Below are 57,671 nucleotides of genomic sequence, written 5' to 3'. Positions count from 1 at the left end.
ATATTACTCACCACATAAAGCTTCTTGTTTAGTGCATGGGCTTCTTTAATCCCCATGGCAAGATTTTCCATTTTAAAGTCATTATTTCGAACTCGTAAGCTATAGCGAGGTTGACCTGCATATACCGCATCTGCACCGTAGGCAAAGGCGTAACGCATGTTCTTTAATGTTCCTGCTGGAGACAATAGCTCTGGTCTAAACATAATCACTCTCAATTTGATGGAAATTCACGCATAGCGCGGGGGGCGGCATTTTACTTAAGTATGGTTGCTTAATGCAAATAATTCCTCTGTGATTGTGGGGTTTGTCTAATTTAATTATGACTAATGAAAGAAAATGATTTATAAAAGATTACTGCTTTTTCTTTATTCAAATAAACCACATAACTGATATAATCCGAACAAAGCAATAACAATAGAATAACAGGCGGAAAGCATGACAACTGAACACCAACTTTTGGTCGGACTATTAAAGAAGCTTAAAGACGATGCTTTAGTGCTTCCTACACTGCCAGAAGTCGCTATGCGTGTGCAGGAAGTTGTAGCGCAACCCGACTCAAGTTTAAAGCAAGTCGGTGACATTATTGGCCAAGATGCAGCGATTTCTGCACGTATTATTAAAGTGGCAAACAGTGCGTTATATAGTCGTGGCAATAAAGCCGAAAATATCAGTGCGGCAGTAAATCGCATTGGCTTAGTGCAAATTAAATCTATTGTGACATCCGTAGCACTTGAGCAACTGTTTATCTCTACTAATGAAATGGTGTGGGAAGTGATGGATGAAGTATGGCAAACCTCGATTGAGGTCACTGCATCATCGGGCGCGATGTTAGCCATTTATAATAAACGTAACCCGAGTAAAAAATTAGACCCTGAAACATTAACGCTTGCTGGTCTTGTACATAATATCGGCGCGCTGCCTGTTTTATCTGAAGCGGAAACAAAACCAGATGCATTTACCAGTATTGATCAACTGCGTGGTTTAGTGCGTAAAATGCAAGGGCCAATAGGCCGAGCCATTTTAAAAACATGGGACTTTGCCCCTGAAGTGATGGAAGTGGTTGAACGCTGGGCTGATTTACATTACATGCCAGAGACAGTCACGTATTTAGACTTTATTCGTTCTGCGGCTTATTACACTGGTGAATTAAGAGCCGGTGTAGAACTTGAACAACGCTTAGATATATTTGCCACACGTGGCTTGCCTGTTACACCGGAAGATTTAGAAAGTGATGAATTTTTAGATGTTTATCATTCGATTAAGCAGAGTTATCAATAACAGTGTGATATTTATTTTAGTAATAATGTGGTTTTTGATGTAACTAGCTGTTGTTTAGAACTCCAGTATTTAGCTTTATTTTACAACTTGAGTATAGAGCATTAACAAAGCGTTATTATTCGCTTTTCAGACTAACCTAATTGACTGTTGTCATAGAATAAGGAGCAATAAATTGTGTTAAGCATTGAAATTATCATTGTGCTATTTATCGCTCTTATTCTCTTGCTAGGGATTGTGCTTGGGGGGTACTTTCAGCAAGGCAAATTTATTGCTGAGTTAACCCAAACATTAGAATCTAATAACGCAACTCAGTCACCGTTAAATTTCAAACATACACCGCGCGCATTTAAACCTCTTGTCCGCAATCTCAACTTGTTTCAACAGAATAATCCAGTGACGCTTGAGCGGGATAAACTGACAGGTTTGTCTAATCGAGTTGGCTTTAAACGAAAAATGTTTGCCAAAATGCCTGCTACAGAAGGCATGTTAGTGCTGGTGGACATACAGCAGTTTCGTTTTGTGAATGACTTATTTGGCTTTATTTTCGGCGACCAGCTACTTAAATCCTTTGCTTTACGAATTAAAGGTTTAGCTAACCCACCTCAATTTGTCTCTAGAATGAACGGCAACGAGTTTTTATTGTTTTATCCTCAAGTCGTTTCAACTTCTGAATTAAACCTAATCAAGCAACATCTTCAAAAACCATTTGAGATAGAACAAACTCCTATCAGTATTAAAGTTCAGCTTGGAGTATTAGAGTTACACGAGCATCATGCTGATGTAAGTTTGATGCTAAGACGATTAGATTTAGCCCTTAAAAAGGCTAAGGTGAGCCATAAAGATATTGCCTTTTACAATCAAGATGATGATAAAGCGCAATATCGCGAACTGATGATTATCAATAGTTTACCAAAAAGCTTGAAGCAGAATCAGCTTCATATGGTATATCAGCCCAAACTTGATATCAGCACAGGGGAGTGCTCGCAGGTAGAAGCATTAATTCGTTGGGAACATGACGGTTTAGGTAATATTTCACCTACAGAGTTTATTCCGCTTGCTGAGCACACTGGTATTATTGATTTAATCAGTAAATGGGCATTAGAGCAGGTGCTACAGCAACAAGTGAAATGGCTTCAGCAAGGGATAAACATTAAAGTCGCTGTGAATCTCTCGACTAAGGATTTAGAAAATCAGCATCTGCCAATAGATATCAGTAATTTGTTGATGCAATACAAGGTTCCCGCTGAAAATCTGATGATTGAAATCACCGAAAGTGCTTTGATGCTAGATTTAGCCCGAACCATTGAAACGCTGAAAGAGATTAGACAATTAGGGGTTAAAATTGCCATTGATGATTTTGGTACTGGCCACTCATCATTAGCCTATTTGCGCCACCTACCAATTGATGAAGTCAAAATTGATAAAGCATTTTTAGATGACTTTAATTGCGATCTTCAAGCGAATAAAATTGTTAAAACCAGTATCGATTTGGCCAAAAGCTTAGGCTTTGATGTGACAGTTGAAGGCGTTGAAACTAAAGATGTATTCGATACCTTAATTGAGTTTGGTACTGATACGATTCAAGGTGAATATGTCAGCAAACCACTTATTGCTAACGAACTAGAGCTACGTTTCTCGCAGCTCATCAACAAACCTTTTATCACTTTACCTACCACCCATTAGCTTTATTACTAATGACTCATTAACCTTCAATAGTATTGAGGGGATGAAAGTTATTTAAATAAAAGAAACAGAAGGAACAAGAGGAGCTAGCTTTCTTTACTCGTTCCATCATGAGTACGATACGCCAGACCACATCAAACCACAGCCAAAGCTAAAACGCTTTTAACTAAACTTTTCTCGTAACTGCTCAATTAAGTTCATTGGCATTGGCGCCATTTGGCGTTGCTGATTCATACAAACCATTTCAATCGTTGCCGTTACAGCAGGCTTTTTAGCATTAGGTCGCCAAATTTCTTGTTGCCAAACCGTGCGGTACTTACTTTCAAAATAATATTTGGTTCTGACATCGATAATATCAGCGAACTCAACCCCGTCATGACACAACATATCGGTTCGATAAACAGCAAACCCTAGTTGTTGCTCTTGCCACAACACATTAAGTACATTAGCACCGATGACGTGTTCCCTAGCTCGCTCAAAGTATTTTAGGAAATTAGGGTGATAAACCACACCAGAGAAGTCAGTATCTTCATAATAGATTTGTACAGGGAAGTGAAACGTAGGGCTGTATTCAATTGTTTTTTGAGTCATTATGATTTTGTAGTAGGAAGCAATTAAGGTTATTGTCGCTTATTTGAAAGGGATTCAATAGCGCTATTTAGCAAGCCTCACAGAATATGATTCTCATCAGACCACAAGCATTGATAAAAGTATCCTTTATCTATCTTAGATCTGCTTCATACATCTTTAGCCATCTTTAATTATCTTCAGTTTCCTTCAGTAAGAGCGACTCCATTGATAAGCATTTTGCTAGCAAGAGGTTCTGGAATTGCAGGACTAAATAAATACCCTTGACCCATCGTACAATCCAATTCTATGAGTTTACGTCTTTGCATCTCGGTTTCAATGCCTTCTGCCACAATATCCATATTTAGCTCGGTACCTAAATTAACGATATTTTTTAGCACAACTTCAGTAGCATGATTGTCTAGTAACCCATTTAAAAAACCTTGATCGATTTTTAAGGTATCAAGTGGGAAATGAGTTAAATAATTCAATGATGAAAAGCCAGTGCCAAAATCATCAAGGGCAATACGAACATTGAGCTTTTTAAGCTGCTTAAGCACGACTTCAGCAGTGCTGAAGTTTTCAATCAACAATGACTCAGTTATTTCTAATTCAAGCTTCTCAGCAGGGAAACCTGTTTGTAGCAATATTGACTCTATTTGCTCACAAATATCAGGTTGAGAAAGCTGTATAGGCGATATATTGACTGAAATATTATCCTTTAATAAACCTTCTTGGTGCCATTTTTCCCCATCAGTACAGGCGCGTAATAACACCCAATAACCTATTTCAATAATCTGACCATTGCTTTCAGCTTCGGGGATAAATTTAGCTGGTGGAATAAGACCTTCAATTGGATGGTACCATCTGAGTAAAGCTTCAAATGAACATACCTCACCAGTGAGCATATTCACTTTAGGCTGGTAATGAACCTGAAATTGATGACCAACTAGTGCGGTTTTTAATTGATGTTTAATGGTGATTTTTTCAAGTAACGCTTGCGATAACGATTCATTGAAAAAGTAAGCGCCATTTCGGCCTGCATGTTTTGCTGCATACATAGCTGTGTCGGCATGTTTGAGTAAAGTCTTAGAGTCGCGACCATCCTCCGGGAAGCAGGCAACGCCGATACTGGCTGAGCTGGTAATCCAGTGAGCTTTGATCTGATAACCGGTATTAATACAGGTGCGAATTTGCTCGATAACATTAATGAGCTTTTCTTGGCTACCAGGATGTTGAATGATAATGGCAAATTCATCACCTCCTAACCTTGCCAGCAAGTCATCTTTGTTGAGGGTGTTTGATAACCTTTTGCTGACTTCAATAATGAGTTCATCGCCAATGTCGTGACCCATAGTGTCATTGACCTCTTTGAAATAATCTAAGTCCATGAAAACAATTGCAACTGGGTTCTGTACATTTGTCACAGCTAGTTCAAGCTTTGAGTTAAAACGAAATCGATTTGAAAGTCCTGTTAGGCTATCGTAGTTTGCTCGGTTACTGAGTTCGGTAATTTTTTGGTAGCGAGTAAAAAGGTATAAAACGATCAATAAAGTACAGGTAGCCATCAAGGTAATAATGGCGTAGATCCACCATGCTTGTTTAACTTCAAACTCAAACTTAGCCACATGAGGACTCCAGCGCCCATCACTGTTACTGCCTTGGGCAATAAAAGAATACTTACCTGCATTAAGGTTGGTATAAGTGGCGGAAGTGTTATTACCTGCATAGACCCATTTATCGTCGAAACCATTTAATCGGTATCTATAGAGGTTTTTCTCTGGTGCAGTAAAGTCCATTGACGCAAAAGAAAATTGCACAATATTCTGTTCATAATCTAATTGAACTTCATCGACTTTTTGGTTGCTGTTAGGGCCAATTAATTGCTCATTGGCGATTAATGCAGAGGTGATATGGACTTTAGGCTTAAACACATTACTTGCGATGACGTTAGTATCAATTTTATAAAGGCCATCGTTAGAACCCAAATATAAGTTGTCACCGTTCATCGCTATAGCAGAGTCTGTGAAGGAGCTATTTTTTTCATTAATCGCACTAGGGTATTGAGTTACTTCAAAGGTGCGGGTATTCATTTTAGCAAATTTAGATTGCGAGGTTACCCAAACAAAGCCATCCCCGTTACCAGTAACACCTCTAAGTGTATTAGAGGTAAAGCCATGTGCTTTATTAAAGTATTTTATCTCAGTTGGCTCTTCCCATATGTCACCCAATCTTATTCGTGCAAGACCTAAACCTTGGGTCGCTACCCAAATATCATCATGTTCATCTTGATATAGCTTAACGGTTCTTATGTTTTCAATATCAGTGCCAAGAGAAAGGTGTTTGACTTCATATGTCTCTGGATTTACTCGGTAAATAGCATTAGTGGTCGCAAGCCATAATTCACCATTATGGATGAATTTCATATCAAAGGTATAGTTACCACCGGCAGCGTAGGAATAATCGTACTCTGTAAGCAAGTGCTGCTTTATCCCTTGCTCAGGGTTAAATAACATCAGTCCAATATCCAGGTAACCAGTGATCCAAATATCGCCATTTTTATCTGGTAAAGCGAGGTAAAACAAACTGTTTGGAAAATTGTATGGATTACCTTGCTTATTACTATAATGGTGTATTTTTTTACTGACGAGGTTATAAGAAGACAAGCCATCAGCACTGGAAATCCACAGATTTTCGTTATCATCTAAGATTGCGCTATAAGGTGAATTAACTGCGAAGTTTTCAATTGGATTAAGTTTTATTGCTTCGGTTTTATCGTTTATTAGATTGATTTTTTCTGATGTAGTTACCCAGATACTTTTATTTTCATCAGTATCAACCCAGTACGTAAAGGAGCTAGAAAGTTCAGGTGTGTATGGATGAGGTTTAAAAATTCGAGTGCCATGCTTAAAGGGGGAGTAATAGGATGCTCCATGGGCTGTTGCAAACCAAATCCCACCAGATTGATCAAACTGCAGCTCATTAACTCGATTGTCTGCAATGGAGTGGTCGTTATAATCTTGATGCTGCAAATGAGTATAACTCATCGTATCTAAGGTTATTTTTGTCGCACCTTTATCATGAGCAAGCCAAAGGGTATTACTGTCTTCAAGGCTAATATCATTCACGTTATTAGATGCTAGTTGATCAACAGATGGGTTGTTGGGATCTATTTTATAAATAACCACTTCCAGGGTCTTTGGATTAAAATCAACCAAGCCTTGTTGATAGGTTCCTAGCCATACTTGTTCGTCAGACACGACTTCTACGGTATTGATTGAACTGGTTAAGATCCTATTGGTATCAGGATTATTGGATTTTACTGGCACTAACCTTTGTGTATCTATATTGATTGTGGCGAGCCCAAAATCAGTGGCGGTCCAAATCGTCCCGTTATAATCTGAAAAAATACTGGAAGTGGATGTTTCGTAACGCTGGCCATCTTCATCGAAAAGAAAGAATGCTTGAAAGGTTTTTGTCGCTGGGTCATACAAACTAATACCTGATCCAGTTCCAAACCAAATGTTATTCGATTCATCTTCGAATACATTCGTTATCCAACTCGAACCCAGCCCTTTTTTACTGTTAAGCACATTATGCTGCAACATTTCATTCTCAGGAGTCAGCTGATTGAGTCCATCTTCTGTGGCTATCCAAATATTACCACTAGTATCTTCAAAAATATCGGTAACATAGTTATTAGAAATATGATTTTTTTCATTGGGTGAAAATTGGAAGTGGATGAAATCAATGCCATCAAATCGGCTGGCGCCACTGTCTGTGCCAAACCAAATATAACCATTTCGTTCTTGATAAATAGTGGTGATACTGGAGGAGAGTAAGCCATCACTCACATTTAGCGTTTCAAGTTGAAACTGCTCAGAATACGATAGGGTAATTGAACTTAAATAGAAACAAATAGCAATGACAATACACTGTAGGTTTTTTGCCCGCTGAAACATCAACTTCTCTGCTATTCAAAAATGACATCTATAACGTAATTGTTACATAAAAAGATGCCCTATGGAATCAAATCTGAAAGAGAAGCTTGTTTGAACTCTCTGGTTAACTTGTTGTTAACATATGTTTTTGAGGTTTTTTTATCTCTGTTTGATCTTGGTGACGTTTGATTGTTACTTAAGATATTAAGCTTAATTAAACTCAATGGCTGGCCAATAAAATGTAATCGAATGGTGACTTGTAAGATTACAATAAAAGATTAGATTCGATGGGTAAATGACTGCCGACCACATCAAGTAAAGACTTAGCTGTTAAGCTTGAAACACTAATGACTTGAGTATCACATCCATATTTCTGCGCTACTTTAGCCATTAATAAATCAAAGTCCCCATCGCCCGAAAGCAATATCACTTTATCGACGTGTTCTGCATAATCTAAAACATCAATCGTAATACCGACATCCCAGTCGCCTTTTGCACTGCCATCACTGCGTTGGATGTAAGGTTTTAGCTTGACGTCAAAACCAATATGCCTAAGCGCATCTTGAAACTTAACTTGGCCATCGTCGGCGGGAGCAATCGCATAAGCAAAAGCATGTTCAATATGCGCATCTTTAGATAATTGTTTAAACAACGCACGGTAATTAAAAGAGCGTCCATAAGCCTGTTTACAGGTGTAATAAATGTTTTGTACATCAACAAATACTGCTACTTTTTCCATTATTACACCTGTTTAGTCATTTAAGCTTAAGCGCTTTTTTGTTTTTGCATCTCAATAGCTTCATTAAGTTGTTGTTCAACAAAGCCTGGAGATTTAGTGGTACCAGATATCAGCCTATACATGGCCGGGATCACTAGTAGGGTCACTAGAGTAGCAAATGCCATTCCAAAGAACACTACTGTACCAACAGCTATTCGACTTTCAGAGCCTGCACCCGATGACATGATTAATGGAATTGCACCAATTAACGTGGTAAATGCCGTCATTAGAATAGGTCTTAAGCGTCTTGCTGAAGCATCAACAATGGCTTGTTCTAACTCAAGGCCTTTGTCACGTAACTGGTTGGCAAATTCTACAATCAAAATACCATTTTTAGTTACCATACCAATTAGCATGATCATACCAATCTGACTATAAATGTTCAGCCCTTGGCCGGTTAGGTATAGGCCTAAGAAGCCACCAAATATTCCCATTGGTACGGTAAACATGACAACTAGCGGGTTTATGAAACTCTCAAATTGAGCGGCTAGTACTAAATAAGCCACTAATAAAGCTAAACCAAATACAATAAAAATACTGCTTTGGTTTTCTTTAAAGTCTTTTGACTCACCAGTGTAAGAAACTGTGATGTCACTCGGCAGCATCTCGATGGCTTTAGCATCAAGGAAATCTAACGCATCACCTAATGTATACCCAGCGCCTAAGTTCGCTTTTAAGGTGATCGACTTTTGTTTGTTAAGATGACTTAACTTCTGCGCTGAGGCGACTTCATCAATCTTAGTAATCGTATCTAAGGTAATCAGTTTACCTGTAGATGTACGCATATATATCTGGCTTAAATCGGCAACACTATTGAAGCTGTTTTCATCGCCGCGCAAATATACATCGTATTCTTCACCACGTTCGATAAAGGTGGTTTCACTGCGGCCACCTAACATGATTTCTAAAGTGTCAGAAACCTCAGTGACACTGACACCAAGCTCTGCTGCTCGCTCGCGATCTACCGACACAAGTAACTCAGGCGTGGTTTCTGCGTAATCGAGATCTGCACCTTCTAAAATAGGGCTTGAATCAGCTTCAAGTTGCAGCTTTTGTGCCCAGTCAAATAGTTCATTGTAATCAGAGCCTCCAAGCACAAATTGCACCGGTTCACTCGATTTTCCTCTAAAGCCGGGTAGCATTGGGCGGACCATGACATCGGGAATACCTTCAAGCGCTTTAGCTACAACTCCCAGTGCTTGTTGCGCATTGATGTCACGATCTTTCCATTCCTCAAGTTGAATAATCACAAAACCGGTTTGGTCACCAGCTCGGCCACCAAAAGCTGGGGCTTGTGTACTGAATGATTTGAACACCCCATTGCCTAACATAGGCATTAAACGCTGTTCTACAATATCCATGTTAGCCGACATGCGGTTATAACTTGTCCCTTCGGCGCCTTTGATAAAGGCAAAAATGACTCCACGGTCTTCTTGCGGCGCCAATTGAGCTGGAACTTGGTTCAATAACCAGCCACTACCTACAAGACAAGCAATAATGACAACAGGGGCTGCAACACGATATTGAACCGCTTTTGAAACGACACGGCGATATTGCTGTTCAAGCTTATCGAATATGCTATCAACCCAAAGGTTAAAGCGATTCGGCTTTACATTGGCTTTAAGTAATTTACTGCCCAGAACTGGCGTTAATGTCAAAGCAATGAGAGAGGAGAACAAAACCGACACCGCGAGCATTACTGAAAACTCTGTAAAAAGTAGGCCGACCATACCTTCCATAAAGGAAATGGGTAAAAATACCATCACCAATACCGCAGTGGTTGCCATAACAGCAAAACCAACTTCACGGGCACCTTTGTAGGCTGCAAGAATCGGCGGCTCACCTTTTTCAATGTGGTGAAATATATTCTCTACCACCACGATGGCATCATCCACTACCAAGCCAATGGATAGGATCAGCGCCATTAATGTCAGTAAATTAATGGAGAAACCAAACGTATTGGCGGCAATAAACGCTGAAATCAGAGACACTGGCACAGTGACAGCTGGAATGAGCGTGGCGCGCACTTGTCCGATGAATATGTACAGCACCAAAATTACTAAAATCGCCGTAATAATTAGGGTGTTATATACCTCATCTATCGAGCGAGAAATAAAAATCGTAGAGTCATAGTCAACGACTAATGCGGTGCCTTCAGGCAAGAACTCTTGAATTCTATCGACTTCTTGGTGAACTAATTTAGCCACATCAAGCGGATTAGCATCAGACTGAGCAACAATGCCTAAACTGATATTGGGGACACCGTTACTTTTAAAGGTCGAATTCTCGTTTTCAGCACCAATAAACACGTCTGCGACATCTTTTAGGTAAATAGGAGTTCCGTCATCTGCTGTGCGGACCACTAAATAATCAAAATCATCAGGATTATTGTACAGTCTAGCCGTTCTGACGGTCATTACTGTCGTGTCATTACGTACTTCGCCACCTGGCGTTTCAACATTTTCAGTTTTGAGCGCTGACACAATATCATTGGCCGATACATTTCGACCTGCCATTAGCTCTGGTTTTAACTGAACGTACATGACTTTATATAAGCCACCTGATAGCGAGATAGAGCTTACGCCAGTGATTAAGTTAAAGCGATCTTCAAGTACGCGTTGGGAGTAATCAGTAAGCTGAGTTCGATCCATCATCGAGGAGCTTAAATTGACATAGATTGATGGCTCACCTGAACCATTATCTTTCGATACAACAGGATCGTCAGCTTCATCTGGAAGGCGACGTTGAGCACGTGCTACCGCATCACGAACATCACTAACACCTTCTGTTAAATCCCAACCTAATAAGAAGGTCACTGTGATTTGTGACATACCGTTTCGGGTAACAGACTGAATTTCATCAATACCACTGATCCCAGTCAGTTCATCTTCGATGGTTGTGGTGATCTGGCTTTCCATAATCGTGGCAGATGCGCCACTATAGGTCGTCATGACGGTAACAACAGGTTTTTCAACGTCAGGCATTTCTCTTACTGACAACTTTGACAGCGAAACGAGACCAAATACGCCAAGTAATAAACTTAATACAATCGCGACAACAGGTCTTTTTACAGACACATCAGAGAGCCACATTAACTTTTCTCCAGCTGAGCGTTAGTTGGTGTCGTAATGGGCTCATTCAGTTTTGGTTCTGAATCTTCATGGGCTAAACGTGAATCTGCTCCCTGTTTTTCTAGCACATCAACAGATACACCATCACGCATATTGACTAGTCCTTGCACTACAACGTTGTCGCCAATATTTAAACCTTCAGAAATTAACACCTCATTATCAATGCGAGCACCTAAGATGACTTCGGTGCGATTAGCAATCTTATTGCTATCAACAAGATAAACAAAGCGTTTAGTGCCAGAGTACTCGATAGCCTGCACTGGGATCACTGGTTCAGATACCGCAGGGAAGTTAAGCGTTGCCGCCATCATCATGCCTGGTTTTAATTTATTGTCAGGGTTAGCAAACTGTACTCGTACACGTAAGTTTAACGTGTCTTGGTTAATACGTGAGTCAATGGCAATGATTTCACCATTAAACTCTTGAGATGGCCATGCACGACTTTGTGCTGAAACTTTCATACCATTTGAAAGTAATGACAAGTAATGTTCTGGCACTTGTAAATCGAGTCTCATGGTTGAGAGATCGTCGAAAGACAATAACTCAGTGCCCACAGAAATCATTTTGCCTACGCTGAAATCAATTAATCCTGCTGACCCCGTAAAAGGAGCATTGAGTGAGTGATAATCTAAATCCGCTTGAGCTGCTGCAAGTCGTGCTGCAGCCATATCAACGCTGGCGCGTTGCGCATCAATTTCTGTCTGGGTGATGGCATTGCTTGAAATTAGTTTAAGGAATTCTTTGAGCTTGCGTTTCTCATCGGCAAGGAAGGCTGCTGCTTCTGCGGTTGTCGCTTTAGCTTTAGCGTCATCAAGTTGAACGATAACTTGGCCAGCTTGAATATCTTGATCTGGTTTAATTAAAATCTCACTGATTTGGCCTGCGACTTGAGAAGATATGTAAACAGATTGCTCTGCATCAAGTTTGCCGATAAGGGATAGTGACTGAGACAGTTCATGCTGATCGACAATGCCTGTAACGACAGGAATTGTTTTTTGTGGTTTCCCCTTTGCATGAGGTTTGGCTTTATCTGCTTGGGATAAACCACTAAAAGACACAACTGCAGCGATAATACTGCTTAATATGATAAGAAATGCCAATTTTTTCATTTTATGAACTCTAAGAAAGAACAACAGACCGATTGTTGAATTGCGGACTATTTTAATCAAAAAAAGGCATATAAGAGTAAAGGAATGTAAAGCAAAGCAGATAAGATTGTAACCAAACATACTGATAACAAAAGTGTTTATGTATATGATCGCAAGTGGTGTTAAATGATCTCAGTTATTACTATTTGATTACAAAGCAAGGGTTTTGTGACTTGAATTAAATGTTGATGTTTAATGCATATACCCAAACTACTTGAAGATACGTGTTTCAGAGCTTCACCGTGTTTTCAATACTAGGCGCGTTAATGCGGTAATGTAGGTACCTTATAAATTAGCGCAACAACGTAGTGGGAACACGGTGAAACTCCCTGAGGGCAAGTTTTACACGCGTTTATGCTGCGTTATTGATTTTGAAAAGGGAATAACCATTACCCGCAATCAATGCCTTGCCTAAACGCGTGTAAATTCTTGCTGAAATCGAGCATCTTCAGGTTGTTTGGGTATATTAAAAAGCCACCTCATACTCATAGTTGGAGGTGGCTAAAATTGTTCTGCAGAACTAAATACTAAAAATCACTTTAAAGCTTAGCTGACGGGCTAGAATCAAAGCTTTCTTCTTGCTCGGTTGTTGCAGGTTCAATCCCCATAAAGTACTCGTAACCTTTATCTTGCATACTTTTTTTAGGTTTATTGGTTGAAGCTTTAACATTGCTGTTTAGCATATCCGTTGGTTTTGGCTTCATTTTCATTGTTTGTTTTTTATGTTCACTCTTAGGTAAGGTGACCATATCGTTATTTTGGGCTGTGTTATTGAAGTTATAACTGAAGACGCCGTTGCCCTGAATAAACTCAACACTCGATTTATCTTCTGAATGATAAGAAGCTAAAATACCATGTTGACCCAGTGGAACTTCATGAAACAGCTCGCGACCCGTACCAATTTTTACGCCATCAATAAACCAGTCAGCAGCGACATTACTCACTAAGGTAATCATGGCTGATTTAAGTCCTAATTGCTCATTAATTAATGAATCAATTTTACTGTTATAAGATGGTTTAAAAGCCATTTTAATCTTGTAGTTTAAATTACCGCTCATGTTCATGCTGGCATCAATAACATCGTATGATAAAAGCACGCTGCGTTCATTTAAAAAGGGGTCAGTTTTAATTGTGTTGGTAACGATATAGCTTTCTGAATCTTTTAAACAATCATTAATTGATTGAAACTTAGAACATAATGTCGAACCGTCTAAATCAACAGATTGAACCGTATCAGGCTTAGACACATCGGCGATGACACGTTTAGTTATTTCACTTTTAAGTGCAGCTAATTGTTCATCCTTATTGGTACGAGTGTTATTGATAACATCGTATTCAGCCATGATAGATTTATATTCTCTTTTAAGAGATTTGCCATCGATATCATATTTGGTTTCAAGCTGATCAATTTTAAGGACTAATGTTTCGAGTTCTTTATAAAAAGAATTGAGGTTAGATCGAGATAAAATTCTGGTCGGCAACTTAGAGACTAAATGCTCATACTCAGTTTGCTTACTCTTAATTTCGACGCTCAGTGCATGATAATCAGATTCATTTTTCTTATGAGTCGACAACTTATCGTTCGCAGAAATAAGTAAACTATCAATATTATATTTTTGCTCAATTTCTTGTAGTTTTTGAGTTTCACTACTAGAAATGACTTCTAAACCAAATGAGCTACTTGCGTAAAAACATAATAAAATAAAAGCAATTTGACTGTATCTCACTGATTTCTCCATTTTTATTTGATTTTTTGATGTATAACCTAAAGCTATCGTCATCGTTTAACAGTTAAATAAGCCGTCAATATTTTTATAGTACTTAAGTTAATTTGTCTTTACAAATAGATTGTGGGATTTTGACGCTTTTTTACAATGATGTCACAGCGAGGCGTTATGGGAGCTTGCAGCAGTGTTTTATTGATACGACATGATACTTAAATAAGTTATTTAAGTGTTTGTTAATGCTGCCTAATTGAACTGTAACTTGAAGAACAAAAAAAGAGACTTCATCTATTGTTATCAATTCTCAAATAGCAGTTTTACATCGTAGTGATATAGATTAATGTAACCAACTTGTTGGTGCAGTGGTATTCGTCATTTTTATGACATGGTAATTGCTAATTGTTGTTTTCAGCTATTACAGCCGCTTTTTTGCACAAAACATAAAAAAGCCCCAATTTAAACATTTTGCTTTAAAGAGCCATTGTTTAAATTGGGGCTTAATATTTTAAAAGCTGAATACCAACGGTAGCAGCTTTAGATAACTTTTACTTGTAACTGCTTACTTACAAATGCTTATCTACAAGTGTTTACTTGGCGATGCGCTTGTATTTTAGGCGATGAGGTTCAATGGCTTCAGTACCTAAATGCTCTTTTAACCAAGCAGTATATTCAGTGTAGTTACCTTCATAGAAGTTAACTTGACCTTCATCGCGGTAATCTAAGATGTGGGTAGCAATTCTATCCAAGAACCAACGGTCATGAGAAATGACCATGGCACAACCTGGGAACTCTAATAGCGCTTCTTCTAAAGCTCGTAGCGTTTCAACATCCAAGTCATTGGTTGGTTCATCGAGAAGTAATACGTTACCGCCAGCTTGCAATAATTTAGCAAGATGAACACGGTTACGCTCACCACCTGATAAGGTACCAATAATTTTTTGCTGGTCGCCACCACGGAAGTTAAAGCGGCCTACATAGGCGCGACTTGGGATTTCTGTGTTATTGATGCGCATGATATCTTGGCCGTCGGAAATTTCTTGCCAGACAGTGTTTTTATCATTCATCGAATCACGGAACTGCTCAACTGAAGCAATTTGTACTGATTCGCCCACTTCAATGCTGCCGCTATCAGGTTGTTCGGCACCAGAAATCATCTTAAATAAAGTTGATTTACCCGCGCCGTTAGCACCGATAATGCCGACAATAGCGCCTTTAGGTACAGCAAAAGTTAAATTATCAATTAATACACGATCGCCATATGACTTAGTCAAATTATTCACTTCAATGACTTTATCGCCTAAGCGAGGTCCTGGTGGAATAAACAACTCGTTTGTTTCATTACGTTTCTGGTAGTCGTTGGTGTTCAACTCTTCAAAGCGAGCCATACGGGCCTTACCTTTAGATTGACGGCCTTTAGAACCTTGACGTACCCATTCTAATTCTTTTTGAATGGTTTTCTGGCGCGCACTTTCAGTCGATGACTCTTGTTGCAGACGCGCATCTTTTTGCTCTAGCCATGAAGAGTAGTTACCTTCCCATGGAATACCTTCACCACGGTCAAGCTCTAAAATCCAGCCAGCTGCATTATCCAAGAAATATCTATCATGGGTAATAGCCACAACGGTGCCAGTGTAATCTTGTAAGAAGCGCTCAAGCCATGCGACTGATTCTGCATCCAAGTGGTTGGTTGGTTCATCGAGTAACAACATGTCAGGCTTTTCAAGTAATAAGCGACAAATAGCTACACGGCGACGTTCACCACCCGAAAGCACTTCGATTTTTTCATCCCAATCAGGAAGACGCAGTGCATTGGCTGCTCTGTCTAATACCACATCAAGGTTATGTGCATCTTGAGATTGAATAATCGCTTCAAGCTGACCTTGCTCTTTTGCTAGGGCATCAAAATCTGCATCAGGTTCAGCATAAAGTGCGTACACTTCATCTAAACGCGTTAGTGCATTTTTGGCTTCACTAACAGCTTCTTCAATCGCTTCACGAACCGTTTGTGATTCATCAAGCTTAGGTTCTTGGGGAAGATAGCCAATTTTAAGATCTTGCATCGGGCGAGCTTCGCCTTCGATTTCAGTATCTAATCCCGCCATAATTCTAAGTAAAGTTGATTTACCTGAACCGTTTAAACCAAGAACACCAATCTTGGCGCCTGGGAAAAAACTAAGGGAAATATCTTTAAGGATTTGTTTCTTAGGCGGAACAATTTTGCCCACTCTAAGCATGCTATATACAAACTGAGCCATATTTATATCTCTTTGACTAAGGTTCGAACTAGGAAATTTAATTAATTCTACTTGAATCTGACCCTAACTTAAAACCGAACTTATATTATTGAAAATTTAATCGACAATATAATTTCGAATTGCTGCGATATGAAAGCTGTATATAGTAAAGAATAAATGTAACATTGTTATAACACTATGGTTGAGGGGGACAGGCTCAACAATCAGTTGACCACTGAAAGGTATGTATAAGCAGTGAATCTTTAAAACATGTTAAGGGATTAAATTGATAATGATAAGAGGGAAGGTCTTAAAGAAAGCGCTACTACCCAATACGCTACTACCAAATATGCTATTTTCAATATCACTATTTTGTTTGTCTAACCAAGTCTATGCTCAGCAATTAGGTATAGAAAAGATTGAAGGAATTTCTTTTTCTGATGAGGGTTTGGGTTCTGTCGCTCCAGAAAGTCTCTCCAATAATGTTAATTCAGTTAACCTAGATTTTTTTAATTTAGCTAATTTTGGCGTTAATGATCCTTCTGGTCTATCTAGAAGCAGTCTTGCTGCAAACTCTGGGAATACGAGTATTAATAGCTCAGGTGTTTCAGAAGGGGAAAGTTTTCTTACTGATCCACAGTTAGTTGATAAAAACTGGTGGGGAGCACTAGCTGAAGTTTCAACTCTACTTGTTATTGGCGAAGTGCTTTATCTTTCAAGTGAAGAAAGCATGGAAGGAGATTTCGATTATGAAATTGAAGGAGATACAGGCCAATATTTTGTGGATCGTATCGTGTCGAATGATTCTTGGAAACTTGATGACAATAAGGTCGGCATGAATTGGGGCCATACCTACGCTGGCGCACTTTATTATCAAGCTTTTCGGAATTATAACTTTAATTACTATGAATCTTTAGCGGGTAATTTTGTCGCATCGGCAGTCTGGGAAGTGTTTGCGGAATATAAAGAAGTGGTGAGTGTGAATGATCAAATAGTGACTACCTTTGGTGGGGCTGTATTAGGTGAGAGCTTACTTCAACTATCTGAAATGTTAGATTCAAAACAAGGCTGGCTCCCGACGACTTTTGCTAGTGTATTCAATCCCGCTAAAACAATTAAAGGTTGGTTTGGTTATGATAACCCTCAGCGATTTAATCGAGAATATGCGAAAGATAAATTTAACATTTACACCGGTGCGATATATTCCACGAAGCAAGAAGCTGATATTGCAACGACCTCATTAATATTGGGTTTAGAAGCGAGTATCGATAGTGTTCAGGGGAAATTTGATGGGTTGTCTGCGACGCCTAGCCAAGTAGAGTTGAATATGGAACTCGGGATATCAAATGAAGGAATTGAAGATTGGCAAATGGATTCTTCAGTCTTCTTAGGCGGTTGGACTAGTGGTGAAAATATCTTATTAGACTCTAAAAATGGTCTGAATACTTGGTTTTTAGGGCCATCAATGGGACTTGAATATAGCAGTTTAGGTCAAGATGAAGAGGAAGATTTTTATGCTGCGATTAATGTGATTGGTTTATCTGCAGGTTCACAATGGTTTGTGGGTGATGTCAATATCAGTATTCGAGGCGACTTGTTCGCTGATTTTAGTATGGTTAAGCCCTTTGCAACTAAAAACTATCGTCAAAATGGTGGTCTTTTTTGGGGAACAAAGTCAGTGCTTTGGGAAGGTGGTTATGGGTATGCTTTAGGTCATACAGCCAAGTTAAAACTAGAGGCAAATTATAAAGAGTTGTTATTAGGCGTTAAGTTTCAAAGTCAACGCTGGGACTCAATTGATGATAATGAGTTTAACCGCAGTAGTGATTGGAACCCAAACGTCAATGACCTCGACTTTAAAGATGCACGGGATAGGTACGAAACTTATCTCGATGTGCCTTTGACTGATAATATGAATATCAGTATTCATCATGAGCGAATTGATCGAAGTGGGACATTAACTGGGATTGAAAATTTGGCTATTTCAAATCGAAATGATGAAACAGAAAGCCGCAGCAGTATTCAATTTGTTTATCAATATTAACTTCAAAAACATTGTCTTTGTGAGAGTTAATCTTATTCTGTTTTACCCATTAAATGGGCAGTCGATCAAAATTACATAGTTGATTCATTTTTAGAAAAGAGTTTTCTTAAAATAGTTACAAGACTATGAAACTAAGAGCGAAATTGGTTTTTACTATGAAATACAATTACTGAAAGCTGCTAATACTTACAAATTATAGATGGCAAATGGTATTCATGATTAATTGCAAGTAATTTCATGTTTCAAATGCTGGGATTGTGATCAATTGCGCTGTATCATACCGCGCAACCCTACTATAAGAATTAACAGCTGGAGTGAGTAATGCTGAAAAAAGATATGAATATCGCGGATTATGATCCACAACTATTTGCAGCAATTGAAGATGAAACGCGCCGTCAAGAAGAGCACATCGAACTCATTGCTTCTGAAAACTATACCAGCCCGCGCGTCCTTGAAGCCCAAGGTTCTCAGCTAACGAACAAGTATGCTGAAGGTTATCCTGGAAAGCGTTACTACGGTGGTTGTGAACATGTAGATATCGCAGAAGAGTTAGCGATTTCTCGTGCAAAGGAATTGTTTGGCGCGACATACGCAAACGTACAGCCACATTCTGGTTCTCAAGCAAACTCAGCCGTTTTCATGGCGCTACTTCAAGGCGGTGATACTGTTTTAGGTATGAGCCTAGCCCATGGTGGTCACCTGACCCATGGTTCTCAAGTGAGTTTTTCTGGCAAGCTTTATAATGCTGTCCAGTACGGTATCGATGAAACTACAGGTAAAATTGATTACGCTGAAGTTGAGCGTTTAGCTGTTGAACATAAACCAAAAATGATTATCGCTGGTTTCTCTGCATATTCTGGCATTATCGATTGGGGCAAGTTCCGTGAAATCGCTGACAAAGTCGGTGCTTACTTATTCGTAGATATGGCTCACGTAGCAGGTCTTGTTGCTGCAGGTATTTACCCGAATCCACTTCCTCATGCACATGTTGTAACCACTACCACTCATAAAACCCTTGCAGGTCCTCGTGGTGGTTTGATTCTTTCAGCTGCTGATGATGAAGATATCTACAAAAAGTTAAATTCTGCAGTATTCCCAGGTGGCCAAGGCGGTCCTTTAATGCATGTTATCGCTGCTAAAGCGGTTGCATTTAAAGAAGCACTTGATCCTGAATTTACGACTTACCAAGAGCAAGTTGTTGCTAATGCTAAAGTGATGGCGAAAACCTTCATTGAGCGTGGTTACGATGTTGTTTCTGGCGGTACAGATAACCACTTATTCTTGCTAGATTTGATCAGCAAAGATATGACAGGTAAAGATGCCGATGCTGCGTTAGGTAAAGCTAACATCACTGTAAACAAAAACTCTGTACCAAATGACCCACGTTCACCTTTTGTGACTTCAGGTCTTCGTATTGGCTCTCCTGCAATTACACGTCGCGGCTTCACTGAAACAGAATCAGTAGAGCTAACAAACTGGATGTGTGATGTATTAGATGACATTACCAACGAAGCTACCATTGAGCGCGTTAAGAACCAAGTGCTTGAGTTATGTGCTAAATATCCTGTTTACGGATAATTGTTGACGGGTTTAAGGTTGCGGATAAAACCGTGACTTAATGTTTATATAAGTTGAGCAATTTTTATCTAGAAAATGCTAGCGAATATTGCTCTTCATAATTAGACACATTATCCATTTGAACTAAGTAGGATAATCTTATCGATAAGGTTAACCTTATTAAGTAAATAGGATAAACTTTAATGGCTGTAAGTACCTTGTGCTTACGGCCATTTTATTTTTATTTTCAGGAGCGAATATGCATTGCCCATTTTGTAGCGCGACAGATACTAAAGTGATTGACTCTCGTCTTGTGGCTGATGGCCACCAAGTCCGTCGCCGCCGGGAATGTACATTGTGCCATGAACGTTTCACCACTTTTGAAGGTGCCGAATTAGTTATGCCGCGAGTGATTAAACAAGATGGCACTCGACAACCGTTTGATGAAGATAAACTTCGAGGCGGCATGTTGCGCGCGGTAGAAAAGCGTCCAGTGTCTATTGACCAAATTGAGCAAGCATTAACTAAAATCAAATCGACCTTAAGAGGGACGGGTGAGCGCGAGATTGACTCAGCAATGATTGGTAATTTAATGATGGAACAATTAATGGTCCTAGATAAAGTGGCTTATATTCGCTTCGCTTCAGTTTATCGTGCCTTTGAGGATGTTTCCCAGTTTGGTGAAGCCATCGCTAAGCTACAAAAGTAATTTCTGTTCCCCATATTGAGGCTGTAGATTATGTTTACAGCCGCTATTTCAAGTAGGTGTTTATGTCTCAATGGTCTATTACTGATATTGAAATGATGAGCCTGGCAATTTCTTTAGCCGAAAAAGGGCGTTACACCACTCGTCCAAATCCCAATGTCGGTTGTGTTATCGCTGTCGATGATCAAATTATTGGTCAGGGTTACCATATTAAAGCGGGTGGCCCTCACGCTGAAATTCATGCACTTCAAGATGTCGATGCCAAACAAAATCAACAGCAATTATTAGCTTCCACGGCCTATGTCACCCTTGAACCTTGTAGTCATTATGGCCGTACACCTCCTTGCGCATTAGCATTAATTAAAGCGGGTGTTAAAAGAGTTGTGATTGCTGAAGTTGATGCTAATCCGCAAGTTGCTGGAAATGGCATCCGATTATTAACTGAAGCGGGCGTGCAGGTTGATGTAGGTTTACTTACCGAACAAGCTAAATTACTCAATTTAGGCTTCACTAAAAAAATGACCACAGGCCTGCCTCGAATTACAATTAAATTGGCTGCTAGTATTGATGGTAAAACGGCACTTTCGAATGGGGTGTCTAAATGGATTACTGGGCCAGAAGCACGAGCTGACGTGCAAAAGTTACGCGCTCGTCATTGTGCACTGGTAACGGGTGTTGAAACAGTACTTGCTGATAACCCAACGCTAAATGTGCGTTATGAGGAGTTAGGCAGCTTGAAAAGCTCACTTGCGTCCTCAGATCTACAGCAACCTTTGCGGGTTATTTTAGATAGTAAAGCAAGGCTAACGAGTGAAATGAAGCTATTTGATTTTACATCACCTGTATTGTTGGTTTCCTGTGTGGATTACCCCGCAGAAGTACAAGAAAAATTTAACAATCATGTTAGTTGTATCACTATTGCCACAAATGAAGATGGACGCGTTGATTTACATGCGTTATTTACTTATTTAGGTAAGCAATGTAATTCAGTACTAGTTGAGGCAGGAGCCTGTCTTGCTGGTAGTGTGCTTAATGAAAACCTTGCTGATGAACTTTACCTTTATCAAGCAATGAAAATTTTAGGCAGTCACGGCCGTAATTTATTACAACTGAACGACTATCAAACTATGGAACAAATTCCTGAATTACAATTGGTCGATTCAAGACGCGTTGGAAATGATCAACGGATGATTTTCAATCTCTAGTTCCAATTAGCTAACTGATAATAATCGAATCGAACTGAACCGAATTAAAACAAGTGAGTATTTATGTTTACCGGCATTATTGAAGCCTTAGGCACATTGAGAAAAATCGAGCGCAAAGGGGATGACATTCGCCTAAACGTTGCCAGCGGAAATTTGGATTTATCTGATGTGAAACTAGGCGATAGTATTGCGACCAATGGCGTATGTTTAACTGTGGTGCAATGTCTCGCAGATGGTTATGTCGCCGATATTTCAGCTGAAACAGTCGCGTTAACAGGTTTCGCTAACTATCATGTCGGTCAAAAGGTAAACCTAGAAAAAGCGGTACTGCCAACGACTCGACTTGGCGGGCATATGGTCAGTGGCCATGTTGACGGTATTGCTGCAGTAGAACAGCGAAGTGTTCGCGGTAAAGCCATTGAATTTTGGTTAGCAGCGCCTGCTGAGTTAGCCCACTATATTGCACACAAAGGCTCAATTACCATTGATGGTGTTAGCTTGACGGTTAATGAAATTGACCGTCATCGCTTTCGTTTAACGATAGTGCCACACACCGCATCAGAAACAACACTAACCAACTTACAAGCTGGCGATAAGGTTAATATTGAAGTTGACCTTATTGCACGATATTTAGAACGCTTAATGAATCCGCAAAAGCCTGAGAAAGCATCAGGCGGAGTAACAATGGAAATGTTAGCCAGCGCTGGATTTATGCGATAACCCTCTTTTTACCCTATATTGCAGATATGGGGAATAACAACACAAAGGTCTTAACATGGCACTACATAGTATAGAAGAGATCATCGAAGACATTCGTCAAGGTAAAATGGTTATCTTGATGGACGACGAAGACAGAGAAAACGAAGGTGACTTGATTATGGCGGCCGAAAAGGTCACGCCTGAAGCAATCAACTTTATGGCGACATATGGCCGTGGCTTAATCTGTCAAACTATGACTAGAGAACGCTGCCAACAATTAAATCTACCTTTAATGGTGACTAATAATAACGCCCAATTCTCAACTAATTTTACTGTTTCTATTGAAGCGGCAACCGGTGTTACTACGGGTATTTCAGCCCATGACCGCGCTGTTACTGTACAAGCTGCAGTTGCCAAAGATGCAAAAGCAGCTGACTTAGTTCAACCTGGACATATTTTCCCATTAATGGCTCAAGATGGCGGCGTACTGACGCGTGCCGGTCATACTGAAGCGGGTTGTGATTTAGCCCGTTTAGCGGGTCTTGAACCATCAGGTGTGATTGTTGAAATTCTCAATGATGACGGCACCATGGCTCGCTGTCCTGACTTAGAAATTTTCAGCGAAAACCACGGCGTTAAAATGGGTACCATTGCTGATTTAATTGAGTACCGTAACACTAAAGAAACCACCGTTGTACGTGAAGCAGAATGTAAACTGCCAACACGTTTCGGCGAGTTCAAAATGGTGACTTTTAGAGACACTATCGATAACCAATTACACTATGCCTTAGTGAAAGGAAACGTTGAGGAGAACTGTCTAGTGCGTGTTCACCTACAAAACACCTTTAATGATCTATTGCATTCTGAACGCGACCAAAAGCGTAGCTGGCCATTAGAAAAAGCCATGGAGCGTATTGCATCTGAAGGCGGTGTTTTGGTGTTATTGGGTCACGAAGAGCATTCAAGTGAAATGCTTGCGAAAGTGAAAGCTTTTGAAGCTGAAGATAATGGCCAAGCGCCAGCTGCAGCTAAATGGGAAGGGACTTCTCGAAAAGTAGGAATCGGCTCACAAATTCTATCCAGTCTTGGTGTTAGCACAATGCGTTTATTGAGCTCACCAAAACATTATCATTCGTTGTCAGGCTTTGGTTTAGAAGTTACTGATTACATTGCAGAATAATTCACTAATTTAGTGAAGTTAACATTTATCATTAATTGCACAGGACTCAGGGCATTTTGCTGTGGTATTATACCGCCACTTTTGCCCAGAGCTGGGTGCTTTAGCTAATTTAGGTAAGATAATGAACGTAGTTCAAGGTAATATCGAAGCAAAAAATGCCAAAGTTGCGATTGTAGTATCGCGTTTCAACAGTTTTTTAGTTGAAAGTCTGCTTGATGGCGCAATAGATACACTAAAACGTTTTGGTCAGGTTGACGATGCCAACATTACTGTTGTTCGTGTTCCTGGCGCTGTTGAATTACCACTTGCTGCACGTCGTGTTGCTGCATCTGGAAAGTTTGACGGTATCATTGCACTAGGTGCAGTGATTCGTGGTGGTACTCCGCATTTTGATTTAGTTGCAGGCGAGTGTAACAAGGGTCTAGCTCAAGTTGCTTTAGAGTTTGATATCCCAGTTTCATTTGGCGTGTTAACCACAGATACCATTGAGCAAGCAATCGAACGCTCTGGTACTAAAGCAGGTAACAAAGGCACTGAAGCTGCTCTTGGCCTTCTTGAAATGGTTAACGTTCTGCAAGAATTAGAACAACAGTTGGTATAGTAGTAGGAAAAGTAATGAAGCCTTCAGAGCGCCGTAAGGCACGCCGTTTAGCTGTTCAAGCTATTTATTCGTGGCAATTAAGCAAGAATAACGTTGCTGATGTTGAACATGAATTTTTAACTGAGCAAAACATTAACGGTGTTGATGTAGCTTATTTTCGTGAATTGCTATCAGGTGTAGCCACGAAAGCAACTCAACTTGATGATCTTCTAAAACCTCACTTAGATCGTGATATTGAAGATGTATCTCCAGTTGAAAAAGCCATTGTGCGCTTAGCTGCATATGAATTAACTTATCGTAAAGATGTGCCATATAAAGTGGCTATCAACGAAGGTATCGAATTAGCGAAAGCGTTTGGTGCTGACGACAGCCATAAGTTTGTCAATGGTATGCTAGATAAGCTTGTTACTCGCAAGTAATGAATGAAAACGGTATCTTCGGATACCGTTTTTGTATGGCTTAAGATACTTCTATAAAACATATAGGTGGGCGGGCAACCGTACCAGATTTATCGTGAAAGAATTCCAACTTATTGAACAATTTTTCCGTGATAAAGGCCAACAGCGCCGCGATGTTCATCTCGGTATCGGCGATGATTGCGCACTCGTGCAACCAGCAGAAGACAAATCTATCGCAATTTCATGCGACACGCTCGTAGAAAACGTCCACTTCTTGCCAACCATGCCAGCTCATGAGTTAGGTTATAAAGCTGTGGCTGTTAATTTGTCAGATTTAGCGGCAATGGGCGCAGATCCTGCTTGGATGACATTAGCGTTAACCTTACCCGATGTAGATAATCAATGGCTACAAGACTTCAGTGAAGGTTTGTTTGAAGCGGCAGAATATTACAGCGTTAGTTTAATTGGTGGTGATACAACCCGTGGCCCACGTTGTATTAATGTGACTATCCATGGTCAAGTCCCAACAGGTAAAGCATTGACCCGTGGCGGCGCTAAGATAGGTGATTGGATCTATGTCACTGGCACTTTAGGTGATTCAGCTTTAGGCCTTGATTTACTTTTAGGCAAAAAAGAAGTTGATCCGCAATACAAAGAGTTTTTGATTAACCGTCATTACCATCCAACCCCAAGGATCATTGCAGGCCAAGCTCTGCGCACACTAGCGTCAAGTGCAATTGATTTATCCGATGGATTAAACTCAGATATTAACCATGTTTTAAAAGCCTCAGACGTCGGTGCTATTATTGATGTGAATGAGTTACCTTTGTCTAAATCTCTCTTAGAGTCAGTAGGTAAAAAGGATGCGATTAACTACGCACTGACCGGAGGTGAAGATTATGAGCTATTATTCACAGTCCCAGAGTCGCAGCGTGGTGCGTTAGATACGGCATTGATCCATGCTGGTGTTAAGTTTGTCAAAATTGGCCAAATTTGCGCTGGTGATAAATTGCGATTGGTATCTGATGGACAACCTTATGAGTTAGACTCGAAAAATTTTGAGCATTTTTAATGAATTTATTATCAACTGATCCAGCAGTATTAAAACTCTCTTTAAAAAATCCGGTGCACTTTTTAGCGTTAGGATTTGGTAGTGGTTTAGCAGCTAAAGCACCTGGTACGTTTGGTACCCTTGCAGCTGTTCCATTGGTTTATTTAATGGGGCATTTGAGCTTAACCGCATTTATTATTATCACGGTTATCAGTACGCTTGTGGGCTTTTACATTTGTGATAAAGCCGCAAAGGACATGGGCGTACATGACCATGGCGCCATCGTTTGGGATGAAGTAGCAGGATTGATGATTACCATGGTTGCGGCTCCTGCTGGCTTGATATGGTTAGTGATTGGTTTTGCATTATTTCGTTTCTTCGACATTCTAAAACCTTGGCCTATCCGTTGGTTAGATGCCAAAGTTCACGGCGGTTTTGGCATTATGATTGACGATGTGCTTGCTGGCATCTTTGCGCTAGTGTGTTTACAAGCTATTTATTATTTTGTGTAAACAGTATTGAAATCTACTGTGGCTAACTTAAAAGCTAGGCAGTGAAGAATAAAAAAAGCCCACGTTAACGTGAGCTTTTTTTATGAGCTAAACCTAGGTGACAACATTTAGACGCTACAAGTAAGGTGCTACTAGATAGCTGCTATATTAATTTAATGACCCTATTTAAGTCTTTTCTAATGAGAAGCCCTAATGAGTCGTTATTAATGCAAAAGTTCTCTAGCATTCGCTAAGGTATTTTCAGTAATCACATCACCAGCAAGTAACCTTGCCAGCTCACTAATACGCTGCTCTTTATCGAGAGGCTTCATCTGGGTTTCTGTACCGCCACTTTTGGTAAATTTATTCACCAGCATATGCTGATGCCCATTACCGGCAACTTGCGGTAAGTGAGTCACGCAAATAACCTGAGTTGATTCCCCTAGGCTTCTTAGCATTCGGCCAACCACTGCGGCTGTAGGGCCAGATATGCCCACATCAACTTCATCGAATATCAGTGTCGGTGTGGAAACCTTTTTAGCGGTTATAACCTGAATCCCCAACCCTATACGTGATAACTCGCCTCCTGAGGCAACTTTGGCAATGGGCTGTAATGGTTGGCCTGGGTTAGTGGCAACCTGAAACTCTATTTGATCACTGCCTAATAATGACTGGATGTCAGGGTTAAAATTAACAGCAATGCTGAATTTTCCCTTTGGCATGTTCAGTTCATGAATCGATTGGGTCACCAGTTTATTTAACTCTTTAGCATAACGTAAGCGACTCTGGCTGAGTTTCTGAGCATTTTTGATATAGGCTTGTTTACTGTCATCAACTTGCTGCTGTATTTCATCAAGGCGGCTAGCATCATTACTTAACTCTGTGAGTTCTGCTTTAAGTTGTTGATGATGCTCAGCAAGTTGCTCGGTTTGTACATGATGTTTACGTGCCAGTTGCATTGCTTTAGAAATACGTTGCTCAAGAAAGGCAAAATGCTCAGGGTCGAGTTCAATTCTACTGAGGTAATCTTGTACTTCACTGCTACTTTCTTGGACCTGTATTAAGGCTTCATTGAGCATTTCTGCGATATTTTTAAGGCTAGGGTCAAAGCTTTGTAAATTATCAGCAAATCCCACAGCTCGGTTAAGTAGTGACTCAACATTATGTTCATCATCTTCACTTAAGAGCTGTAAGGTATTTTGACAAGTTTCAATTAAGTCGGTGCCATTCGCTAAGCGTTTATGCTCTTGCTCAATTTGTTCAAATTCACCAGGTAAAAGTGCGAATTCATCTAACTCTTCAACTTGATACTGAACCAGCTGCTTTCTTGCGATACGTTCTTGTTGGTTTTGCTGTAATTGCTTTAGTTCATTTTCGATATTTTTACAGCGTTGATAGCTTTTACTTACGCTATCAAGCAACAGTTTATGGTTTGCGTAGCTGTCGAGTAGGGTAAGTTGATGCTCACTTTTGAGCATTGCATGGTGTGCATGTTGACCATGTATACCAACAAATAATTGCCCCAATGCTTTTAATTGAGAAAGTGGTACTGGATTACCGTTTATGTAGGCGCGAGAGCGGCCATCAGCACTAATGGTTCGACGTAAAATACATTCTTCTTCAACATCAAGATCATTGTCCTCAAGCCAGCGCTTGGCGAAAGGAACATCATCTAGCGTAAAGCGAGCACTGACCTCAGCTTTGCTAGCGCCAGGTCTTACCGTATTAGCATCTGCACGATTTCCAAGGCAGAGACCTAATGCGTCTATTGCGATGGATTTACCTGCGCCTGTTTCGCCAGTAATACTGGTCATGCCGGCTTTAAAGTCGAGCTCTAGAAAACGTACAATCGCGAAATTATTAATGCTTAATTGGCAAAGCATAATCAATCCTTGTGTGAATAATCATCAAACCACTGTATCTACAAACAGTGTACACTGTTTTTTTATACAGTAAAGTGCTGGTTAGATATTTTGTTTGCCGAATTTATAGTCGGTGAACCACCTTTTAAAAGCTTATTTAACTTAAGCCGTGTAGTAGTTTTTCAATGATAGGCAAGGTTATAAAAGTGGCAATGGTACTGATAAGAATGCATTTAGCGCTAGCTAATGCATAGGTTTGGTAACGTTGAGCGAGTAAGTAAACACTTGCCGCAGAGGGTAGTGCAGCAAGAATAACACCCATAATGAGAAGTTCAGTATCGACGCCGAAATATCGCAATAAGAAATAGGCGATAACGGGCTGGAATACCAGTTTTAAAATATTGAGCACAGTCATTTCGATAGCGATATGCCGCCTCGGTAATGCGGGTTCAGCGCCGCCGTGCATTGCTTTTGCTAACACCATACCAATAGCGAACAGTGCACAAGGGCTCGATGTGTTGCCAATAAGTCGCATCATCATGCTAAGACTATCTGGTATAGGGAGTTTAACTGCGGAGGCTGCAACCCCTAGGGCACAACCAATGACAATTGGGTTACTAATGAGAGCGTTGAGCATAATAATCACTGGATGGTGTTTTTGCTGCTTATTAATGGCCAGCTCCATACTGACCATCGCAAAGGCAAACATCACAATAGATAATAAACTGGCAATGGCCGCAGCAGTTACTGCGTGATTATCGCCAGGGTATAGCATCATCATCAAGGGGATCCCAATAAAGGCAGTATTACCAAAACTGGTATTAAGCCCCCTAATTGCAGCTAATGCAGGTTGCTTTTTATCAGCCGATAACGAGATGACAGCTGTGACAAAATAGGTTACTACCATGGCAAGGCCAAATGAGAAAATAAATCCCCATTGCAAAATTTCATCGATGTCAGTTTCAGCTAAGGCAATAAACAATATAGCAGGGAAGGCAACATAATAAACATATTCATTAAGAGTAAAGTCGGTATCATGAGGTAAGACTTTAAGCTTTTGTATAATAAAGCCTAAAAGCATAATACCGAAAACGGCAATAAGAGGGGTAAGAATACTGGGCATCCCTCAATCCTTATTAATGAGTAAAGTGATAGGCGCTAGTGGCGAGCTATTTTAAGCAGCTCAAGCTTAAAGTACACAAGCTGAACATTGTAAAAGTTAAAATGAAATTAAAGCGTAAAACCATCAATAAACAGTAGATGGTTACAAAAAATTATTGGCTATAATTTGACTGAGTAATCGCATTTAATAGCGATGGTACTAAATGAGTCTACTAGAAATTGCGTGAAATAAAATGCGATTAAGGTCTTACTTTAGATGATGAAAGGGCTTTGAAAGGATTAAAGGGAGTGTTGCTGGCACCACTCCCACAATTTTTCTCAATAAACAGAGTAACTTTCTATTACTTACTGAGCGACTTACTGAGCGCTAATCCCAATATTTGAAACACCCGCATCAACAATTTCTTTTCGAAGTTCTTTAATGAATTCAGCCGAAATTTTAGGGTTGCTCTCGATAATATCTAGCAGCATTCCTTGAAGTTCTTTTTCTTCTTGCATCACTGGATGATTGAAAACAAATTCTTCAACGACTTCTTCATTTAGTTCGTCTTGTAACTCTTCTACGCTAATGGCTTCAATATAATTAGCGACGGTGCTTGAAGACAGTTTACTGATATTAGTAATGTCTTCTTCTATTTTTCCTTGAATTCCACCCAGAAGCGTTGTTAAAGCAACCGCTGCATCCATCGCTGGGTACACTCCGTATGCTTCAAAATCACTTGGTTCGGGTGTGTTATCTTCAAGACGCTGTAAGTGAATGTCGTAGTTAAACTTAAGTTTTTTGTCGTACTGCGACTGCCAAAGCAAGTCCAATACCGTGCTTAACATTTTTGGCTCACCAAACTCGCATACTTCTGAAAACAATTGGTAGTTAGGTAGCATGCGCTGGCAAAGTGCGGTAGCAAATAATTGCTTTTGAGGTAAAGATAACGCTTTTAAACGTTTAAAAAAGCCGGGTTTATTACTCATTGGGAACATCCGCTGATAACTGTGATATCACTTGATTTGCTGCTGATTCTACCTTAGTTAGCTCATCAAGTAACTCTAGTATTTCCGGTTCTAGATCATCAAGGCTAATTTTTTTCTTCAGGGCTGACTCTATCTCTTGGCAAAGCTTTTGGGTATTAGGGACGCCGCAGTAGCAGCTTGCGCCATGAAGCTTATGAACTGTTTGCAACATTAGATCGCTATCAGCCTCTTTCATCGCAGTTTCAATATTGCTGACACTCTCTGGTAATGAAGTCACCAACATTTGCAGCATTTCAATCGCTAAATCTGGCTTTTGATTGGTTTGGGCTAAACACAGCTCCCAATTAAGCGTGTGCATATCAAAATGAGTAAATTTAGGTTTGCTTATCCAGCGGTTGATGACGCCTTTTAGAGCTGCTTCATCAATGGGTTTAGGTAAGTATCCATCCATACCACTGCCTAAAATCAATTCACGCTCTTCTGCAATAGCGTGAGCGGTAACAGCAATGATAGGAGTGTTTCGATTGAGTGATTCTTGGCGAATAAACTTAGTGGCTGTAATCCCATCTGTGCCAGGCATTTGAATATCCATAAAGATGACATCAAACGTCTGTTGCTTGGCATATTTAACGGCATCGTCGCCATTGTTGACAGAGATAACATTGACCACAATCTCTTTTAACAGGGTGTCGATAAGCTTTAAGTTAGCTAAATTGTCATCGACAGCCAATACACTTAAGTTCTTGCGCTCATAAACAACGTCTTGGTTTATTTCAGTTAGCAACGCCGTTTGGGTTGGTGGATGAATAAGTTGATTGGCTAAATCGTAGTCACTGATTGGCATACTCATCAATATGTCAGTATTTGGGCGTAAGGCTTTATTGAGAATCTCTTGTTGCTCAATACAGTCATGCAGTAATACTAAACAAGCGGTTTTCTCTCTGGCAATTTTCAAAAATTCGAGCAACTGTTCTTCATCGTTAAAACCGTGACAACTAATGAGGATATAATCATAGTGTACTTGGCTTGATGAAAGCGTCGTTTCCAGATGATTTACTTGTCCTACCGAGGTTAAGTGCAGTCCCCACGCTTCAAAGCGACGATTGAAAGTATCACGAGTTAATTCACGAGTTTCAAACAATAATAGGGTCTTATCTCTTAATGTTTCGAGATGCAGCACTTCACCAATATGAAATTGACTTAATTCTAACGGCAGCATAAACCAGAAGGTTGAGCCTTTATTGGGTGTTGATGTAAAACCAATTTGTCCCCCCATCTGATTAATTAGGCGTTTAGTAATCACTAAGCCAAGACCTGTACCGCCAAAGCGTCTGGAAATTGAAGAATCTGCCTGACCAAATGCTTGGAATAAATATTCTTGCTGACTTTCGTCAATGCCAATACCTGTATCAATGACTTCACAGCGCAATGTAATGCTTTCATCTTTTTGACCAACAAGATGAATTTTTAATACCACGCTGCCATGGTCAGTAAATTTAATCGCATTACCAATCAAGTTAGTCATGATTTGACCAACACGCATAGCATCACCGCTGACACTTTCTGGCACGTTATCATCGATATCAATAACCAATTCGATGTTTTTCTGTTGGGCACTGCCTGAGACAATACTGACGGTTTCTGAAATCGTTTCTCGAAGTGCGAATGGCATTTTTTCAAGTACCATTTTACCCGCTTCAAGTTTAGAGAAGTCCAGAATATCGTTAATGATACCGAGTAAGTTACTGGCACTGCGTTCAATGGTTTTAATGTAATCAAGCTGGCTTGAATGCAAAGGCGTTTTGATTAATTGTCTCGAGAAACCGATGACACCATTAAGAGGCGTTCGTAGTTCATGGGACATATTAGCTAAGAACTCGGATTTAATTCTGCTGGCTTCTAGGGCACGTTTTTTGGCTAAATCTAATTCAACGTTTTGAATTTCAATTTGTTCTAAGGTTTCTCGCAAATCTGAAGTGGCTTGGTCGATGTTTTGCTGCATTTCATCATGATATTCAGACAATGAGCTCGCCATGGCATTAATACCACGTTTTAATAAATCTAATTCACCAATGAGTTGGCCATCTAATCTGGTATCAAGCTTACCTTCACGGATTTTTGCCACCACCCTAACCATTTCGGTAATCGGGTAGTTAACGTGTTTTACCAACCTAAAAGTAAAAAATAGATTTAACTGCACACCAATTAGTACTATCACAAACGCTGCAATGGCGGCGCGATGCTGCTCTAGTAAGGCATTTTCTTTATTCAGTAGAATAGAAATATAGCCAAGGATTTGCTGGCCTTCAGCATTTGTCAGCGTTGGCGCGGCAGTTTGAGTCGGGGAGGAATTGGTAATGTAATTATTATTGCGCTGATTGACACCCGTATGAGAAATGATCGGTACTCGAATAACCATAGTGTCGTCTATGGTTTCATATTGGCTGGCAATCAAGGATTCAAGCGCTCTGGTGTAGCGCATGCTTTCAAAATCTTTGTGGTAATGAGAGGTGACAAATAACTGGTTGTCGATGTCGAAAATTGCAATAGAGTGGATTAATGCTGAATGATTAAGTTGTGATGCAGCTAATAAGCGTTTACTGGCTTCTCTATCTTCGGTGACTAATCCAAATTCACTCGCAATGGCTAAAGGTTCTACAATACTTCGACCTTGAGCGATTAAGGTTTCTTCAAGTTCATAAAAACGGTTTATGGTGAAGTAACTTCCAAGTAGAATACCCACCATGACAGTAGGTGCTAACGCAAGTACCAGCACCCATGAACGGAGGCTGTATTTGGTCATGTTGTTAGCATTATTCATCGTGAAGTTATTATTCCTAAAGACTTTTATCAATTATGTTGTCTAGACTGCCAGAAACACAGCACTCTTGACCAGTAATTTATTCAAAACCAGAGGCCAAAATGGCGCAATTTTTTAAAGCAAAACCAAACAAGACTAAGCAGTTATCCGCAAAGTTGAGTTTAACGGTATCACAACTCGATCACCTCGGTGCAGGTATTGCACAGCATAACGGGAAAGTCGTGTTTGTACCGGGTGCGCTTCCTGGTGAAACGGTGACAGCTCAACTAACCGAACAAAAGAAGAAATATGCGAAAGCAAAATTAATAAAAGTTGACCATCCAACAGCCAGTCGGGTTAACGCCCAGTGCCAACATTATCACCAATGTGGCGGCTGTGATTTACAGCATATGAGCATTGAAGCCCAACGTGAGCATAAACAATCAGCTCTAACTAATTTAATCAGCAAGCTGGCAACTAAGGTTGATGAATCGATAGTGACAGCAGCGGTTACTGGCAATGAGTGGCATTACCGTCGCCGTGCTCGCTTAGCTACTTTGTTTGATAAAAAGTCGAAAACCTTACAGTTAGGGTTTCGCGCGGCTAACAGTAGCGATATTGTGCAAATCAAACAATGTGATGTATTGGCAAAATCATTGTCGGTGCTCATCACGCCTTTCACTGAGTTACTTAATCAGTTGCAAGCTAAAACCACATTAGGCCATTTGGAGCTCACAGAAGCTGAAAATGGCTTGTTTGCTGTGCTGAGAATAACTAAGCAGCTTAAGCTGGGCGATCAGCAGTTATTAGTTAGCTTTGCTAAAAGCCATAATATTAATTTGTTAGTGCAAGACAATGACAGTGCGATTCATTCATTACATTCTACAACGGGTTCTAGCGAAGACGCAGATATCAAGCTGCCACAGTATAGTTTAGCTGATGGCCAAGTTGATTGCCGCTTTAGCCCTGGCAATTTTGTTCAGGTCAATGCAGATATTAATGAGCTAATGGTGGCACAAGCGATAGAGTGGCTCGAGCCACAAGCAAACGAGCGAATATTAGACCTGTTTTGTGGTGTCGGTAACTTTAGCTTACCTCTTGCTACCCAAGCTGCCGATGTCATTGGTGTTGAAGGAGTGCCTGAAATGGTCGCTCAAGCTAAACAAAATGCCTTAGATAATAAGCTTACTAACTTAAGTTTCTTTCATGCCGATTTAAGTGCTGATTTATCAGAAGCCAAGTGGCTTGGACGTATTGATAAGTTATTACTTGATCCTGCTAGAGCGGGCGCTTATGAAAGTTTACAGTGGCTTTCAAAAATGAAGCCTAAAAAAGTGGTTTATGTGTCTTGTAACCCTGCAAGTTTAGCGCGAGACAGCCAAGTGTTAATCGAACAAGGGTACAAATTAAAGCGGCTCACTATGCTAGATATGTTTCCTCAAACTCATCATATTGAGGCAATGGCATTATTTGAAACAAAGTGATGCTTAGTTAGCGGGTGCATTATTAGTGGTGGCAATGTTAGCGGGCGAAATGTTGCCGATAGAACATTCGTTAGCAATCTGATGATTTATTATTGATAACTGATATACGTACATCTTGTTTAAGCTAGAAAGTGTTGAATAAATAATCGGTTCTCGGCTTTTTAAGTAAGAATTTGTAAAATGATTAATATTAATTTGACATAGATTATTGAACATTCAAGATGATTTTTTTGTCATAATGCAGAGCGCATCTGCAATAGCCTTTTTATCGACAATATAATCAGGTTTGTTTTACTGGTAGCAAATAAGTACCAATAAGGAAGTTAATTATGGTCTCAGTTCGAGAAGCACATTTTAATTCAGCCGATTTTAATATCGACGAATGGGTGACCCGTTATCTTGATAACGAAGAAGAAGCCCAAATGTTGCTGGATCTTATTAAACAGTTAGATGCGCTGCCCACTTCGACTCCAGATGTTCATCGCGGTTTATTAGACCGTGCTCGTGAAATGGTGGAAATTCTTGCGCCATTGAATATGGATATCGAAACCCTTCAAGCCTCTTTATTATTTATCGTACACGATGATGGCATTTTATCGATTGAAGATATCGAAGAGAAGTTTGGCAAAAGCTTAAGCAAGCTGGTGGCAAGTGTCGTTACGATGGAAGCCATTGGTGCATTAAAAGTCAGTCAAGACTCACGCACTGCTGAGCCGCAAATTGATAATATCCGTAAAATGCTGCTTGCGATGGTGGAAGATGTTCGTGCTGTGGTCATCAAACTTGCCGAACGCTTGCGCTTATTGCGTGAGATAAAAAACGTTGATGAAGAAACTCGAGTATTGGTTGCCCGTGAAGTTGCTGACATCTACGCGCCACTGGCAAACCGACTCGGTATTGGTCAACTTAAGTGGGAATTAGAAGACATTTCATTTAGGTATCTTCATCCTGTTGTATACAAAGATATTGCTCAACAATTAGACGGTAAACGCGTCGATAGAGAAGTGTTTGTCGATAAGTTTGTTACTCAGCTGCAAGAACGATTAGATGCCGATCAGATAAGAGCCAAAGTGTATGGCCGCCCGAAACACATTTATAGTATCTGGCGCAAAATGAAAGGCAAAGATCTTAAGTTCGATGAACTGTTTGATGTGCGCGCTGTGCGTATTGTCACAGATCGCTTGCAAGACTGTTACGGCGCTTTGGGTGTAGTACATACGCTTTGGCACCATATCCCCCGTGAATTTGATGATTATGTAGCGAACCCAAAGCCTAACGGTTATCAGTCAATTCATACTGTCGTCGTCGGGCCTGAAGGTAAGACTGTTGAAATCCAGATCCGTACTGAAGCCATGCATCAAGATGCCGAGCTAGGTGTTGCAGCGCATTGGAAGTACAAAGAAGGCACGGCTGGTGGTAAGCAAAGCGGCTATGAAGAGAAAATTAACTGGCTGCGTAAGATTTTACTATGGCAAGAAGATGTGGCTGAAACAGGCAACCTTGTTGAGGAAGTACGCAGCCAGGTTTTCGAAGACCGAGCATATGTATTTACCCCTAATGGCGAAGTTGTTGATTTACCATTAGGTTCAACCGTGCTGGATTTTGCTTACTACATTCACTCCCATGTGGGTCATAAATGTATTGGTGCAAAAGTCGATGGACGCATCGTGCCATTTACTTACCAAGTTGAAACGGGCGAACGAATTGAGATAATTACCTCAAAGCATCCGAACCCGAAAAGAGACTGGTTGAACCCGAATTTAGGCTATATCAAGTCGTCTCGTTCACGCTCTAAAATTCAGCATTGGTTTAAGCAGCAAGACCGCGATAAAAACATGATTGCTGGTAAGGAATTACTTGAAGCTGAACTCGCTCGCGTATCGCTAAAGATTAAAGATGCTCAAGTGGCGGTTGAACGATTCAACATGAACTCAATGGACGACATGTTAGCTGCAATTGGTGGCGGCGATCTTCGCCTAAACCAAGTGGTGAACTATGTTGAAACGAGTTTGCGAAAAGAGTCAAATTCTGAGCAAGAAATCGTTGAGGAAATCATTAAGCGTTCGCAGCCCAAACCTGCTCGAAAAGGGCAGGGGCAAGTGGAAGTTAATGGTGTAGGTAATTTGCTGAGTCATATTGCGAGTTGTTGTAAACCTGTTCCAGGAGACGAAATTTTTGGTTATATCACCATGGGGCGCGGCGTTTCAGTTCACCGCAGTGATTGTCCTCAAGTAAAAGAGTTAATGCGCGCTCACCCAGAAAGAAGTATCGAAGTGGTGTGGGGCGAGAATTACTCTGGTGGTTATCGCATCAAGGTACAAGTCAGTGCCCATGACCGAAGTGGTTTATTACGAGATGTGACCACTGTACTTGCTGCTGAGAAATCTAATGTGATGGCGATGAGCTCTACATCAGATGAAAAGAACCAAACTGCGGCTGTAGATCTTGAATTAGAGCTTTATAATCTCGATGGTTTATCGCGTATATTAGTTAAACTGGGTCAGATTGAAGGCGTGATTGAAGCAAGACGCTTATAGCTCAGTAGCTATTAACTCAGCAGCATTAAAGCTGATGTAAAAATTGAGGGCGGTAAATCAATAGGTTTATCGCCTTTTTTTATAATTTCCTGTGCACTTACCGGATATTTCCCTATGTCAAAAGGCCTGCAGCAACATCACAATGTTATCCAACCACTATTAACCATAATGGAAAAGCTTCGCGACCCTGAAACAGGCTGCCCTTGGGATAAACAGCAAACATTTGCGACGATTGTACCGTTTACGCTCGAAGAAGCTTATGAGGTAGTCGATGCAATTGAACAAGCAGATTTTGAATCTCTGCCTGATGAGCTAGGTGACTTGCTATTCCAAGTGGTGTTTTATTGCCAGTTGGCAAGTGAGCAGGGTATGTTTGATTTTGCTGTTGTGGTAGAGAGAATTTGCAATAAGCTGACTCGCCGCCATCCTCATGTCTTTCCAACTCATGATGCCGAATCGCCACTAGCAGATGCACAAAAGGTTAAACAATCCTGGGATGCCATCAAACAAACTGAACGAGAACAGAAACAGCAGTTTTCATTACTCGATGATATTCCTGTGGCGTTACCAGCATTGAACCGAGCTATTAAAATCCAAAAAAGAGTCGCTAAGGTGGGGTTCGATTGGCCTGATTTAGCCCCAGTTGTGGCAAAGGTTCATGAAGAAATTGATGAAGTCATGGAAGAGGCGCAGCACTTAACAGCGCAGCCAGAAATTTATCATGAGCGAGTTGTCGATGAGATGGGCGATTTGTTATTTGCAGTCGCGAATATGGCAAGACACTTGGGGGTTGAGCCTGAACAAGCGCTGCGACAAGCTAATCAGAAATTTGAGCGACGTTTTAGAGGCGTTGAAAGCTTTGCTGATAAAAGTGGTAAGCCTATGAATGAGCATTCCTTAGAGGAGTTAGATACTTATTGGGATCAAGTTAAGCAACAGGAAAAGACATAAAGCGTTAAGGTTCGTTCAATTAAGCTCTGGTTTAACTAAGCTCTGGTTTAACTAAGCGCTGGTTTAACTAAGCGCTAGCCGATGCATAAGCGTCGGCAATCTAGAGTAATTCTTTATTGCCTATATGGTTTAAAAAACACATGGAATGAAGTTGTTGGCTTAGTAAACATTATTATCGCAATTTAATGAGTTTATTGTTTGTTGTTATCGAGCTATTTTGGTAGAATGTCGCCCCGTCCTAGTGCTTTCTTACAAGCACGTATTTTTCAAACTCACATTCTCAGGTTCAGCATGACTACAAGGTATATCTTCGTAACTGGTGGCGTTGTTTCTTCACTAGGTAAAGGCATTGCAGCAGCATCTCTAGCAGCAATTTTAGAGGCGCGTGGCCTCAATGTAACCATTATGAAACTGGACCCATACATTAACGTCGATCCAGGAACCATGAGCCCGACTCAACATGGTGAAGTATTCGTTACTGAAGATGGTGCTGAAACTGATTTAGATTTAGGTCATTACGAACGTTTTATTCGTACCAAAATGAACCGTCGTAATAACTTCACAACCGGTCGTATTTACGAGCAAGTGCTACGTAAAGAACGTCGTGGTGATTATTTAGGTGCAACCATTCAGGTCATCCCGCATATTACTAATGCGATTAAAGAGAAAGTACTTGAAGGTGGCGAAGGCCATGATGTTGCTATCGTAGAAATTGGTGGCACGGTTGGTGATATCGAATCACTGCCTTTCTTAGAATCAATTCGTCAATTAAGTGCAGAGCTAGGACGTGACCGCACTTTATTCATGCATTTAACTCTAGTGCCGTTCCTAGGCGCTGCAGGCGAGATTAAAACTAAACCAACTCAGCACTCTGTAAAAGAGTTACGCTCAATTGGTATCGCGCCAGACGTATTAGTTTGTCGTGGTGACCGCGCAATTCCTGCAAACGAAAAAGCGAAAATATCGCTGTTCTGTAATGTAGAAGAAAAAGCGGTTATTTCATTAAAAGATGTTGATAGCATCTACAAGATTCCAGCTTTACTTCGCTCTCAAGGCCTTGATGAATTAGTTATCAAGCGTTTTGGTATTGACTGTAAAGAAGCTGATTTATCAGAGTGGGAAAATGTGATTTACCAAGAAGCTAATCCAAATGGTGAAATTACCATTGGTATGGTGGGTAAATACATTGAGCTGCCTGATGCATATAAATCAGTTAATGAAGCATTAAAGCATGCAGGCCTTAAAAATCGCGTTACTGTCAATATTCAATATGTTGATTCGCAAACCGTTGAAGCAAAAGGTACAGAAGCCTTAACTGGCTTAGACGGTATTTTGGTTCCAGGCGGTTTCGGTGAGCGTGGCGTTGAAGGTAAGATTTTTGCTGCGCAATACGCACGTGAAAACAACATCCCTTACTTCGGGATCTGTCTAGGTATGCAAGTGGCTCTTATTGAGTTCGCTCGTAACGTAGCTAAGCTTGAAGAAGCGCATTCAACCGAATTTAACTCTGAAACTCAACATCCAGTTATCGGCTTGATCACTGAGTGGATCAATGAAGAAGGTAACGTTGAGACTCGTCATGAAGAGTCTGATTTAGGCGGTACTATGCGCTTAGGTGCTCAGCTATGTCATTTAGCTGAAGGTACGAAAGCTGCTGCAGCTTACAATTCTAATACCTGTGTTGAGCGTCATCGCCATCGTTTTGAAGTGAACAACAACTATGTTGAGCGCTTAGAGAAAGCAGGCTTAGTGTTTAGTGGCCTTTCATCTGACCGTAAATTAGTTGAAATGATTGAGCTACCAAATCATCCTTGGTTTGTTGCTGGTCAATTCCACCCTGAGTTCACCTCAACACCACGTGATGGTCACCCACTATTTGAAGGGTTTGTAGCCGCTGCTAATGCTCATCAAAAAGGTGAAGCTAGCTAAATAACGAAAGCCATTGATGAACTCATCAATGGCTTTTTTTCATAGTGTATTCCAACTTGTCACTTTGATAGTTGAAGCGTCAAGATAATAGGTCTATGCTATGCTTCAAGTTGGTGGTTAATTACCAAACTGAAAGTGAAATACCAATAATCAATCTTCAAAAGTAAAAATGTTGCTGATTAATGGTATTGATTTTCTAATTTAATTTTATCTTACATTTATCGAGGAAGTTATGGCTAACATTATTAATGTCATTGGTCGCGAAATCATGGATTCACGCGGTAACCCAACAGTTGAAGCTGAAGTCCATCTTGCTGATGGCTCTTTCGGTATGGCTGCAGCTCCTTCTGGTGCATCTACTGGTTCACGTGAAGCTTTAGAATTACGTGACGGTGACAAAGCTCGTTACTTAGGTAAAGGCGTACTAAAAGCAGTTGAAGCTGTTAATGGTCCTATTGCTGAAGCACTAAAAGGTAAAGATGCATTGGCTCAAGCTGAACTTGACCAAATCATGATTGACCTTGATGGCACAGAAAACAAAGCTAAATTTGGCGCAAATGCTATCTTAGCTGTTTCTTTAGCAGCGGCTAAAGCGGCTGCAGCATCAAAGAAAGTTCCTTTATATGCTCACATCGCTGACTTAAACGGAACACCAGGTGTTTACTCTATGCCTCTTCCAATGATGAACATCATCAATGGTGGTGAGCATGCAGATAACTCTGTAGATATTCAAGAGTTCATGATCCAACCTGTTGGCGCGGCTAATTTCCGTGAAGGCCTACGTATGGGCGCTGAAGTATTCCATAGCCTTGCTAAAGTACTTAAAGCTGCTGGTCACTCTACTGCAGTGGGTGATGAAGGTGGTTTTGCACCAAACCTTGAATCTAACGAAGCGGCACTTGCAGCAATCAAAGACGCTGTTGCAAACGCGGGCTACGAGTTAGGTAAAGATATTACTTTAGCGATGGATTGTGCTGCATCTGAGTTTTATGACAAAGAAGCAAACATCTACGATCTTAAAGGTGAAGGTAAGAAATTCACTTCAGAAGAATTTAATTACTTCTTACAAGATCTGACTAAGCAATACCCAATCGTATCTATCGAAGACGGTCTTGATGAGTCTGATTGGGATGGATTTGCTCACCAAACTAAACTGATGGGTGATCAAATTCAGTTAGTGGGTGACGATTTATTCGTAACTAACACGAAGATCCTAAAGCGTGGTATCGACAATGGGATTGCTAACTCAATCCTAATTAAGTTTAACCAAATCGGTTCTTTAACTGAGACTTTAGCTGCAATTAAAATGGCTAAAGATGCTGGTTTCACTGTTGTTATCTCTCACCGTAGCGGCGAGACTGAAGATGCAACTATTGCTGACCTAGCTGTTGGTACTGCTGCAGGCCAAATCAAAACGGGTTCTTTAAGCCGTTCTGATCGTGTTGCTAAGTACAACCAACTACTTCGTATCGAAGAAGCATTAGGTGAAAAAGCACCGTATAACGGTCTTAAAGAAGTGAAAGGCCAAGGTTAATCTTTGCTAAATCTTAAAAAGGCCACCACTAGGTGGCCTTTTTTGTTGTACTATAGCGTTACTAATATTAATAATTATCGCTGATAACCGATTTATGAAACGACTTTTACTATTACTGTTTATCTTAGTAGGCTTGTTGCAGTATCGACTTTGGTTAGGCGAGAACAATCTTTCCCAGTATATGAATCTGCAAAAGCAGATTGCCAGCCAGCAAGAAAGCAATAACAAACTCATCGCTCGTAACCAAGTGCTTAAAGCAGAAATCATCGATTTAAAAAGCGGCACAGAAGCCATTGAAGAGCGTGCCCGTAACGAATTGGGTATGGTTAAAGAAGGTGAGACCTTTTATCGCGTCGTTGGCAATAATCCCCGTAACAATTCTACATTTGGTCAGTAATCATTATGAATTCAGCAAAGCAATCTGTTGTCGCGATTGTGCCAGCAGCTGGTATTGGCGCCAGAATGGGCGCAGCGATTCCTAAGCAATACCTTATGCTTGGCGAACAAACTATTCTTGCGCATACATTGGATAGTTTAATAACGCACCCAGACATCAGCCAAGTTATAGTGGCTTTGCACCCTGAAGATGAGTTATTTGGTAAATTAACTCAAGCGAATCATGAAAAAATAGTCACGGTAATAGGCGGAAATGAGCGTGCAGACTCTGTCCTTGCAGCTTTGAATTCCTTAGATGATGATATCAATAATGAAACGAGTGAGCACACGACTTGGGCATTAGTCCATGATGCTGCCAGACCTTGTCTAACTCAAACTGATATTGATAAATTACTCAACTCCCGTGAAATACACCCTCAAGGAGCAATTTTGGCTATGCCAGTGAGAGACACAATGAAAAGAAGTGTCGTTGCAAGTGCTGAAAGCAAGGCTGGTATTGGGGAGCAAATTGCAGCAACCGTATGCAGAGACAATCTATGGCATGCATTAACGCCGCAGCTATTTCCAAGTCAGCAACTTAAACGGAATTTGTCATTAGCCCTTAAAGAAGGTGCCAATATTACTGACGAAGCCAGTGCTATGGAGTGGGCGGATGTAAATCCTGGGTTAGTTTCTGGCAGAGCTGATAATATTAAAGTGACTCACCCTGATGATTTACAGTTAGCTAAATTGTTTTTGGCTAACATTCAGTCGCTTTAGTTAAACAAGCCTGATTAAAAAGAGTTAATCATTAAAATATTTATTAATAACAGTCATATAATAAACGGTAATCTACAATAATGAATATACGTATTGGTCATGGTTTTGATGTACATAAGTTTGGCGGTGACAAACCGCTCATTTTGGGTGGCGTTACTGTACCTTATGAGACAGGCTTAATTGCACATTCTGACGGCGATGTAGTGCTACACGCTGTTTCAGATGCGATTTTAGGAGCGATGGCTTTAGGGGATATTGGTAAGCACTTTCCTGATACTGATGCAGAATTTGCCGGGGCAGATAGCAGAGTATTACTAAGACATTGCTTTAAACTTGCGAATGAAAAGCAATTTGTTATTGGTAACCTTGATGTGACCGTTATAGCTCAAGCACCTAAAATGTTACCGCATATACAAGCGATTAGAGAATGCTTAGCTCAAGATCTAGAAACATCGATTGATAATATCAATGTCAAAGCCACCACAACTGAAAAGTTAGGTTTCACAGGACGTAAAGAAGGTATAGCTGTCGAATCAGTGGTGTTGATGACCAAGTCTGTATAAAACCAATTTTAAACCGTTTGCAATAATAAACCCGTTACTTTGAGAATATGACATGAGCTCGCTACATTACCTTTTTGATAAACCCACTTGCACCGCTGACTTACGCACTTTCAATAGTGATTTTATCGTAAAGGAAATGCTGCCTTTTAGTCCAACTGGCGAAGGTGAGCATCATATGATCCATGTTCGTAAAGAAGGCCTTAATACCAATCAAGTGGCCGAGATATTAGCTAAGTTTGCCAAAGTACATCAAAAGGAAGTGACTTACGCAGGTCAAAAAGATAGAAATGCGGTGACTGAGCAATGGTTTGGCGTGCGCATTCCTGGTAAAGAAACACCTGATTGGCACTCTCTATCAACCTCGGATGTGGAGAGTGAGGCGGCTAATCAAACTCGGTTAACGATTCTTTCAAGCCAGCGACATAGTAAAAAGTTACGGATTGGCGCCTTATTAGGCAATTGTTTTGAGCTGACATTGCGTAACGTGTCAGATAAACAAGCCCTTGAAAAACGAATCCAGCAAGTCATGGAAACAGGCGTCCCCAATTATTTTGGTGAACAGCGCTTTGGCCATCAAGGCAAAAACCTGATTTTCGGTCAGCAAATGCTCGCGGGAAAAAAGGTTAAAGATCGTAAAAAACGCAGTATGTATTTGTCTGCTGTAAGATCAAATGTATTTAACCAAGCCGTGTCATATCGATTAAACCACCACAGCGTAGCGCCTTTAACTGGTGATTGTGTGATGCTAACAGGTAGCAAGAGCTTTTTTGTCACTGAAAAGTGGGATCCTGCAACGCTCAAACGTTTAGCTGATAACGATATTCAATTATCAGCACCTTTGTGGGGGCGTGGAACTGTCCTCCCTCAAGCGGATGCTGCCATGGTTGAGCAAACCGCATTAGCTGATTTAGCGACGGATTTAGCAGGGCTTGAGCAGGCAGGGTTGGAGCAAGAACGTCGTCCACTGCTGTTAAAGCCGCAAGCCATGAAGTACCGATTTGAACAAGACAGTTTAATTATAGAGTTTATGCTGCCTGCAGGAAGCTATGCGACATCAGTGTTAAGAGAGCTACTGGACTATCAAGATGTACAAGAAGTTAAACGTTTACAAATGGTGGCTGAACAAAACGCACTTGCACAGCAAAAAGCCCTAGCTGGTTCTACAGCTTCACTTTCTGCATCAGAAACAGAAGCGAAATCAACTCAAAATGTTAAACAAGAGCCTTCATCATGATTAACATATTAGTGAGTAATGATGACGGCGTGACGGCGCCTGGTATTAAAGCGTTAGCGGAAGCGTTAAGCCAAATCGCCAATATAAAAGTCGTTGCACCAGATCGAAACTGCTCAGCTGCAAGCAACTCTTTGACCTTGACGAATCCATTAAGAATTAATAACTTAGACAATGGGTATATTGCGGTTAATGGAACACCATCAGATTGTGTTCATTTAGCCATTAGAGAATTGTGTGAAGATGAGCCCGATATTGTTGTTTCTGGTATTAATGCTGGTGCAAATATGGGCGATGATACTTTGTATTCTGGCACAGTTGCAGCAGCGACAGAGGGGCGGTTCCTTGGTTTACCAGCGATTGCGGTATCTCTTGTCGGCAAAGAACTCATACATTACCGAACTGCGGCTGTATATGCAGCCAAAATCGTGCAAGGGTTATTAGCACATCCTGTTGATAGCGATCAGATTTTAAATGTGAATGTACCAGACTTGCCTTTAGAAGAAATTAAAGGCATGAAGGTGACTCGTTTAGGGTCAAGACATAAAGCTGAAGGCATGATTAAAACGCAAGATCCTGCAGGACGTGATATTTATTGGCTCGGCCCACCAGGTAAAGAGCAAGATGCAAGCGCAGATACTGACTTTGGTACAGTTGAACAAGGTTATGTCTCTATAACTCCGTTAACGGTCGATTTAACAGCATATAACCAGCTTGCTGGTTTAGAGAACTGGATAAACAAACTATGAGTCAGATAGCCTCAACTGTTGCTATCAATTTAGCTAGAAAATTACATGAAGGCGGCATTAGTAATAATGCAGTGTTAGAGGCTGTGTCTAATACTCCAAGGGAGTTATTTTTAGACGGCGCACTGGCACACAAAGCATATGAAAATACAGCACTACCTATAGGCCAGGGACAAACAATATCTCAGCCTTACATCGTGGCTCGTATGACCGAATTACTATTGCAACATAATCCCGTTAAAGTTTTAGAAATAGGCACTGGTTCAGGTTATCAAGCAGCCATTTTAGCTCAGCTTGTACCGCAGCTATGTACTATCGAACGGATTAAAGCGCTACAAATTCAAGCAAGACAAAGGTTGAAGCGTTTGGATTTGCATAATGTGTCGTTCAAATACGGTGATGGGTGGAAAGGTTGGCAAAATAAAGCGCCATTTGACGCGATTATGGTGACAGCTGCAGCGGCTTCAGTGCCTGAAGCATTATTAACTCAGCTCTCTGAAGGTGGCGTACTAGTAATCCCTGTGGGCGAAGATTCACAGCAATTGCTAAAAATAACACGTCAGAATAATGAATTTAATTCGCAAATCATTGAAGCGGTTAAATTTGTACCATTAATTAATGGTGAACTTGCTTAATTAGGGTGATATTTCCCATCTTAGCTGGAGAGAGTGTTTGAAGTATCACAATTGGTTATGCGTAATCTGTTTACTGACTTTTTTATCAGGCTGTAGTTTTCAAGCCCATAGCCCTGCGCCTGTAAAAAGTATCTCTTCTACAGCTGGCCCTAAATATAATAAAGGTTCTATTACCTCAGGTAGCTATAAAGTTAAACGAGGCGACACTTTATATTCAATTTCATGGGGCGCAGGTAAAGACTTCAGTGATATTGCCGCATACAACAAGCTAAAGGCGCCTTATACCATTTACCCTGGTCAGACCTTAAAGCTCTACAAGCCAGCAGCCCCTAAAACGACCACTAAGCCGGTTGCTGTAGCGAACAGCAAACCCAAGCCAGTAAAGAAAACTGAGCCAAAACAAACCACAGCAACAAAACAAGCAAATGCGTCAAGTAGCAAAGGTAGTACAAAAAAAGAGCTTGATCACAAAGCTAAGCCTGCGTATTCTGTAAAAACTACCCCAGAAAAAACAGTTCAAGTAGCGAAAAATCCTGTTTCAGGCTTACCTGATAAAGTAAGTAAGTGGAACTGGCCTAATAAAGGCAAGATTATAGGGTATTTCTCTACAACTCAGCAGGGCAACCAAGGTATTAAGGTTGCAGGTTCACGCGGAGATATTATCAAAGCTGCTGCTGATGGAAGGGTTGTTTATGCAGGTAATGCACTTCGTGGTTATGGCAATTTGGTTATTATCAAACATAACGACGACTTTTTAAGTGCATATGCCCATGCGGATTCAATATTGGTCAAAGAAAAGCAGTATGTAAATGCCGGACAGACAGTAGCGAAAATGGGTAGCACAGGGGCAAACCAAGTGATGTTACATTTTGAAATACGTCTACATGGTAAGTCAGTTAACCCATTAAATTATTTACCTAAACGCTAATTGTTTAGTTCACATTAAAACGGAGGATAGGCAAGTGCACTAATTAACTTACATTTACCAGGTTTGGGAGAGCACCATATGAGCCAAAAACAAAACGCTGCAGTCGCAGTAGAGCTTATGGATTTAGCTAAACAACCACAAGAGGTTGCGCCAAAGGCAGGAAGTGCCAAAGAAGGTCAGCAATCCGATATTGATCAACAAGTTCAAGATGATTTGCAAAAAAATCTTGACGCCACTCAGCTATATCTAGGTGAGATCGGTTTTTCCCCTTTGCTTAGTGCAGAAGAAGAAGTCTTCTTTTCACGTAAAGCACTCAAAGGCTGCGAGAAGTCTCGTAACCGCATGATAGAAAGTAATTTACGCTTGGTTGTAAAAATTGCCAGAAGGTATAACAACCGAGGTCTAGCATTACTTGATCTTATTGAAGAAGGCAATCTAGGACTTATTCGCGCGGTCGAAAAATTTGACCCAGAGCGAGGATTCCGTTTTTCAACTTATGCGACTTGGTGGATTAGACAAACCATCGAGAGAGCTATCATGAATCAAACCCGTACTATTCGTTTACCTATTCATGTCGTTAAAGAGCTTAACGTGTACTTACGTACCGCAAGACAGCTAGCTCAAAAACTTGATCATGAGCCAACGGCAGAAGAAATCGCTGATACTTTAGATGTTTCTACTAGCGATGTAAGCCGCATGTTAAAGCTAAACGAGAAAATCACTTCAGTAGATACCCCATTAGGTGGCGATAATGACAAAGCGTTACTTGATGTCATTGCTGACGATGATTCAGTAGGGCCAGATTATAAAGTACAAGATGAAGATTTATCTCATTCAATTGTAGGATGGTTAAACGAGCTGAATACTAAACAAAGAGAAGTATTAGCGAGACGTTTTGGTTTATTAGGTTATGAGCCATCTACATTAGAAAATGTTGGAGCTGAAATTGGGTTAACACGTGAACGTGTCCGCCAAATTCAGGTAGAAGCATTGAAACGATTGAAAGATGTATTAGGGGCTCAAGGTTTGTCAGTAGAAGCTTTGTTTAGAAGCTAGCGCTTTTGAAATTTCGATAAATTAAGGACATTCATGTCCTTTTTTATTGCCCTAGAAATTGGAACATTATGATGAAAAGTAAAATTATTTTATTGTTAATACCGCTTAGTTTATTCGTTATTACAGCTTGTCAAAGTACTCGCGATAGCATGGTCGAACAAGGTTACCCTTTAGCTTATGCTGATGGCTTTCAAGATGGCTGTGATAGTGGCAATAAAGCGGGTGGCAGTTTGTTCGACGAGTTCAAAAAGGATATTAACCGTTTTAATGCTGAAGCAGATTACGCCCAAGGATGGAGTGATGGTTTCAGGCAATGCGAAACGGAGCAAGAATCACTTCAAAGACAAGTTAGAATGAATATTGAACAACAAAAATTACAGCAGCAAAAGCAAGCTAATGAACTTGCTGAGCAACATGCATTGGAGCGCGAAGTGATGAAGGGGGTTGATACGAGTGGATTAAAATCACTTGAAAACTAATGCTTATATTAATTTACTCCGATTAAAAAGCCGCTACATTTTCCTGTAGCGGCTTTTTGTTGAATAGTTAACCTTTAGTGTCTTACAGATTAGCTAAGCGCTTTAGTTCATACAGCATATCTAAAGCTTGTTTAGGGCTGTAATCATCTGGGTTAATTTGAGCCAGTTTATCCGTAGCCGCTGAGTTTTGTGGCTCAGGCATTGTCAGGTTAAGTGCTTCTTGTATTGGCACTTGATGAGTATTGGCTAAATCTCGGCTTTCAAGCATATGCAGTTTTTGTTTCGCAGCTTTAATAACATGTGCAGGTACGCCAGCGAGCGATGCCACTTGTAAACCGTAACTTTTACTCGCGGCTCCTTCTTGAACAGCATGCATAAAGGCAATAGTGTCATCATGCTCTACAGCATCTAAATGCACATTAGCCGCACCACTCATCTGGTCTGGTAATTGAGTTAACTCGAAATAATGGGTAGCAAATAAAGTTAACGCCGCCACTTTTTCTGCCAAATATTCTGCAGCAGACCAGGCAAGAGATAAACCATCATAGGTGGAAGTACCACGACCAATTTCATCCATGAGCACTAAACTCTTTGCGGTAGCATTATGGAGAATATTTGCCGTTTCTGTCATTTCAACCATAAAGGTTGAGCGACCAGAAGCAAGGTCATCTGATGCACCAATGCGAGTAAATATTCGGTCAATGGGTCCAATCACCGCTTTTTGTGCAGGAACAAAACTGCCTATATGTGCCATTAACGTAATGAGGGCAACTTGGCGCATGTAAGTCGACTTACCGCCCATATTAGGACCTGTCACAATGAGCATGCGACGTTCTGGAGCAAGTACTACTGGGTTTGCTATGAAAGGGGCCTTGCTAACCAGTTCAACGACTGGATGACGTCCCGCTTCAATGTTGATACCAATTTCGTTACTTATTTGCGGGCAGTTATAGCCTAAGGTTTCTGCGCGCTCGGCAAAGTTACTTAATACATCTAACTCTGATGCAGCTTGGGCAAATTGCTGTAATTCATGTAATTTGGGCAATATTAAGTCGAACAGTTCTTCCCAAAGCTGTTTTTCAATTGCTAAGGCTTTGCCTTGGCTTGAAAGCACCTTTTCTTCATATTCTTTAAGCTCTGGAGTGATATAACGTTCGGTGTTTTTCAGGGTTTGTCGACGCTGATAACTCAGCGGTACTTGATCTGATTGCAAACGACTGACTTCAATGTAGTAGCCATGTACACGGTTATAGCCGACTTTTAGAGTATTGATGCCGGTTTGCTCTTTTTCGCGCGCTTCCATCTGCACAAGGTAGTCATTGGCACCTTCACTAAGGCCACGCCACTCATCTAATTGTGCGTTGTAACCCGTTCGAATAACACCACCATCACGTATTAACATAGGTGGGTTATCTACTATTGCTGATTGCAATAACAGTTGCTGTTCTGGGAACTCTCCCAATAAGCCTGCAAGTCGTTGCATTTCACTTTGTTTGCAGTGGCTAAGCGTTTGTTGAATTTCTGGCAACAAATCTAAAGCTTGGCGTAGGCGGGCAAAATCACGCGGTCTTGCACTACGAATAGCAAGACGTGCCATGATACGTTCAATATCGCCTAATGCCTTTAACTGCTGGTGTAAGTCGGCATATAGCCCAGTTTCGATAAGCTCAGAAACGGCTTGCTGACGTTGACTGATATGTTGCTGTTCTCTAAGAGGTTGATGGATCCAGCGTTGCAACATGCGACTGCCCATTGGCGTAGCCGTTTTATCAAGTACCCAAGCAAGGGTATTATCTCGAGAACCAGAAAGATTAACCGTTAGCTCAAGATTACGTCTTGTTGCCGCATCTAAAATAATCGTATCGGCCTGATTAAACATGGTGATACTACTGATATGGGGCAGCGCAGTTTTTTGGGTATCTTTAACATACTGCATTAAGCAACCCGCAGCTTGAAGTGACAAGCGCGCATTGGTTATGCCAAAACCATGAAGATCTTTGGTACCGAATTGCTCGAGTAATAACTGAATACTGGTATCGTAATCAAATTCCCACTCAGGTCGGCGTCTGATCCCTTTAAGGTTTTCAATGAGGTAACGATCCGCTAAATCTTCGCTATATAGAAGTTCTGCTGGGCTTGTGCGCTGTAATTCTGCTTCTAATGTTTCTGCATTTTCAAGTTCTACGACAACAAAACGACCAGAGGAAACATCTAAAGTGGCATAACCATAGCCTGATTTACCTTGGTAAACAGCTGCCAGCAAGTTGTCTTGTCTTTCTTGAAGTAATGCTTCATCAGTCAAGGTACCTGGAGTCACAATTCTAACGACTTTACGCTCAACTGGTCCTTTACTGGTGGCTGGGTCGCCAATTTGCTCACATATTGCTACCGATTGACCGATTTGAACCAGTTTGGCAAGATAACCTTCGACAGCATGGTAGGGTAAACCCGCCATCGGGATTGCGTTACCGCCACTTTTCCCTCTTGCAGTTAGTGAAATCCCTAATAGTTCTGATGCTAGCTTGGCATCTTCATAAAATAATTCATAAAAGTCCCCCATACGATAAAACAAAAGCATCTCAGGATGCTGTGCTTTTAACGTTAAATACTGACGCATCATTGGGGTATGCTTTTCTAAACTTGGGTCTTCATTTACGGTCATTAAGTAATTGCTCTTAATCTGGCTTCAAAACGGAATTATCAACGGCGCTCATCTTAGCAATAATTAGTTTGATTCCCAATAAGCTATCTTCATACAGTCGTGTTTAAAGGGTTAACTAGTGGAATTTTGAGCAAGTTAAATAGTTTATATCTCAAATGTTTACAGTATCCTCTACCTGTATATACAGTGGTTTTTACTGAGTGTTTTTTGAGGTGTGAAATATATATCCATAATTAACTATTGATTTTAAAGGTTTTATTTTAGTTAGATTCAATTAATGTCAAAAAAGTATACAGTAACTATTGATACTGTATGATTATACAGTATACTGAGCTCATATTGTTAGACAGACAAATTTATTCGTTACCAAGTTCGCATGCCGAACTGAGTCACCTTAAAGGGATAAAGAGAATGAAAGCAGATCCAAATAAAGAGAAAGCGCTAAACGCCGTACTAGGTCAAATTGAAAAGCAATTTGGTAAAGGTTCAATCATGAAATTGGGCGCAGACCGCACAATGGATGTTGAAACTATTTCTACTGGTTCGCTTTCATTGGATGTTGCATTAGGTGCTGGTGGTTTACCTATGGGTCGTATCGTAGAAATTTACGGTCCAGAATCTTCAGGTAAAACAACCTTAACACTTGAAGTGATTGCAGCAGCGCAGCGCCAAGGTAAAACTTGTGCTTTCATCGATGCCGAACATGCTCTTGATCCTATCTATGCTAAGAATTTAGGTGTAGATATTGATAACCTTTTATGTTCTCAGCCAGATACTGGTGAGCAAGCGCTTGAGATTTGTGATGCATTAACTCGCTCTGGCGCGGTTGATGTCATCATTGTCGATTCTGTTGCTGCATTGACTCCTAAAGCTGAAATTGAAGGTGAAATTGGTGATTCACATATGGGTCTAGCGGCACGTATGATGAGTCAAGCAATGCGTAAGCTGGCTGGTAACCTTAAGCAATCAAATACTTTGCTTATCTTTATTAACCAAATCCGTATGAAAATCGGTGTAATGTTTGGTAACCCAGAAACCACAACAGGTGGTAACGCACTTAAGTTTTATGCTTCTGTTCGTTTAGACATCCGTCGTACAGGTGCTATTAAAGATGGCGACTCAGTAGTGGGTAATGAAACCCGAGTTAAAGTGGTTAAGAACAAAATTGCTGCGCCATTTAGACAAGCTGAATTCCAAATCCTATACGGAAAAGGTATTAACCGTACAGGTGAATTAGTTGATTTAGGTGTAGCACATAAGCTTGTTGAAAAAGCAGGTGCATGGTACAGCTACCAAGGCAATAAAATTGGTCAAGGCCGTGCGAATGCTGGTAAGTATTTAGTTGAGAACCCAGCAATTGCTGAAGAGATTGAAGCTAACTTACGTCAAATGCTACTAAGCAAAGAAAAAGATGCAGCTCCTGCTGAGTCTGATGAAAACATTGACTTAGAAACTGGTGAAGTTTTTTAAGTTGAGTTTAACTTAGGTTTTCTAAACTTAAGTTAAGGGCCATTGCTAGCCACTTGATTCAAATATCTTAATCGCGATAGGCACATGCCCATCGCGATTTTTTATGGTCTTTATTAAGTAAAACTGGATATGAAGTGTCGTCTAAATTGAATACCAGAACTTGAAAAACAAATATGGGCCAAGCTATACCCAAACAACTTGAAGATACGTGTTTCAGAGCTTCACCGTGTTTTCAATACTAGGCGCGTTAATGCGGTAATGTAGGTACCTTATAAATTAGCGCAACAACGTAGTGGGAACACGGTGAAACTCCCTGAGGGCAAGTTTTACACGCGTTTATGCTGCGTTATTGATTTTGAAAAGGGAATAACCATTACCCGCAATCAATGCCTTGCCTAAACACGTGTAAATTCTTGCTGAAATCGAGCATCTTCAGGCTGTTTGGGTATAATATGAGTCAAGCGAATACAAGTCAGGCTATTCGAGTCAAGCTAGCACTAGTTAATCTGGCTCGAGTCAGCTAATACATAGTATTGTTATTTTTAGACTCACTCGGAATTTGCTGAATTGAATCCCAGTGCTCAACAATTTTTCCGAGCTCATCAAACCGGAAGAAGTCCATAGTGATATATTGATCATTTCCAGGCCAAGTTTGGTGGGTATGTAATGCAACCAAATCACCTTCAGCGATGGCTCTAACAAAACGAATGCTCTTCCCCTGATACTCTGCCATTTCGGTGAAATAATCGATAAAAGCTTGTTTGCCATCACCAACAGCCGGATTATGTTGGATGTAGTTAGCCCCTACATATAAATCCACGGCTTTTGTAGGTTCACCTAAATACGCCATCTCATAGAATGCGATCGCATTTTGTTTATTGCTATGAGTATCATGTGGAGCTTTATATGAAGTGTCATTTGCCATCATTATTATCCTATCAAAGTCGTTATTGATTCGTTTTAGCTTTAAAAACGTGTTTACTAATCATCCCGAAATAAAGCTTATCCAACTGTTTTGCACTCACTGGAATAAAGCTATTTTTGCACTTGCCAAAGAGAATCAATGAAGTAGTCCTTGCTATCACTAAAATGCCTAATGACTTCAAATCCAGTTTTTTGACTGATGAAGTCAATGTCAGTTTTTAAAAACTTAAATGAAAACTCTAAGTGAATAGGTTCAAATGCTTCAAAATGAAAATGGCGCTTTAACTCGGCGATATAAACGCTTTGCGGTTCAGTGGCGATGACATAGCTTTCCATAGCTCCGAGTAACGGGCTGTATACGCCGAAATGTTGAAACTTACCGATATCAAAGTTGCCGCCAAGTTCGTTGTTGATTCGTGTTAGTAAATTTAAATTAAAGTCACTTGTCAGTCCGCTAGAGTCGTTATATGCCTTAGTTAACACATCGACATCCTTCTTTAAGTCAAATCCCACTAGTAAGTAATCATTGTTATCCATGTTCATCCATAGACGTCGCAGAAAACCTTGGTTTTGGACTCGGTCAAAATTACCGATATTTGACCCTAGAAATAATACTAACTGTCGATTCTTAGACGTTTCCCGAACCTGACGCAAGCCGTCGAAATATTCAGCGACTATGCCATGACACTCAACAAATGGGTGAGGACTAATGGTCTCTTTTAGCATTAACATCGCTTCTTCTGAGATATCTATGGGGTAGTAATTCACTCTACAATTATTATCGGTAAAACCATTGATGATCAGCTGAGTTTTATGTCCATCTCCTGCACCTAGCTCAATGATGTCTATTTCTGATTCATTGATAAGATCTGCAAGTTGGTGTTTAACGCTGTCTAATATTTCGTACTCTGTTTTTGTCGGGTAATAGTCAGGATGCTGAGTAATTTTTTGAAATATCTTACTGCCAGTATCATCATAAAAATATTTTGCCTGCAGTGCTTTTTGAGATGCGCCCAGCCCAGTGAGCACATCGATAGCAAATTGCTCTTTATTCATTGCCTCAACAGTTTTTTTACTGTTATAAATTTTAGAAATTTTCACTTGTTACCTCCTTATTACTTTAATCTTTAGCAAGCCTGATGCCTGAAAACATCCATTGTTGGTGTGGTTGATAAAAGTTTCGATATGTATGGCGGTAATGACTAGATGGTGTCGCTATGCAACCTCCTCGAAGTACGAATTGATTACACATAAATTTACCATTGTATTCTTCAAGCTTTCCTTCAAATGGTTTGTAGCCTGGATAAGCTGAGTAATGGCTTTGAGTCCAACACCAAACTTGATGGGTTTGAGCATCGGCTTTATTAGGATGATAGACATTAGCCTGTAGATCTGTGAGAGCATTTTGGCGATGGCGCAAATAGTGCTCGAATTCTTGCTCTGACGGTAAACGGCATTGTCGCCATTGTGCAAATGCTGCAGCTTCAAAATAGCTGACATGAACCACTGGAGCATTGAAATCTAATGGGGCGAGTCCATGGAGGGTATATTCATACCACTGTCCATTAACTTGTCGCCAATATAGCGGCGATATTATGTTATTTTCGCACACCCAATCCCAGCCCAAACTCAGCCAATATTTCGCTTGCTGATAACCCTTATCTTCAACGAATTGTAGATACTCTCCATTGGTGACAAGGGTTTCTGATATTGAAAACTCAGTTAAATAAGTTTTATGCTGAGGACACTCATTATCAAAAGCATATCCATCTCCTTGATGACCAATTTCTGTTAATTGGCTACCAAAGCTTTGCCATGATGTCGTTACTGCTTTAGATGCTGGCAGTGGCTGCTGAATATATGGAGGCGTTGATGGGTTGCAATGGAGGATATATTTGATATCCATATAAAGTAATTCTTGATGTTGCTGCTCATGATGAATTCCAATTTCAATCAGCTTTGCTACCTCAATGCTCTGTTGGCTATCTAACAATTGACTATCTAGCAAATCAGTATTTAAGCAATTTAAATCAATAAGTAGCTTTGCTATTAATTGATCTGTTCGTTCTCTGTATTGATAAATTTCAGCCACAGTCGGCCTTGAAAGGTGGCCACGGTTTTGTTGAGTCCAATGCAGTCCTGTAGCTTTATAGTAGGAATTAAATATTAGACTGAATTGTTCACCGAATCTTTCATAGCCTGTTAAAAAGGGAACTAGAATAAGCTCTTCGAAAAACCAAGTAGTGTGGCCTAAATGCCATTTGGGTGGGCTGACTTCAGCGCAAGGCTGTACACAAAAATCTTCTATTTCTAAACGACTACAAATTTGACTTGTTTCAGCTCTGGTTGCTTTATAGCGCTCAAGTAACAATAGGAGCTTTGATAATTTAGGCGACGAGCTTATCTCCATATATACTTCCTTTTCTTTTCAATTCCAGTTTGATTCCGCACTTAATAATGATTAATACCTATACATCATCCAGCTTAGTCTTTATTTACTATTCAAATACTAAATAGTTACAGTTTCTTGCTATATAGTTAAATGTATATAGGTTTTCATGCAATTGCATTTGATTATTGGCATTTTAATACTCAGCATAACATTGCCAAATAGCCACTAATTATGACTCACTAATGATGACTGTTTCATGAAAGGCTATGCAGGAAACTATGGTTAAATTGCGCATTAGCACTAAGGGCAAAATTAATCAGAGCTTGAATTAAGTATTCATTGGAATTGCTATGACAGAAAAGTCTTTATTCAATCAATTTATTCGCCAAGTATTTAGTGGTGATACTCAAGCTGGAAACCTTGCCGCTGTAGAAGTTTGTAGCTCAAGAGTGGTTTTTGAAAACGAATCACTGATGCAGAAACGGGCTGCAGAAAACCGATTGCCAATCAGTGCGTTTATTTTTAAAGAGAGCAGTCATACTGAACTTGGTTATCATATTCGTTGGTTTTCACCTGAAACTGAAGTGATCCTATGTGGTCATGGTGCCTTAGCTGCTGCAGATGTCATTATCAGTGAGCTCAATACTGACATTAACCTTTCACAATGCTCATTTCTAAACAAGCTTATTACAGTTAAATCCATATCTAATAGTTCATATACTCTTGATCTGGCTCCTGTTGAACTCATAGCATCAAGATTATTATCAGATTTAGCCGAAGTTATCGCTAATCATATTTGTTTAGATGCAATGACAAAGTATGAAGTCGTTGTTGATAATCTGGCGCAGCTAGATAAAGCGAAACAAACCGATAAATTGAATGGTTATTTGATTGTTCCATTAGCCACTAAAGAAGCAGTGGTAAATTTTGATTTTGATGAGAAAAGGTTTAGCGAGTTAACTCAACAAGCCCTGATTGTCACTTATCAAGCAGCCAATAATAATGAGATATTTTTTCGATACTTTTCGCCGCAATATGGAGCAAAAGAGGACAGTGCTACCGGCTCCGCTGCGCCCGTAATTGCCGAATTCTGGCAATTTGAATATGGCGTTAAGTATACTTGTGTGCAACTGTCTCTATCTGGTGGGATTTATCAGGTTATCCGCAATACTAATAAGGTAAGTGTCATCGCTAAGGTTGGTTAAAGCTAGGCGGATAAATGACAAGTTTTAGCCTGTCAACTCAGTAAAATGAATTGTCGATTGGGGTAATCGCTATTCAATGCAAGAAAATCACTAATCTAAGCCGCTAGATTCTCGCACCTTCAGTTTGTTTAAGTATATAATGTTGCCAATATTCGAGCTGATATACAGCTTCATGATAAATAGAATTTATCCATTTAGGGCGATTTCATGTTTCAGACCACCACAGAATTAAGAAGCGCATTTTTAGCGTATTTTGGTAACAACGGACACCAAGTTGTCGATAGTAGCTCTTTAGTGCCTCATAACGACCCAACGTTATTATTCACTAATGCTGGTATGAACCAGTTTAAAGAAGCTTTTCTTGGCTTAGAAAACCGTGGTTACACACGTGCGACAACGTCACAACGCTGTGTTCGTGCTGGTGGTAAACATAATGATTTAGACAATGTGGGTTATACCGCTCGTCACCATACGTTCTTCGAAATGTTAGGTAACTTCAGTTTCGGTGATTACTTTAAAGAAGAAGCGATTTCATTTGCATGGAACTTCCTAACTCAAACATTGAAGTTACCTACAGAGAAGTTATGCGTCACTATCTATGATACAGATGATGAAGCATTT

At 40.3% G+C, this 57,671-nt stretch carries 45 protein-coding genes (2 of these 45 cut by a window edge); 29 read left to right on the top strand and 16 right to left on the bottom strand.

The genetic code is table 11. The features are described from left to right. Positions 1-203 carry the 5' end (the start) of a prephenate-dependent tRNA uridine(34) hydroxylase TrhP gene (trhP, locus tag L2735_RS12810; protein WP_248985079.1) on the bottom strand. 1,195 nt of this gene lie to the left of the window's left edge, so 203 of the gene's 1,398 nt are visible here — the first part of the coding sequence; it begins with the start codon at positions 201-203; its stop codon lies beyond the left edge, outside the window. 232 nt (positions 204-435) lie between these two features. Here trhP and L2735_RS12805 point away from each other — a divergent pair, with 232 nt between their 5' ends. Together L2735_RS12805 and L2735_RS12800 are read left to right on the top strand one after the other, a co-directional pair. Continuing rightward, positions 436-1,278 carry an HDOD domain-containing protein gene (locus tag L2735_RS12805; RefSeq protein WP_248985078.1) on the top strand — a complete coding sequence of 281 codons (843 nt, stop codon included), beginning with the start codon at positions 436-438 and terminating at the stop codon, positions 1,276-1,278. A 174-nt stretch (positions 1,279-1,452) separates the two neighbouring features. Then, on the top strand, positions 1,453-2,961 hold the full coding sequence (locus tag L2735_RS12800) for a putative bifunctional diguanylate cyclase/phosphodiesterase (protein ID WP_248985077.1): 1,509 nt from the start codon (positions 1,453-1,455) through the stop codon (positions 2,959-2,961). A gap of 162 nt (positions 2,962-3,123) precedes the next feature. Here the strand turns inward: L2735_RS12800 and L2735_RS12795 are convergent, their stop codons facing one another. From L2735_RS12795 to ettA, 7 genes are all read right to left on the bottom strand, one after another. Beyond that, on the bottom strand, positions 3,124-3,552 hold the full coding sequence (locus L2735_RS12795; protein ID WP_248985076.1) for a thioesterase family protein: 429 nt from the start codon (positions 3,550-3,552) through the stop codon (positions 3,124-3,126). Between the two features lie 176 nt (positions 3,553-3,728). Further along, positions 3,729-7,490 (bottom strand): EAL domain-containing protein, encoded by a 3,762-nt coding sequence (locus L2735_RS12790; RefSeq protein WP_248985075.1) that lies wholly within the window; start codon positions 7,488-7,490, stop codon positions 3,729-3,731. Between the two features lie 244 nt (positions 7,491-7,734). Further along, positions 7,735-8,208 carry a LabA-like NYN domain-containing protein gene (locus tag L2735_RS12785; RefSeq protein WP_248985074.1) on the bottom strand — a complete coding sequence of 158 codons (474 nt, stop codon included), beginning with the start codon at positions 8,206-8,208 and terminating at the stop codon, positions 7,735-7,737. Positions 8,209-8,234: 26 nt separating this feature from the next. After that, entirely contained in the window at positions 8,235-11,339 is a 3,105-nt protein-coding gene (locus L2735_RS12780) for a multidrug efflux RND transporter permease subunit (protein WP_248985073.1), read from the bottom strand. Then, a complete protein-coding gene (locus L2735_RS12775; protein ID WP_248985072.1) occupies positions 11,339-12,487 on the bottom strand; it encodes an efflux RND transporter periplasmic adaptor subunit in 1,149 nt (382 codons plus the stop codon). The genes L2735_RS12780 and L2735_RS12775 overlap by 1 nt, the downstream gene beginning before the upstream one ends. A 578-nt stretch (positions 12,488-13,065) precedes the next feature. Beyond that, positions 13,066-14,253, bottom strand: coding sequence for a hypothetical protein (locus L2735_RS12770; protein ID WP_248985071.1), 1,188 nt, complete (start codon positions 14,251-14,253; stop codon positions 13,066-13,068). 584 nt (positions 14,254-14,837) lie between these two features. After that, entirely contained in the window at positions 14,838-16,505 is a 1,668-nt protein-coding gene (gene ettA / locus L2735_RS12765; RefSeq protein WP_248985070.1) for an energy-dependent translational throttle protein EttA, read from the bottom strand. Between the two features lie 271 nt (positions 16,506-16,776). Between ettA and L2735_RS12760 the strand changes: the two genes are divergently transcribed. From L2735_RS12760 to L2735_RS12715, 10 genes are all read left to right on the top strand, one after another. Further along, positions 16,777-18,528, top strand: a complete 1,752-nt coding sequence (locus L2735_RS12760; RefSeq protein ID WP_248985069.1) for a DUF3943 domain-containing protein — start codon at positions 16,777-16,779, stop codon at positions 18,526-18,528. Positions 18,529-18,849: 321 nt separating this feature from the next. Beyond that, positions 18,850-20,106, top strand: a complete 1,257-nt coding sequence (gene glyA / locus L2735_RS12755) for a serine hydroxymethyltransferase (RefSeq protein ID WP_248985068.1) — start codon at positions 18,850-18,852, stop codon at positions 20,104-20,106. A gap of 238 nt (positions 20,107-20,344) precedes the next feature. Continuing rightward, positions 20,345-20,794, top strand: a complete 450-nt coding sequence (gene nrdR, locus L2735_RS12750) for a transcriptional regulator NrdR (protein ID WP_153914843.1) — start codon at positions 20,345-20,347, stop codon at positions 20,792-20,794. A 62-nt stretch (positions 20,795-20,856) separates the two neighbouring features. Beyond that, a complete protein-coding gene (ribD, locus tag L2735_RS12745) occupies positions 20,857-21,996 on the top strand; it encodes a bifunctional diaminohydroxyphosphoribosylaminopyrimidine deaminase/5-amino-6-(5-phosphoribosylamino)uracil reductase RibD (protein ID WP_248985067.1) in 1,140 nt (379 codons plus the stop codon). 63 nt (positions 21,997-22,059) lie between these two features. Further along, positions 22,060-22,716, top strand: a complete 657-nt coding sequence (locus L2735_RS12740) for a riboflavin synthase (RefSeq protein ID WP_248985066.1) — start codon at positions 22,060-22,062, stop codon at positions 22,714-22,716. A gap of 55 nt (positions 22,717-22,771) precedes the next feature. Further along, positions 22,772-23,875 (top strand): bifunctional 3,4-dihydroxy-2-butanone-4-phosphate synthase/GTP cyclohydrolase II, encoded by a 1,104-nt coding sequence (ribBA, locus tag L2735_RS12735; RefSeq protein WP_248985065.1) that lies wholly within the window; start codon positions 22,772-22,774, stop codon positions 23,873-23,875. A 121-nt stretch (positions 23,876-23,996) separates the two neighbouring features. Then, positions 23,997-24,476, top strand: a complete 480-nt coding sequence (gene ribH, locus L2735_RS12730; RefSeq protein ID WP_248985064.1) for a 6,7-dimethyl-8-ribityllumazine synthase — start codon at positions 23,997-23,999, stop codon at positions 24,474-24,476. A 14-nt stretch (positions 24,477-24,490) separates the two neighbouring features. Next, positions 24,491-24,895, top strand: coding sequence for a transcription antitermination factor NusB (gene nusB, locus L2735_RS12725; protein ID WP_076543020.1), 405 nt, complete (start codon positions 24,491-24,493; stop codon positions 24,893-24,895). Between the two features lie 94 nt (positions 24,896-24,989). Then, the gene (thiL, locus tag L2735_RS12720; RefSeq protein ID WP_248985063.1) at positions 24,990-25,946 is read left to right on the top strand and encodes a thiamine-phosphate kinase; all 957 of its coding nucleotides are present in this window, start codon (positions 24,990-24,992) and stop codon (positions 25,944-25,946) included. Further along, the gene (locus tag L2735_RS12715; protein ID WP_248985062.1) at positions 25,946-26,437 is read left to right on the top strand and encodes a phosphatidylglycerophosphatase A family protein; all 492 of its coding nucleotides are present in this window, start codon (positions 25,946-25,948) and stop codon (positions 26,435-26,437) included. The genes thiL and L2735_RS12715 overlap by 1 nt, the downstream gene beginning before the upstream one ends. A 203-nt stretch (positions 26,438-26,640) precedes the next feature. Here the strand turns inward: L2735_RS12715 and recN are convergent, their stop codons facing one another. From recN to barA, 4 genes are all read right to left on the bottom strand, one after another. Next, on the bottom strand, positions 26,641-28,299 hold the full coding sequence (gene recN, locus L2735_RS12710) for a DNA repair protein RecN (RefSeq protein ID WP_248985061.1): 1,659 nt from the start codon (positions 28,297-28,299) through the stop codon (positions 26,641-26,643). A gap of 136 nt (positions 28,300-28,435) precedes the next feature. Beyond that, positions 28,436-29,401 carry an AEC family transporter gene (locus L2735_RS12705; RefSeq protein ID WP_248985060.1) on the bottom strand — a complete coding sequence of 322 codons (966 nt, stop codon included), beginning with the start codon at positions 29,399-29,401 and terminating at the stop codon, positions 28,436-28,438. A 356-nt stretch (positions 29,402-29,757) separates the two neighbouring features. Beyond that, positions 29,758-30,369: a YjaG family protein gene (locus L2735_RS12700; protein WP_248985059.1), complete on the bottom strand. Its 612-nt coding sequence runs from the start codon at positions 30,367-30,369 to the stop codon at positions 29,758-29,760. Further along, entirely contained in the window at positions 30,362-33,172 is a 2,811-nt protein-coding gene (gene barA, locus L2735_RS12695) for a two-component sensor histidine kinase BarA (protein WP_428848312.1), read from the bottom strand. The genes L2735_RS12700 and barA overlap by 8 nt, the downstream gene beginning before the upstream one ends. Positions 33,173-33,291: 119 nt before the next feature. On the opposite strand from barA, the gene rlmD reads away from it, so the two are divergent. The 14 genes from rlmD (at position 33,292) to L2735_RS12625 (ending at position 48,397) form a co-directional block, all read left to right on the top strand. After that, entirely contained in the window at positions 33,292-34,653 is a 1,362-nt protein-coding gene (gene rlmD, locus L2735_RS12690; RefSeq protein ID WP_248985057.1) for a 23S rRNA (uracil(1939)-C(5))-methyltransferase RlmD, read from the top strand. Positions 34,654-34,982: 329 nt separating this feature from the next. Further along, positions 34,983-37,190, top strand: a complete 2,208-nt coding sequence (gene relA / locus L2735_RS12685) for a GTP diphosphokinase (protein ID WP_248985056.1) — start codon at positions 34,983-34,985, stop codon at positions 37,188-37,190. 114 nt (positions 37,191-37,304) lie between these two features. Then, positions 37,305-38,141 (top strand): nucleoside triphosphate pyrophosphohydrolase, encoded by an 837-nt coding sequence (gene mazG / locus L2735_RS12680; protein WP_248985055.1) that lies wholly within the window; start codon positions 37,305-37,307, stop codon positions 38,139-38,141. 291 nt (positions 38,142-38,432) lie between these two features. Continuing rightward, entirely contained in the window at positions 38,433-40,070 is a 1,638-nt protein-coding gene (gene pyrG / locus L2735_RS12675; RefSeq protein ID WP_248985054.1) for a CTP synthase, read from the top strand. 232 nt (positions 40,071-40,302) lie between these two features. Continuing rightward, complete coding sequence (eno, locus tag L2735_RS12670) at positions 40,303-41,604, top strand: phosphopyruvate hydratase (RefSeq protein ID WP_248985053.1); 1,302 nt, start codon at positions 40,303-40,305, stop codon at positions 41,602-41,604. A 94-nt stretch (positions 41,605-41,698) separates the two neighbouring features. Next, complete coding sequence (gene ftsB / locus L2735_RS12665; protein ID WP_153913385.1) at positions 41,699-42,001, top strand: cell division protein FtsB; 303 nt, start codon at positions 41,699-41,701, stop codon at positions 41,999-42,001. Positions 42,002-42,006: 5 nt separating this feature from the next. After that, positions 42,007-42,759: a 2-C-methyl-D-erythritol 4-phosphate cytidylyltransferase gene (gene ispD, locus L2735_RS12660; protein WP_248985052.1), complete on the top strand. Its 753-nt coding sequence runs from the start codon at positions 42,007-42,009 to the stop codon at positions 42,757-42,759. Positions 42,760-42,839: 80 nt separating this feature from the next. Continuing rightward, complete coding sequence (gene ispF / locus L2735_RS12655) at positions 42,840-43,322, top strand: 2-C-methyl-D-erythritol 2,4-cyclodiphosphate synthase (protein WP_248985051.1); 483 nt, start codon at positions 42,840-42,842, stop codon at positions 43,320-43,322. A 52-nt stretch (positions 43,323-43,374) separates the two neighbouring features. Next, positions 43,375-44,556 carry a tRNA pseudouridine(13) synthase TruD gene (gene truD, locus L2735_RS12650; RefSeq protein ID WP_248985050.1) on the top strand — a complete coding sequence of 394 codons (1,182 nt, stop codon included), beginning with the start codon at positions 43,375-43,377 and terminating at the stop codon, positions 44,554-44,556. Beyond that, entirely contained in the window at positions 44,553-45,302 is a 750-nt protein-coding gene (gene surE / locus L2735_RS12645) for a 5'/3'-nucleotidase SurE (protein WP_248985049.1), read from the top strand. The genes truD and surE overlap by 4 nt, the downstream gene beginning before the upstream one ends. Beyond that, on the top strand, positions 45,299-45,934 hold the full coding sequence (locus tag L2735_RS12640; protein WP_248985048.1) for a protein-L-isoaspartate(D-aspartate) O-methyltransferase: 636 nt from the start codon (positions 45,299-45,301) through the stop codon (positions 45,932-45,934). Before surE ends, L2735_RS12640 begins: the two co-directional genes overlap by 4 nt. Positions 45,935-45,971: 37 nt before the next feature. Further along, complete coding sequence (locus tag L2735_RS12635; RefSeq protein WP_248985047.1) at positions 45,972-46,862, top strand: peptidoglycan DD-metalloendopeptidase family protein; 891 nt, start codon at positions 45,972-45,974, stop codon at positions 46,860-46,862. A 78-nt stretch (positions 46,863-46,940) separates the two neighbouring features. Continuing rightward, a complete protein-coding gene (gene rpoS, locus L2735_RS12630; protein ID WP_153913378.1) occupies positions 46,941-47,918 on the top strand; it encodes an RNA polymerase sigma factor RpoS in 978 nt (325 codons plus the stop codon). A gap of 68 nt (positions 47,919-47,986) precedes the next feature. Then, the gene (locus L2735_RS12625) at positions 47,987-48,397 is read left to right on the top strand and encodes a hypothetical protein (protein WP_248985046.1); all 411 of its coding nucleotides are present in this window, start codon (positions 47,987-47,989) and stop codon (positions 48,395-48,397) included. An 82-nt stretch (positions 48,398-48,479) separates the two neighbouring features. Here the strand turns inward: L2735_RS12625 and mutS are convergent, their stop codons facing one another. Then, entirely contained in the window at positions 48,480-51,059 is a 2,580-nt protein-coding gene (gene mutS, locus L2735_RS12620; RefSeq protein ID WP_248985045.1) for a DNA mismatch repair protein MutS, read from the bottom strand. 411 nt (positions 51,060-51,470) lie between these two features. Here mutS and recA point away from each other — a divergent pair, with 411 nt between their 5' ends. Beyond that, positions 51,471-52,529: a recombinase RecA gene (gene recA / locus L2735_RS12615; RefSeq protein ID WP_248985044.1), complete on the top strand. Its 1,059-nt coding sequence runs from the start codon at positions 51,471-51,473 to the stop codon at positions 52,527-52,529. Positions 52,530-53,049: 520 nt separating this feature from the next. On the opposite strand, the gene L2735_RS12610 is transcribed toward recA, so the two are convergent. From L2735_RS12610 to egtB, 3 genes are all read right to left on the bottom strand, one after another. Next, complete coding sequence (locus L2735_RS12610; protein ID WP_248985043.1) at positions 53,050-53,457, bottom strand: nuclear transport factor 2 family protein; 408 nt, start codon at positions 53,455-53,457, stop codon at positions 53,050-53,052. 107 nt (positions 53,458-53,564) lie between these two features. Then, positions 53,565-54,554, bottom strand: coding sequence for an L-histidine N(alpha)-methyltransferase (locus L2735_RS12605; RefSeq protein ID WP_248985042.1), 990 nt, complete (start codon positions 54,552-54,554; stop codon positions 53,565-53,567). Between the two features lie 19 nt (positions 54,555-54,573). After that, positions 54,574-55,863, bottom strand: a complete 1,290-nt coding sequence (gene egtB, locus L2735_RS12600; RefSeq protein ID WP_248985041.1) for an ergothioneine biosynthesis protein EgtB — start codon at positions 55,861-55,863, stop codon at positions 54,574-54,576. A 332-nt stretch (positions 55,864-56,195) separates the two neighbouring features. On the opposite strand from egtB, the gene L2735_RS12595 reads away from it, so the two are divergent. Both L2735_RS12595 and alaS read left to right on the top strand, forming a co-directional pair. Then, the gene (locus L2735_RS12595) at positions 56,196-57,050 is read left to right on the top strand and encodes a PhzF family phenazine biosynthesis protein (RefSeq protein ID WP_248985040.1); all 855 of its coding nucleotides are present in this window, start codon (positions 56,196-56,198) and stop codon (positions 57,048-57,050) included. A 207-nt stretch (positions 57,051-57,257) separates the two neighbouring features. Further along, on the top strand, positions 57,258-57,671 hold the 5' portion of the coding sequence (gene alaS, locus L2735_RS12590; protein WP_248985039.1) for an alanine--tRNA ligase. 2,211 nt of this gene lie beyond the right edge of the window; only the first 414 of its 2,625 coding nucleotides appear in the window; it begins with the start codon at positions 57,258-57,260; its stop codon lies beyond the right edge, outside the window.

Origin of the sequence: Shewanella olleyana (genome assembly GCF_023283825.1) — a bacterium.
GTDB classification, from domain to species: domain Bacteria; phylum Pseudomonadota; class Gammaproteobacteria; order Enterobacterales; family Shewanellaceae; genus Shewanella; species Shewanella olleyana.
The sequence above is the reverse complement of the archived record's forward strand: the minus strand, read 5'-3'. Positions and strand labels throughout refer to the sequence as shown.

Excerpts from the sequence above, each read along its gene's own strand:
- recA (WP_248985044.1), top strand. The coding sequence starts at position 51,471 with ATGAAAGCAGATCCAAATAAAGAGAAAGCGCTAAACGCCGTACTAGGT.
- ftsB (WP_153913385.1), top strand. The coding sequence starts at position 41,699 with ATGAAACGACTTTTACTATTACTGTTTATCTTAGTAGGCTTGTTGCAG.
- pyrG (WP_248985054.1), top strand. The coding sequence starts at position 38,433 with ATGACTACAAGGTATATCTTCGTAACTGGTGGCGTTGTTTCTTCACTA.
- mazG (WP_248985055.1), top strand. The coding sequence starts at position 37,305 with ATGTCAAAAGGCCTGCAGCAACATCACAATGTTATCCAACCACTATTA.
- L2735_RS12640 (WP_248985048.1), top strand. The coding sequence starts at position 45,299 with ATGAGTCAGATAGCCTCAACTGTTGCTATCAATTTAGCTAGAAAATTA.
- eno (WP_248985053.1), top strand. The coding sequence starts at position 40,303 with ATGGCTAACATTATTAATGTCATTGGTCGCGAAATCATGGATTCACGC.
- L2735_RS12795 (WP_248985076.1), bottom strand. The coding sequence starts at position 3,552 with ATGACTCAAAAAACAATTGAATACAGCCCTACGTTTCACTTCCCTGTA.
- glyA (WP_248985068.1), top strand. The coding sequence starts at position 18,850 with ATGCTGAAAAAAGATATGAATATCGCGGATTATGATCCACAACTATTT.
- ispD (WP_248985052.1), top strand. The coding sequence starts at position 42,007 with ATGAATTCAGCAAAGCAATCTGTTGTCGCGATTGTGCCAGCAGCTGGT.
- L2735_RS12805 (WP_248985078.1), top strand. The coding sequence starts at position 436 with ATGACAACTGAACACCAACTTTTGGTCGGACTATTAAAGAAGCTTAAA.
- barA (WP_428848312.1), bottom strand. The coding sequence starts at position 33,172 with ATGACCAAATACAGCCTCCGTTCATGGGTGCTGGTACTTGCGTTAGCA.
- L2735_RS12785 (WP_248985074.1), bottom strand. The coding sequence starts at position 8,208 with ATGGAAAAAGTAGCAGTATTTGTTGATGTACAAAACATTTATTACACC.
- ispF (WP_248985051.1), top strand. The coding sequence starts at position 42,840 with ATGAATATACGTATTGGTCATGGTTTTGATGTACATAAGTTTGGCGGT.
- L2735_RS12740 (WP_248985066.1), top strand. The coding sequence starts at position 22,060 with ATGTTTACCGGCATTATTGAAGCCTTAGGCACATTGAGAAAAATCGAG.
- truD (WP_248985050.1), top strand. The coding sequence starts at position 43,375 with ATGAGCTCGCTACATTACCTTTTTGATAAACCCACTTGCACCGCTGAC.
- egtB (WP_248985041.1), bottom strand. The coding sequence starts at position 55,863 with ATGGAGATAAGCTCGTCGCCTAAATTATCAAAGCTCCTATTGTTACTT.
- L2735_RS12610 (WP_248985043.1), bottom strand. The coding sequence starts at position 53,457 with ATGATGGCAAATGACACTTCATATAAAGCTCCACATGATACTCATAGC.
- ribH (WP_248985064.1), top strand. The coding sequence starts at position 23,997 with ATGAACGTAGTTCAAGGTAATATCGAAGCAAAAAATGCCAAAGTTGCG.
- nrdR (WP_153914843.1), top strand. The coding sequence starts at position 20,345 with ATGCATTGCCCATTTTGTAGCGCGACAGATACTAAAGTGATTGACTCT.
- L2735_RS12780 (WP_248985073.1), bottom strand. The coding sequence starts at position 11,339 with ATGTGGCTCTCTGATGTGTCTGTAAAAAGACCTGTTGTCGCGATTGTA.
- rlmD (WP_248985057.1), top strand. The coding sequence starts at position 33,292 with ATGGCGCAATTTTTTAAAGCAAAACCAAACAAGACTAAGCAGTTATCC.
- L2735_RS12625 (WP_248985046.1), top strand. The coding sequence starts at position 47,987 with ATGATGAAAAGTAAAATTATTTTATTGTTAATACCGCTTAGTTTATTC.
- L2735_RS12790 (WP_248985075.1), bottom strand. The coding sequence starts at position 7,490 with ATGTTTCAGCGGGCAAAAAACCTACAGTGTATTGTCATTGCTATTTGT.
- L2735_RS12705 (WP_248985060.1), bottom strand. The coding sequence starts at position 29,401 with ATGCCCAGTATTCTTACCCCTCTTATTGCCGTTTTCGGTATTATGCTT.
- L2735_RS12715 (WP_248985062.1), top strand. The coding sequence starts at position 25,946 with ATGAATTTATTATCAACTGATCCAGCAGTATTAAAACTCTCTTTAAAA.
- L2735_RS12700 (WP_248985059.1), bottom strand. The coding sequence starts at position 30,369 with ATGAGTAATAAACCCGGCTTTTTTAAACGTTTAAAAGCGTTATCTTTA.
- relA (WP_248985056.1), top strand. The coding sequence starts at position 34,983 with ATGGTCTCAGTTCGAGAAGCACATTTTAATTCAGCCGATTTTAATATC.
- L2735_RS12775 (WP_248985072.1), bottom strand. The coding sequence starts at position 12,487 with ATGAAAAAATTGGCATTTCTTATCATATTAAGCAGTATTATCGCTGCA.
- L2735_RS12595 (WP_248985040.1), top strand. The coding sequence starts at position 56,196 with ATGACAGAAAAGTCTTTATTCAATCAATTTATTCGCCAAGTATTTAGT.
- ribD (WP_248985067.1), top strand. The coding sequence starts at position 20,857 with ATGTCTCAATGGTCTATTACTGATATTGAAATGATGAGCCTGGCAATT.
- ribBA (WP_248985065.1), top strand. The coding sequence starts at position 22,772 with ATGGCACTACATAGTATAGAAGAGATCATCGAAGACATTCGTCAAGGT.
- nusB (WP_076543020.1), top strand. The coding sequence starts at position 24,491 with ATGAAGCCTTCAGAGCGCCGTAAGGCACGCCGTTTAGCTGTTCAAGCT.
- L2735_RS12760 (WP_248985069.1), top strand. The coding sequence starts at position 16,777 with ATGATAAGAGGGAAGGTCTTAAAGAAAGCGCTACTACCCAATACGCTA.
- recN (WP_248985061.1), bottom strand. The coding sequence starts at position 28,299 with ATGCTTTGCCAATTAAGCATTAATAATTTCGCGATTGTACGTTTTCTA.
- mutS (WP_248985045.1), bottom strand. The coding sequence starts at position 51,059 with ATGACCGTAAATGAAGACCCAAGTTTAGAAAAGCATACCCCAATGATG.
- surE (WP_248985049.1), top strand. The coding sequence starts at position 44,553 with ATGATTAACATATTAGTGAGTAATGATGACGGCGTGACGGCGCCTGGT.
- ettA (WP_248985070.1), bottom strand. The coding sequence starts at position 16,505 with ATGGCTCAGTTTGTATATAGCATGCTTAGAGTGGGCAAAATTGTTCCG.
- rpoS (WP_153913378.1), top strand. The coding sequence starts at position 46,941 with ATGAGCCAAAAACAAAACGCTGCAGTCGCAGTAGAGCTTATGGATTTA.